General features: G+C 72.1%; 54 protein-coding genes (1 of these 54 running past the window's edge). 13 read left to right on the forward strand and 41 right to left on the reverse strand.

The window, feature by feature from the left end:
- Positions 1–62: 62 nt before the first annotated feature.
- From trpM to hisI, 7 genes are all read right to left on the reverse strand, one after another.
- On the reverse strand, positions 63–206 hold the full coding sequence (gene trpM, locus B100_RS37135) for a tryptophan biosynthesis modulator TrpM (protein WP_106429072.1): 144 nt from the start codon (positions 204–206) through the stop codon (positions 63–65).
- A gap of 23 nt (positions 207–229) precedes the next feature.
- Positions 230–1036: an indole-3-glycerol phosphate synthase TrpC gene (trpC, locus tag B100_RS0100495; protein ID WP_024882513.1), complete on the reverse strand. Its 807-nt coding sequence runs from the start codon at positions 1034–1036 to the stop codon at positions 230–232.
- A gap of 119 nt (positions 1037–1155) precedes the next feature.
- A complete protein-coding gene (locus tag B100_RS0100500) occupies positions 1156–1590 on the reverse strand; it encodes a DUF2752 domain-containing protein (protein ID WP_024882514.1) in 435 nt (144 codons plus the stop codon).
- Positions 1591–1666: 76 nt separating this feature from the next.
- Entirely contained in the window at positions 1667–1918 is a 252-nt protein-coding gene (locus B100_RS0100505) for an HGxxPAAW family protein (RefSeq protein WP_024882515.1), read from the reverse strand.
- Positions 1919–2034: 116 nt separating this feature from the next.
- Entirely contained in the window at positions 2035–2667 is a 633-nt protein-coding gene (locus B100_RS0100510) for a TIGR02234 family membrane protein (protein WP_037722379.1), read from the reverse strand.
- Between the two features lie 58 nt (positions 2668–2725).
- Complete coding sequence (locus tag B100_RS33555) at positions 2726–4243, reverse strand: anthranilate synthase component I (RefSeq protein ID WP_037722354.1); 1518 nt, start codon at positions 4241–4243, stop codon at positions 2726–2728.
- An 11-nt stretch (positions 4244–4254) separates the two neighbouring features.
- A complete protein-coding gene (gene hisI / locus B100_RS0100520; protein ID WP_024882517.1) occupies positions 4255–4698 on the reverse strand; it encodes a phosphoribosyl-AMP cyclohydrolase in 444 nt (147 codons plus the stop codon).
- Positions 4699–4782: 84 nt separating this feature from the next.
- On the opposite strand from hisI, the gene B100_RS0100525 reads away from it, so the two are divergent.
- Complete coding sequence (locus tag B100_RS0100525) at positions 4783–5418, forward strand: TIGR03085 family metal-binding protein (RefSeq protein WP_024882518.1); 636 nt, start codon at positions 4783–4785, stop codon at positions 5416–5418.
- Positions 5419–5441: 23 nt separating this feature from the next.
- Entirely contained in the window at positions 5442–5840 is a 399-nt protein-coding gene (locus B100_RS0100530) for a VOC family protein (protein ID WP_024882519.1), read from the forward strand.
- Positions 5841–5843: 3 nt separating this feature from the next.
- On the opposite strand, the gene hisF is transcribed toward B100_RS0100530, so the two are convergent.
- The 8 genes from hisF to hisD are packed head-to-tail and all read right to left on the reverse strand — an operon-like array spanning position 5844 to position 11576.
- Complete coding sequence (gene hisF, locus B100_RS0100535; RefSeq protein ID WP_024882520.1) at positions 5844–6599, reverse strand: imidazole glycerol phosphate synthase subunit HisF; 756 nt, start codon at positions 6597–6599, stop codon at positions 5844–5846.
- On the reverse strand, positions 6596–7000 hold the full coding sequence (locus tag B100_RS0100540) for a Rid family hydrolase (RefSeq protein ID WP_024882521.1): 405 nt from the start codon (positions 6998–7000) through the stop codon (positions 6596–6598). The genes hisF and B100_RS0100540 overlap by 4 nt, the downstream gene beginning before the upstream one ends.
- 16 nt (positions 7001–7016) lie before the next feature.
- Positions 7017–7739, reverse strand: coding sequence for a bifunctional 1-(5-phosphoribosyl)-5-((5-phosphoribosylamino)methylideneamino)imidazole-4-carboxamide isomerase/phosphoribosylanthranilate isomerase PriA (gene priA, locus B100_RS0100545; protein ID WP_024882522.1), 723 nt, complete (start codon positions 7737–7739; stop codon positions 7017–7019).
- A 4-nt stretch (positions 7740–7743) separates the two neighbouring features.
- Entirely contained in the window at positions 7744–8385 is a 642-nt protein-coding gene (gene hisH / locus B100_RS0100550) for an imidazole glycerol phosphate synthase subunit HisH (RefSeq protein WP_024882523.1), read from the reverse strand.
- Between the two features lie 4 nt (positions 8386–8389).
- A complete protein-coding gene (locus tag B100_RS37140; RefSeq protein WP_024882524.1) occupies positions 8390–8548 on the reverse strand; it encodes a hypothetical protein in 159 nt (52 codons plus the stop codon).
- Positions 8549–8551: 3 nt separating this feature from the next.
- Entirely contained in the window at positions 8552–9145 is a 594-nt protein-coding gene (gene hisB, locus B100_RS0100560; RefSeq protein ID WP_024882525.1) for an imidazoleglycerol-phosphate dehydratase HisB, read from the reverse strand.
- Positions 9142–10254 (reverse strand): histidinol-phosphate transaminase, encoded by a 1113-nt coding sequence (locus B100_RS0100565; RefSeq protein ID WP_024882526.1) that lies wholly within the window; start codon positions 10252–10254, stop codon positions 9142–9144. Before B100_RS0100565 ends, hisB begins: the two co-directional genes overlap by 4 nt.
- Positions 10251–11576: a histidinol dehydrogenase gene (hisD, locus tag B100_RS0100570; RefSeq protein ID WP_024882527.1), complete on the reverse strand. Its 1326-nt coding sequence runs from the start codon at positions 11574–11576 to the stop codon at positions 10251–10253. The genes B100_RS0100565 and hisD overlap by 4 nt, the downstream gene beginning before the upstream one ends.
- Positions 11577–11768: 192 nt before the next feature.
- On the opposite strand from hisD, the gene B100_RS0100575 reads away from it, so the two are divergent.
- The 4 genes from B100_RS0100575 to ybaK all read left to right on the forward strand — a co-directional run bounded on the left by B100_RS0100575 (position 11769) and on the right by ybaK (position 16031).
- Entirely contained in the window at positions 11769–13346 is a 1578-nt protein-coding gene (locus B100_RS0100575) for an oxidoreductase (protein WP_024882528.1), read from the forward strand.
- Positions 13347–13676: 330 nt separating this feature from the next.
- Positions 13677–14753 carry a hypothetical protein gene (locus tag B100_RS0100580; protein WP_024882529.1) on the forward strand — a complete coding sequence of 359 codons (1077 nt, stop codon included), beginning with the start codon at positions 13677–13679 and terminating at the stop codon, positions 14751–14753.
- Between the two features lie 11 nt (positions 14754–14764).
- Positions 14765–15505, forward strand: a complete 741-nt coding sequence (locus tag B100_RS0100585) for an LON peptidase substrate-binding domain-containing protein (RefSeq protein ID WP_024882530.1) — start codon at positions 14765–14767, stop codon at positions 15503–15505.
- 22 nt (positions 15506–15527) lie between these two features.
- Positions 15528–16031: a Cys-tRNA(Pro) deacylase gene (gene ybaK / locus B100_RS0100590; protein WP_024882531.1), complete on the forward strand. Its 504-nt coding sequence runs from the start codon at positions 15528–15530 to the stop codon at positions 16029–16031.
- A gap of 191 nt (positions 16032–16222) precedes the next feature.
- Here ybaK and B100_RS0100595 read toward each other — a convergent pair whose 3' ends face one another.
- The 4 genes from B100_RS0100595 to B100_RS0100610 form a co-directional block, all read right to left on the reverse strand.
- Positions 16223–16930, reverse strand: coding sequence for a hypothetical protein (locus tag B100_RS0100595; protein WP_024882532.1), 708 nt, complete (start codon positions 16928–16930; stop codon positions 16223–16225).
- Between the two features lie 34 nt (positions 16931–16964).
- On the reverse strand, positions 16965–17786 hold the full coding sequence (locus tag B100_RS0100600) for an ABC transporter permease (protein WP_024882533.1): 822 nt from the start codon (positions 17784–17786) through the stop codon (positions 16965–16967).
- Between the two features lie 86 nt (positions 17787–17872).
- The gene (locus tag B100_RS0100605) at positions 17873–18847 is read right to left on the reverse strand and encodes an ABC transporter ATP-binding protein (RefSeq protein WP_024882534.1); all 975 of its coding nucleotides are present in this window, start codon (positions 18845–18847) and stop codon (positions 17873–17875) included.
- Positions 18848–19118: 271 nt separating this feature from the next.
- Entirely contained in the window at positions 19119–20327 is a 1209-nt protein-coding gene (locus tag B100_RS0100610; RefSeq protein ID WP_024882535.1) for an NYN domain-containing protein, read from the reverse strand.
- Between the two features lie 220 nt (positions 20328–20547).
- On the opposite strand from B100_RS0100610, the gene B100_RS37145 reads away from it, so the two are divergent.
- Positions 20548–20715: a hypothetical protein gene (locus tag B100_RS37145; RefSeq protein ID WP_199785194.1), complete on the forward strand. Its 168-nt coding sequence runs from the start codon at positions 20548–20550 to the stop codon at positions 20713–20715.
- Positions 20716–20807: 92 nt separating this feature from the next.
- On the opposite strand, the gene dnaE is transcribed toward B100_RS37145, so the two are convergent.
- Positions 20808–24347 carry a DNA polymerase III subunit alpha gene (dnaE, locus tag B100_RS0100620; RefSeq protein WP_024882536.1) on the reverse strand — a complete coding sequence of 1180 codons (3540 nt, stop codon included), beginning with the start codon at positions 24345–24347 and terminating at the stop codon, positions 20808–20810.
- Positions 24348–24541: 194 nt separating this feature from the next.
- Here dnaE and B100_RS0100625 point away from each other — a divergent pair, with 194 nt between their 5' ends.
- From B100_RS0100625 to B100_RS0100640, 4 genes are all read left to right on the forward strand, one after another.
- A complete protein-coding gene (locus tag B100_RS0100625; protein WP_024882537.1) occupies positions 24542–25888 on the forward strand; it encodes a DUF2252 domain-containing protein in 1347 nt (448 codons plus the stop codon).
- A 67-nt stretch (positions 25889–25955) separates the two neighbouring features.
- Positions 25956–26654, forward strand: coding sequence for a hypothetical protein (locus B100_RS0100630; RefSeq protein ID WP_024882538.1), 699 nt, complete (start codon positions 25956–25958; stop codon positions 26652–26654).
- 96 nt (positions 26655–26750) lie between these two features.
- Entirely contained in the window at positions 26751–27563 is an 813-nt protein-coding gene (locus B100_RS0100635; protein ID WP_024882539.1) for a DsbA family protein, read from the forward strand.
- Between the two features lie 100 nt (positions 27564–27663).
- On the forward strand, positions 27664–29346 hold the full coding sequence (locus tag B100_RS0100640) for an alkaline phosphatase D family protein (RefSeq protein ID WP_024882540.1): 1683 nt from the start codon (positions 27664–27666) through the stop codon (positions 29344–29346).
- Positions 29347–29370: 24 nt separating this feature from the next.
- On the opposite strand, the gene B100_RS0100645 is transcribed toward B100_RS0100640, so the two are convergent.
- A complete protein-coding gene (locus B100_RS0100645; RefSeq protein WP_024882541.1) occupies positions 29371–29955 on the reverse strand; it encodes a dienelactone hydrolase family protein in 585 nt (194 codons plus the stop codon).
- A gap of 107 nt (positions 29956–30062) precedes the next feature.
- On the opposite strand from B100_RS0100645, the gene B100_RS0100650 reads away from it, so the two are divergent.
- Positions 30063–31235, forward strand: coding sequence for a mechanosensitive ion channel domain-containing protein (locus B100_RS0100650; RefSeq protein WP_024882542.1), 1173 nt, complete (start codon positions 30063–30065; stop codon positions 31233–31235).
- 7 nt (positions 31236–31242) lie between these two features.
- Here the strand turns inward: B100_RS0100650 and B100_RS0100655 are convergent, their stop codons facing one another.
- The 6 genes from B100_RS0100655 to B100_RS0100680 all read right to left on the reverse strand — a co-directional run bounded on the left by B100_RS0100655 (position 31243) and on the right by B100_RS0100680 (position 36848).
- Complete coding sequence (locus B100_RS0100655) at positions 31243–31986, reverse strand: SDR family NAD(P)-dependent oxidoreductase (protein ID WP_024882543.1); 744 nt, start codon at positions 31984–31986, stop codon at positions 31243–31245.
- A gap of 50 nt (positions 31987–32036) precedes the next feature.
- A complete protein-coding gene (locus B100_RS0100660) occupies positions 32037–33629 on the reverse strand; it encodes a Na+/H+ antiporter (protein WP_024882544.1) in 1593 nt (530 codons plus the stop codon).
- A gap of 81 nt (positions 33630–33710) precedes the next feature.
- The gene (locus B100_RS0100665; protein ID WP_024882545.1) at positions 33711–34178 is read right to left on the reverse strand and encodes a GNAT family N-acetyltransferase; all 468 of its coding nucleotides are present in this window, start codon (positions 34176–34178) and stop codon (positions 33711–33713) included.
- Positions 34175–35119 (reverse strand): RluA family pseudouridine synthase, encoded by a 945-nt coding sequence (locus B100_RS0100670; protein WP_024882546.1) that lies wholly within the window; start codon positions 35117–35119, stop codon positions 34175–34177. Before B100_RS0100670 ends, B100_RS0100665 begins: the two co-directional genes overlap by 4 nt.
- 83 nt (positions 35120–35202) lie before the next feature.
- Complete coding sequence (gene lspA / locus B100_RS0100675) at positions 35203–35844, reverse strand: signal peptidase II (RefSeq protein WP_024882547.1); 642 nt, start codon at positions 35842–35844, stop codon at positions 35203–35205.
- A gap of 65 nt (positions 35845–35909) precedes the next feature.
- Positions 35910–36848, reverse strand: a complete 939-nt coding sequence (locus B100_RS0100680) for a TraR/DksA family transcriptional regulator (protein WP_037722355.1) — start codon at positions 36846–36848, stop codon at positions 35910–35912.
- 571 nt (positions 36849–37419) lie between these two features.
- Between B100_RS0100680 and ileS the strand changes: the two genes are divergently transcribed.
- A complete protein-coding gene (ileS, locus tag B100_RS0100685) occupies positions 37420–40563 on the forward strand; it encodes an isoleucine--tRNA ligase (protein WP_024882549.1) in 3144 nt (1047 codons plus the stop codon).
- Between the two features lie 211 nt (positions 40564–40774).
- Here ileS and B100_RS0100690 read toward each other — a convergent pair whose 3' ends face one another.
- The 14 genes from B100_RS0100690 to B100_RS0100755 form a co-directional block, all read right to left on the reverse strand.
- Positions 40775–41926, reverse strand: a complete 1152-nt coding sequence (locus B100_RS0100690; protein WP_024882550.1) for a DivIVA domain-containing protein — start codon at positions 41924–41926, stop codon at positions 40775–40777.
- A 52-nt stretch (positions 41927–41978) separates the two neighbouring features.
- Entirely contained in the window at positions 41979–42269 is a 291-nt protein-coding gene (locus B100_RS0100695; protein ID WP_004932337.1) for a YggT family protein, read from the reverse strand.
- 48 nt (positions 42270–42317) lie between these two features.
- Positions 42318–42959, reverse strand: a complete 642-nt coding sequence (locus B100_RS0100700; RefSeq protein WP_024882551.1) for a cell division protein SepF — start codon at positions 42957–42959, stop codon at positions 42318–42320.
- Positions 42960–43087: 128 nt separating this feature from the next.
- Positions 43088–43807: a YggS family pyridoxal phosphate-dependent enzyme gene (locus tag B100_RS0100705; RefSeq protein ID WP_024882552.1), complete on the reverse strand. Its 720-nt coding sequence runs from the start codon at positions 43805–43807 to the stop codon at positions 43088–43090.
- A 6-nt stretch (positions 43808–43813) separates the two neighbouring features.
- Positions 43814–44542 (reverse strand): peptidoglycan editing factor PgeF, encoded by a 729-nt coding sequence (gene pgeF / locus B100_RS0100710; protein WP_024882553.1) that lies wholly within the window; start codon positions 44540–44542, stop codon positions 43814–43816.
- Positions 44539–45735: a cell division protein FtsZ gene (gene ftsZ, locus B100_RS0100715; RefSeq protein ID WP_024882554.1), complete on the reverse strand. Its 1197-nt coding sequence runs from the start codon at positions 45733–45735 to the stop codon at positions 44539–44541. Before ftsZ ends, pgeF begins: the two co-directional genes overlap by 4 nt.
- Positions 45736–46023: 288 nt before the next feature.
- The gene (locus tag B100_RS0100720; protein ID WP_024882555.1) at positions 46024–46818 is read right to left on the reverse strand and encodes a cell division protein FtsQ/DivIB; all 795 of its coding nucleotides are present in this window, start codon (positions 46816–46818) and stop codon (positions 46024–46026) included.
- A 25-nt stretch (positions 46819–46843) separates the two neighbouring features.
- Positions 46844–47938 carry an undecaprenyldiphospho-muramoylpentapeptide beta-N-acetylglucosaminyltransferase gene (gene murG / locus B100_RS0100725; RefSeq protein WP_024882556.1) on the reverse strand — a complete coding sequence of 365 codons (1095 nt, stop codon included), beginning with the start codon at positions 47936–47938 and terminating at the stop codon, positions 46844–46846.
- Between the two features lie 6 nt (positions 47939–47944).
- On the reverse strand, positions 47945–49297 hold the full coding sequence (gene ftsW / locus B100_RS0100730; protein WP_024882557.1) for a putative lipid II flippase FtsW: 1353 nt from the start codon (positions 49295–49297) through the stop codon (positions 47945–47947).
- Positions 49298–49383: 86 nt separating this feature from the next.
- On the reverse strand, positions 49384–50802 hold the full coding sequence (gene murD, locus B100_RS0100735) for a UDP-N-acetylmuramoyl-L-alanine--D-glutamate ligase (protein ID WP_024882558.1): 1419 nt from the start codon (positions 50800–50802) through the stop codon (positions 49384–49386).
- Entirely contained in the window at positions 50784–51857 is a 1074-nt protein-coding gene (gene mraY, locus B100_RS0100740; RefSeq protein WP_024882559.1) for a phospho-N-acetylmuramoyl-pentapeptide-transferase, read from the reverse strand. The genes murD and mraY overlap by 19 nt, the downstream gene beginning before the upstream one ends.
- Positions 51854–53269: a UDP-N-acetylmuramoyl-tripeptide--D-alanyl-D-alanine ligase gene (locus B100_RS0100745; protein WP_024882560.1), complete on the reverse strand. Its 1416-nt coding sequence runs from the start codon at positions 53267–53269 to the stop codon at positions 51854–51856. The genes mraY and B100_RS0100745 overlap by 4 nt, the downstream gene beginning before the upstream one ends.
- A 4-nt stretch (positions 53270–53273) precedes the next feature.
- A complete protein-coding gene (locus B100_RS0100750) occupies positions 53274–54794 on the reverse strand; it encodes a UDP-N-acetylmuramoyl-L-alanyl-D-glutamate--2,6-diaminopimelate ligase (protein WP_024882561.1) in 1521 nt (506 codons plus the stop codon).
- A gap of 172 nt (positions 54795–54966) precedes the next feature.
- Positions 54967–56908: the 3' portion of a penicillin-binding transpeptidase domain-containing protein gene (locus B100_RS0100755; protein ID WP_024882562.1), read on the reverse strand. The gene runs 17 nt beyond the window's last position; only the last 1942 of its 1959 coding nucleotides appear in the window; its start codon lies off the right edge, out of view; it ends in the stop codon at positions 54967–54969.

The raw sequence follows: 56908 nt of genomic DNA on the forward strand, positions 1-56908 counted from the left end.
CGCCTTAGGTGGCTTGTCGCGCCCACACGGCGGAGCCGCATGTCGTCGGAGCCCCGCGCCCCTCAGGGGGCGCGCTGCCATCGTCTGCCGTTCACCTGGCCCGGCTCGTCGCCGATGACGTAGCGGACCCTGCGGCCGTGCACCCGGCGGGCGGGGGCACGGCAGCCGCGGGGCCGGCAGCCACGTGCGAGGCGGGAGAGCGTCATCGGGGGGTCAGCCTAGCGAGATCTCAGCGGCCGTGGCGCAGGGCGGGGTGTTCGCCCGCCGCCACCAGATCGGCCACGGCCGTCCTCGGGTCCTTGCCGGTGACCAGGGACTCGCCCACCAGGACGGCGTCGGCACCGGCGTTGGCGTAGGCGATGAGGTCGTGCGGGCCGCGGACGCCGGACTCGGCCACCCGGACGAGGTGGGCGGGGATCTCGGGGGCGACCCGCTCGAAGGTCCCGCGGTCGACCTCGAGGGTCTTCAGGTTGCGCGCGTTGACGCCGACGATTTTGGCGCCGGCGTCGACCGCCCGCTCGACCTCGTCCTCGTCGTGGACCTCGACGAGCGGGGTGAGCCCGATGGACTCGGCGCGCTCGATCAGCGACTCCAGGGCGGACTGCTCCAGGGCGGCCACGATCAGCAGCGCCAGGTCGGCGCCGTGGGCGCGGGCCTCCCAGAGCTGGTACGAGGTGACGATGAAGTCCTTGCGCAGCACCGGGATGTCGACCTTGGCGCGGACGGCCTCCAGGTCGGCCAGCGAGCCGCCGAAACGGCGCTGTTCGGTGAGGACGGAGATGACGGCGGCGCCGCCCGCCTCGTAGTCGGCGGCGAGCGCGGCCGGGTCGGCGATCGCGGCGAGCGCGCCCTTGGACGGGCTGGAGCGCTTGACCTCGCAGATCACCTTGACGCCGTCGCCGCGCAGGGCGGCCACGCCGTCCTTGGCCGCGGGCGCCTTGGCCGCGCGCTCCTTGAGCTCGTCGAGGCTGACGCGCGCCTGCCGCTCCGCGAGGTCGGCACGGACTCCGTCGATGATCTCGTCGAGCACACTCACGCGAGCGGCCCCCTTCCTGACGGTCGGGCTTGGCTGGTCCCTGCGATGGTATCCGGAGCAGGGCGAATGCCCCGCATCCGGCCGAGACGCGGTCCAGTACCTGGACGATCACCGCTCGGTCAGGGATGCAGCCAGCCGCCGAACGGCGTGTTCCGGACCACCGTGAAGACCAGCAGCAACGCGCCCGCCGACCACACCAGCGCGGAGGGCGGGTCGAACCGGAAGGGCCTGCCGCGCGCCGTCCGCACCACCCAGACGGTCCACAGCAGGGCGAAGGCCGCGTAGCCGAGGACGGCGGGGGCGTTGGCCTGGAGCGCGGTCAGCAGGTCGCCGTGGGCGACGGCGTGGGCGCTGCGCAGTCCGCCGCAGCCGGGGCAGTACAGGCCGGTGAGGTGCAGCAGCGGGCAGACCGGGTAGTGGCCGGGCTCGTTGGGGTCGACGGCGGCGACGTAGGCGAAGGCTCCGGCCACGGCGGCGAGCAGGCCGGCGGGGACGGCCAGCCGGGCCGCCCGGCCGGGGAGCGCGTGCGGGCTGGGGGCGTTCACGGGGTGCATTCTCCCCCGGACGCGCCGCGGGGGCGGCACCGGCACACGCCGGTCGCCGCCCCCGTCGGGGTCTGCTCCGCGGGGCTCAGCCCTGGGCGCGGGCCGGCTCGCGGTCGCCGGTCGTCTCGTGCACCGGGTGGTGGCTCTTCGGCTGGCCCATGCCCATCGCGCGCATGACGGCGCCGACGACGCCACCGAGGAGGACGACGCCCAGTCCGGCCCAGAAGCCCACGGGCTGGTCCATCACCATGAAGGCGCCCGCGGCGCAGAAACCGATGAAGGCGATGATGACACCGGTCCAGGCGGCCGGGGTGTGACCGTGGCTGCTGCCCGCCATTGCTTGCTCCTCGTTGCCGTGTGCGTGGGTGAGCGGGACGCTCGTCCCCATTGTCCCGCACACGCGGGACCGCCGTGCGCCGGGGGTCGGCCGTGAGGGCGTCGCGTGTCGGGCCCCTAGGAGCCGGTGGGGTCCTCGCCGCGGTCCAGGGCCTTCCAGAGGTCCTCGGGGCGGTCCGGGTCGGCGGGTGCGGCCGCCCGGCGCGGGCGGGGGGCGCCGCCGCGCTCGTAGCGCCCGGACATGGCGGGCCACAGCCGTCCGTAGCGGAGCGCGAGCAGACCGGCGACCAGCAGCAGCAGTCCGCCGACGGCGGCCACGTACGGCCAGGCGGTGTGCGAGAGGGCGCCGACGGTCGCCGACGTGTCCCCGGACGCCTCGGCGGCCTTCGCGTCGAGCGCCGAGGCGTCCGACGCCCCGAGCAGCGCGGCGGCGACGGTGCCGGCCCCGGAGAGGGCGAGCACCGCGGCGACGGCCAGCCGGCCGGTCCGGCGTACGGCGAAGACGGCGACGAGGGCGGCCAGCCCCACGACGGCGAGGGCGGCGGGCACGCCGGTGACGTCGCTGCCCTTGGCGGTCAGCGGAAACGCGCCGCCGGCCACCGTCGCGGTGCCTTCCGACCACTGCTGCCGGGTGGCGAGCAGGGCCACGGCCGCGCCCAGGGCGCCGCTCAGCAGGGCCACGGCGAGGCTGGTGCGGCCGGCCCGGGCGGGGCCGGCGGGCTCGGAACGGGGGGTAGGTACAGCAGTCACGTCAACCACTATCGCCTGAACCCCGGCGGTTACGGCATCCGGGGTGGGGTGGCGGCCGTCACCCCAGCCGGTTCGCGGTGTGGACGGCGCGCAGCACCGCGGCCGCCTTGTTGCGGCACTCGGTGTCCTCGGCGACCGGGTCGGAGTCGGCCACGATCCCCGCGCCGGCCTGCACGTACGCGGTGCCGTCGCGCAGCAGGGCGGTGCGGATGGCGATCGCCGTGTCGGAGTCCCCGGCGAAGTCGAGGTAGCCGACGCAGCCGCCGTACAGGCCGCGCCGGGAGGGTTCGAGTTCGTCGATGATCTGCAGGGCGCGGGGCTTGGGCGCGCCGGAGAGGGTACCGGCCGGGAAGCAGGCGGTGAGCACGTCGAAGGCGGTGCGGTCCGGGGCGACCCGGCCGGTGACCGTGGAGACGATGTGCATCACGTGCGAGTAGCGCTCGATCGACATGAAGTCGACGACCTCGACGGAGCCGGGTTCGCAGACCCGTCCGAGGTCGTTGCGGCCGAGGTCGACGAGCATCAGGTGCTCGGCGCGCTCCTTGGGGTCGGCGAGCAGTTCGTCGGCGAGCGCCTGGTCCTCCTGGGGGGTGGCGCCGCGGTGCCGGGTGCCGGCGATGGGGTGGACCATGGCCTGCCCGTCCTCGACCTTCACCAGCGCCTCGGGGGACGAGCCGGCCACGTCGAAGCCGTCGAACCGGAACAGGTACATGTACGGCGAGGGGTTGGTGGCCCGCAGCACCCGGTAGACGTCCAGGGCGCTCGCCGTGCAGGGCGTCTCGAAGCGCTGGGAGGGCACGACCTGGAAGGCCTCGCCCGCGCGGATGCGCTCCTTGACGTCCTCGACGGCCGCCTGGAAGTCGGGGCCGCCCCACAGGGTGGTGTACTCGGGCAGCTCGGACGGGGGCAGGACGGCCGGGGGCTGCGCCACCGCGCGGGTGAGGTCGGCCTCCATGGCGTCCAGGCGGGCGACGGCGTCGGCGTAGGCCTCGTCGACGCCGGTCTCCAGGTCGTTGTGGTTGATCGCGTTGGCGATCAGCCAGACCGAGCCCTCCCAGTGGTCCATCACCGCGAGGTCGCTGGTGAGCAGCATGGTCAGCTCGGGAAGCTTCAGGTCGTCCCGCTCGCCGGGGCCGATCCTCTCCAGGCGGCGCACGATGTCGTAGCCGAGGTAGCCCACCATACCGCCGGTGAAGGGCGGCAGGCCGAGGTCCTGGGCGAGGTCGCGCGGGGTGTGCAGGGTCTGGAGGGTGGCCCTCAGCGCGGCGAGGGGGTCGCCGTCGACGGGCACGCCGACCGGCGGGTTGCCCTCCCAGTGGGCCTGCCCGTCGCGCTCGGTGAGGGTGGCGGCGGACCGGACGCCGACGAAGGAGTAGCGGGACCAGGACCTGCCTCCCCCAGTGCTGAACGCCTGGGAGGTGCCCCCGTCGGCGGACTCCAGCAGGAAGGTGCCGGGGCGCTCGGCGGCGAGCTTGCGGTAGAGCGCGACCGGGGTGTCGCCGTCGGCGAGGAGCTTGCGGGTGACCGGGATGACCCGGCGGTCGGTGGCGAGCTTGCGGAACGTCTCGAGGTCCATGGCGGCAGACCCTACTGATCCGCGGCGGGCGCGCCGGTACCGGCGTCCTTCAGCAGCACGTCGGCGTCGAAACAGGTGCGGTCGCCGGTGTGGCAGGCGGCGCCCACCTGGTCGACCTTGACCAGCACGGTGTCCGCGTCGCAGTCCAGGGCGACCGACTTCACCCACTGGAAGTGCCCGGAGGTGTCGCCCTTGACCCAGTACTCCTGGCGGCTGCGCGACCAGTAGGTGCAGCGGCCGGTGGTGAGGGTGCGGTGCAGCGCCTCGTCGTCCATCCAGCCCAGCATCAGCACCTCTCCGGTGTCGTACTGCTGGGCGATCGCGGGCAGGAGGCCGTCGGGGGTGCGCTTGAGGCGCGCGGCGATCTCCGGGTCGAGGCGGCTGGGCGGGGCGCTGTGGCGCGAAGCGCCTCCCTGGGGGGCGGTGGCCGGGCGACGGGCGGGCGTGCTGGTCATGGGAACCATTGTGCCGCGCGCCCCCGGTCCCCCCGCGCCGTCGTCCACTGTCCGGACGTGACGGGCGGCCGTAGGCTGGCTGGCATGTCGACCCATGCCAAGCGTGAACGACTTCTCCTGGCCGATCTGCTGGAGACCGCGGGCCCCGAGGCCCCCACCCTCTGCGAAGGCTGGACCACCCGCGACCTGGCCGCCCACGTGGTGGTGCGCGAGCGCCGCCCGGACGCGGCGGGCGGCCTGCTGGTGAAGCAGCTGGCGTCGCGCCTGGAGCGGGTGACGGCGGAGTTCCTGGCGAAGCCGTACGACGAGCTGATCGGGCTGATCCGCACCGGCCCGCCGCGCTTCTCGCCCTTCTCGCTCAAGCAGGTCGACGAGATGTCGAACGTGATCGAGTTCTACGTGCACGCCGAGGACGTGCGCCGGGCCCAGCCGGACTGGACCCCGCGCGAGCTGGATCCGGTGTTCCAGGACGCACTGTGGGCGCGGCTGGAGCGCTCGGCCCGGCTGATGGGCCGCGGGGTGCCGACCGGCCTGGTGCTGCGCCGCCCGGACGGCCAGACGGCGGTGGCCCGCCGCGGGACGCCGGTGGTGACGGTGACCGGACAGCCGTCCGAGCTGGTGATGTTCGCGTACGGCCGGCAGAGCGCGGCCAAGGTCGAGCTGGACGGTGACGAGAACGCGATCGCCGAGCTGCGCGCCACGAAGCAGCTCGGCATCTGATCCGCTCCGGGAAGGCACAGCTCGTGATCAAGGTCGCCATGACGAGTGTGTACGTCGAGGACGTGGCGAAGGCGCACGCCTTCTACACGCAGGTCCTCGGCTTCGAGACCCGCACCCATGTGGATCCGGGCGGGGGCTCGCCGTTCGTCACCGTGGGGGCGCGCGAGGGTGCCCAGCCCGAGCTGGAGCTGCTGCTCGAGCCGGGTGACGGGCCGATCGCGGAGCCCTACCGCCGCTCGGTGCGGGAGGCGGGGCTGCCGGCGATCGTGTTCTCGGTGGACGACCTCCGCGCGGAGTTCGAGCGGCTGCGCGGGGAGGGCGTCCACTTCGTGCGGGACCCCGAGAAGCAGGGCCCGGTGCTGACCGCGCTGCTGGACGACACGGTCGGCAACCTGATCCAGCTCACCCAGAAGCTGGGCTGAGTCTCAGCGCACCGGGTGGCCGGCGTCCTTGAGGGTCTGCTTGACCTCGCCGATGCGCAGGTCGCCGAAGTGGAACACCGAGGCGGCCAGGACCGCGTCCGCGCCGGCGGCGACGGCGGGCGGGAAGTCGCCGAGCCGGCCCGCGCCGCCGGAGGCGATGACGGGCACGGTGACGTGCTTGCGGACGGCGGCGATCATCTCCAGGTCGTAGCCGTCCTTGGTGCCGTCGGCGTCCATGGAGTTGAGCAGGATCTCCCCGGCGCCCAGCTCGGCGGCGCGGTGCGCCCACTCCACGGCGTCGATGCCGGTGCCGCGACGCCCGCCGTGCGTGGTGACCTCGAAGGTCCCGCCCTCGGTGCGCCGGGCGTCGACCGAGAGGACGAGCACCTGCCGGCCGAACCGCTCGGCGATCTCACGGATGAGGTCGGGGCGGGCGATGGCGGCCGTGTTGACGCCGACCTTGTCGGCACCGGCGCGCAGCAGCTTGTCGACGTCCTCGGCGGTGCGCACGCCGCCGCCCACGGTGAGCGGGATGAACACCTGCTCGGCGGTACGGCGGACCACGTCGTAGGTGGTCTCGCGGTTGCCCGAGGAGGCGGTGATGTCGAGGAAGGTCAGCTCGTCGGCGCCCTCGGCGTCGTACACCTTGGCCATCTCGACGGGGTCGCCCGCGTCGCGCAGGTTCTGGAAGTTGACGCCCTTGACGACCCGGCCGCCGTCCACGTCCAGGCAGGGGATGACTCGGACCGCCAGGGTCATGAATCCACGGCTCCTCTGAATGCTTCGAGTTCCACTGAGACCAGTACGCGCGAGTCGACGAAGCCCTCGACCACCAGCAGCGTGGTGACCGGGCGGACCGCGTCGAACAGCTCCTTGTGCGCGCGGCAGGCGGCGTCGACGTCCCGCGCGTGGGCGAGGTGGAGACGGGTGCGGACCACGGACCCGATGCCGAGCCCGAACTCCCCGATCGCCTCCAGCGCGCTGGTGAAGGCCACCTTGGCCTGTTCGTACGGGTCGCCCTCGCCGTACAGGACCTCGCCCCGGAACGCGGTGGTGCCCGCCACCATGACGAGGTCGCCGGCCGCCACGGCGCGCGCGGAGCCGAGGGTCTCCTCCCAGGGGTTCCCGCTCTGCACACGCCGTACGGCTTCGGATGTCATCGGGCTGTGTCCTTGTTCAAGACGTGGCCTCCAGGGCCTCTTCCAGGGTGAACGCCTTGGCGTACAGGGCCTTCCCGACGATGGAGCCCTCGACACCGAGCGGCACCAGCTCGGCGATCGCCCGCAGGTCGTCCAGCGAGGACACCCCGCCGGAGGCGACCACCGGGCGGTCGGTGGCGGCGCAGACGTTCCTCAGCAGCTCCAGGTTGGGGCCCTGCAGGGTGCCGTCCTTGGCGATGTCGGTGACGACGTAGCGGGCGCAGCCCTCCTTGTCGAGGCGCTCCAGCGTCTCGTAGAGGTCGCCGCCGTCGCGGGTCCAGCCGCGGCCGCGCAGGGTGGTGCCGCGCACGTCGAGGCCGACGGCGATCTTGTCGCCGTGCTGGGCGATGACCTTGGCGACCCACTCGGGGGTCTCCAGGGCGGCGGTGCCGAGGTTGACGCGGGTGCAGCCGGTGGCGAGGGCGGCGGCGAGGGTGTCGTCGTCGCGGATGCCGCCGGACAGCTCCACCTTGATGTCCATCGCCCCGGTCACCTCCGCGATCAGCGCGCGGTTGTCGCCGGTGCCGAACGCGGCGTCCAGGTCGACCAGGTGCAGCCACTCGGCGCCGGAGCTCTGCCAGGCGAGCGCGGCCTCCAGCGGCGAGCCGTACGAGGTCTCCGTGCCGGACTCGCCGTGCACGAGGCGCACGGCCTGGCCGTCGCGGACGTCGACGGCGGGGAGCAGTTCGAGCTTGGCCATGTCTCTACAGGGTTCCGATCCAGTTGGTGAGGAGCTGGGCACCGGCGTCGCCGGACTTCTCGGGGTGGAACTGGGTCGCCCACAGGGCGCCGTTCTCCACGGCGGCCACGAAGGGCTTGCCGTGGGTGGTCCAGGTGACGAGCGGGGCGCGCATCGCGGGGTTCTCCACCTGGAGCGTCCAGTCGTGGACGGCGTAGGAGTGCACGAAGTAGAAGCGCGCGTCCGCGTCCAGGCCGGCGAACAGCTCGGAGCCGGCCGGGGCGTCCACGGTGTTCCAGCCCATGTGGGGCACGACGTCGGCCTGGAGCGGTTCGACCGAGCCCGGCCACTCGTCGAGGCCCTCGGCCTCGACGCCGTGCTCGATGCCGCGGGCGAAGAGGATCTGCATGCCGACGCAGATGCCCATCACCGGGCGGCCGCCGGCGAGCCGGCGGTCGACGATCCAGTCGCCACGGGCCTCCTTGAGGCCCTTCATGCAGGCGGCGAAGGCGCCGACGCCGGGCACCAGCAGGCCGTCGGCGTTCATCGCCTTGTCGAAGTCGCGCGTTATCTCGACGTCGGCCCCGGTGCGCGCGAGGGCGCGCTCGGCGGAGCGGACGTTGCCGAAGCCGTAGTCGAAGACCACGACCTTCTTGGTGGTGTTCAAGGGCTCACACCTCCAGTTGCAGCAGGCCCGTGAAGAGGCACAGCGCGGCGCCCACGGACATCAGCACGATCAGGCTCGCCGGCATCTTCTGCTTGACGAAGGAGATGATCCCGCCGACGAAGAACAGGCCGACGACGATCAGGACGGTGGACAGTCCGTTCATGATTTACAGGGCGCCCTTCGTGGAGGGCAGGATGCCTGCCGCGCGCGGGTCGCGCTCGGACGCGTAGCGCAGGGCCCGGGCGAGGGCCTTGAACTGGCACTCCACGATGTGGTGGGCGTTGCGCCCGTAGGGCACGTGCACGTGCAGCGCGATCTGCGCCTGGGCGACGAAGGACTCCAGGATGTGCCGGGTCATCGTCACGTCGTACTCGCCGATCATCGGCGCCATGTTCTCGGGCTCGGTGTGCACGAGGTAGGGGCGGCCGGACAGGTCGACGGTGACCTGGGCGAGGGACTCGTCCAGCGGGACCGTGCAGTTGCCGAAGCGGTAGATGCCCACCTTGTCGCCGAGCGCCTGCTTGAAGGCGGCGCCGAGCGCGAGGGCGGTGTCCTCGATGGTGTGGTGGGAGTCGATGTGCAGGTCGCCCTCGGTCTTGACGGTCAGATCGAACAGACCGTGCCGGCCGAGCTGGTCGAGCATGTGGTCGTAGAAGCCGACCCCGGTGGAGATCTCCGTCTTTCCGGTCCCGTCGAGGTCGATCTCGACGAGGACCGACGTCTCCTTGGTCGTGCGTTCCACGCGTCCTACGCGGCTCATGTGCTCTGCTCCTTCTTGACTTCACGTACCGCGTCGAGGAACGCGTCGTTCTCCTCCGGGGTGCCGGCGGTGACCCGCAGCCATCCCGGTACGCCGTTGTCCCGGACCAGGACGCCCCGGTCGAGGATCTTCCGCCAGGTCTCGTGGGAGTCCGCGAACCGCCCGAACTGGACGAAGTTGGCGTCGGACTCGGTCACCTCGTAGCCGATGGCCCGCAGTTCGGCGACCAGGCGGTCCCGCTCGGTCTTCAGCTGCTCGACGTAGCCGAGCAGCGTGTCGGTGTGCTCCAGGGCGGCCAGCGCGGTCGCCTGGGTGATCGCCGACAGGTGGTACGGCAGCCGTACGAGCTGGACGGCGTCGACGACGGCCGGGTGCGCGGCGAGGTAGCCCAGGCGCAGGCCCGCCGCGCCGAACGCCTTCGACATGGTGCGGGAGATCACCAGGTTGGGGCGTCCGTCGAGGAGCGGGAGCAGCGAGTCGCCGTGGCTGAACTCGATGTACGCCTCGTCCACGACGACCATGGAGGGCTTGGCCGCCTGGGCGGCCTCGTACAGGGCGAGGACCGTCCCGGCCGGGACCGCGTTGCCGGTGGGGTTGTTGGGGGTGGTGACGAAGACGACGTCCGGGCGGTGCTCCGCGATCGCCTTCTCGGCGGCGGGCACGTCGATGGTGAAGTCCTCGTGGCGTGGCCCGGAGATCCAGCCGGTGCCGGTGCCGCGGGAGATGAGCCCGTGCATCGAGTACGACGGTTCGAAGCCGATCGCGGTGCGGCCCGGGCCGCCGAAGGTCTGCAGCAGCTGCTGGAGGACCTCGTTGGAGCCGTTGGCGGCCCACACGTTCTCCAGGGCGACCGGGTGGCCGGTCGTCTTGCTGAGGTACTCGGCCAGCCTGGTGCGCAGCTCGACCGCGTCCCGGTCGGGGTAGCGGTTGAGGGTGCGGGCGGCCTCGCGGACCCGCTCGGCGATCCGCTCGACCAGCGGCTCGGGCAGCGGGTACGGGTTCTCGTTGGTGTTCAGCCGTACGGGGACGTCCAGCTGGGGCGCGCCGTAGGGGGACTTGCCGCGCAGCTCGTCCCGTACGGGGAGGTCGTCGATGCTCACGTCGCTCACTTGTTCTCGGGCACCTTCCAGCCGAACCTGGCCTTGATCGCCGCGCCGTGCGCGGGCAGGTCCTCCGCCTCCGCCAGCGTGACCACGGTGTGCGCGACCTCGGCCAGCGCGACCTCGGTGTAGTCGACGATGTGGATGCCGCGCAGGAAGGACTGCACGGACAGGCCGGAGGAGTGGCAGGCGCAGCCGCCGGTGGGCAGCACGTGGTTGGAGCCGGCCGCGTAGTCGCCGAGGGAGACCGGGGACCAGGGGCCGACGAAGACCGCGCCCGCGTTGCGCACCCGGTCGGCGACCGCGGCGGCGTCGGCGGTCTGGATCTCCAGGTGCTCGGCGCCGTAGGCGTCGACCACCCGCAGGCCCTCCTCGACGCCGTCGACCAGGACGATCGCGGACTGACGGCCGGCGAGGGCGGGCGCGATCCGCTCGTCCACGTGCTTGCTGGCCTCGACCTGCGGCTTCAGCTCCTTCTCGACCGCGTCCGCGAGGTCCGGCGAGTCGGTGACCAGGACGGCGGCGGCCAGCGGGTCGTGCTCGGCCTGGCTGATCAGGTCGGAGGCGACGTGCACCGGGTCGGCCGTGGAGTCCGCGAGGATCGCGATCTCGGTCGGGCCGGCCTCGGCGTCGATGCCGATCTTCCCGGTGAAGTAGCGCTTGGCGGCGGCGACCCAGATGTTGCCGGGGCCGGTGACCATGTTGGCGGGCGGGCAGGACTCGGTGCCGTACGCGAACATCGCGACGGCGGTGGCGCCGCCGGCCGCGTACACCTCGTCGACGCCGAGCAGGGCGCAGGCGGCGAGGATGGTCGGGTGCGGCAGGCCGCCGAACTCGGCCTGGGCCGGGGAGGCGAGCGCGATCGATGGGACACCGGCCTCCTGGGCGGGTACCGCGTTCATGATCACGGAGGACGGGTAGACGGACCGGCCGCCCGGCGCGTACAGCCCGACGCGGTCGACCGGGACCCACTTCTCGGTGACCGTGCCGCCGGGCACAACCTGCGTGGTGTGGGTGGTGCGGCGCTGCGCGCGGTGGACGAGGCGGGCCCGGCGGATCGACTCCTCCAGGGCCGCGCGCACGGCCGGGTCGAGCTCCTCCAGCGCGCGCTTCAGCGCGTCGGCCGGGACCCGGACCTGCTCCAGCCGCACACCGTCGAAGCGCTCGGCGAAGTCGATCAGCGCCGCGTCGCCCCGATGATGCACGTCCTCGCAGATGGGCCGCACCTTCTCCAGGGCGGCCGCGACGTCGAAGTCGGCACGGGGCAGCAGGTCGCGCAGGGCGGGACCCTCGGGGAGGGCGTCGCCGCGCAGGTCGATTCGCGAGATCACGTGCTCAATTCTCTCAGACCCGTCGCGGAGGGCGTCCGCCTGTTCCAGTGGCTGATACGTCACCTTCCCGGTGACCGTCCGCGCTCGTTTTCGAGATCCTCTTCACTTTCCGTGTTCAACGCGTCACCGTACCGGGCATGAACGGCTGTACGAAGCGATGAACCGGTGAGTAATGAGGAGGAGGGGAGTGCCGTGGCCGAGGGGGTGGGACCGCGTGGCGGTGAGCCGCCGGAGGACCTGACCGCCGCGGAGGCCGGGATGTGGCAGGCCTTCCGCAACGGCAGCGTGTACGACCTGAGCAGCGGTGACACGGTGGTCGACGACCCGCACGGGGGACACCCCTGGGGGCCGGAGCGGACCGTGCGGGCCAGGGTCGTGTGCTGGCTGCTGCTGGACGGTCCGCCCGCGCTGGCCGGCCGGGTCTCCTCGCTGAAGCTGGTCGGGGTGCGCATCAGCGGCCCGCTGGACCTGGCGGGCGGCACCGTCGTGCCGTACGTGGAGATGCGCGGGTGCCGCTTCGAGCGGGACGTGCTGCTGCCGGAGGCCCGCTTCACCACCATGCGGATGGTGGACTGCTCCATACCCCGCCTGGAGGCCGCCCGGCTGCACACCGAGGGCGATCTGCATCTGCCGCGCTGCCGGTTCCTCGGCGGGATACGCCTGACCGACGCCCGGATCGGCACGGACCTCATGCTCAACCAGGCGGTCCTGCACCGGGACCGCAGCGGCCGTGCCCTGGCCGCGGACGGGATGAACGTCGGCCAGGACCTCCAGGCGGAGATGCTGGAGTCGCACGGCGAGCTGAGCCTGCGCGGCGCGACCATCGGCGTGTCCCTGAGCCTACGCGGCGCCCGGCTGGTCAACCCGTACACCCGGCTCGCACTGAACGCGCCGCAGCTGACCGTGGAGCGCTCGCTGTACCTGACGCCGGCCGGGGTGGGCGCGCAGGCCCGCAGCGGCATGACCCCGGCGCGGGGCACGCGCATCCAGCGGTTCGCGTGCGAGGGCGGGGTACGGCTGGACGACGGGCGGTTCGGGGACGCCGTCGACTTCGAGGGGGCCTCGTTCTCCTTCACCGACGAGCAGGAACTGTCGCTGCGCCGGGTGCAGACGCCGGAGCTGCGCTTCCTCGGGGAGCGGCCGCGGCGCGGCCGGGTGGTGCTGTCCGGCGCGAAGGTGGTCAACCTGATGGACCGGGCGGACAGCTGGCCCGGCCCGGGCCGCCTGCACATGGGCGGATTCACCTACGAGAACCTGGTGCCGCGCGGCCCGTTCCCGCTGGCGCTGCGGCTGCGCTGGGTGGACGCGGCGAGCGCCGAGTACAACCCGGAGCCGTACGAGCGGCTGGCCGCCGTGCTGCGGGAGAGCGGGGCGGACGAGGACGCCCGCGAGGTGCTGCTCGCCAAGCAGCGCCGGCGCCGGGAGAGCCTGCCGCTCGCGGCCAAGCTGTGGGGCTACGCCCAGGACTGGACGGTCGCCTACGGGTACCGGCCGGGCCGGGCGGCGGTGTGGATGGCGGTGCTGTGGGCGGCCGGCTCGCTGGCCTTCGCGCGGGCGGACCATCCGCCGCTCAAGGCCGGGGAGCACCCGGCCTGGAGCCCGGCGCTGTTCGCGCTGGACCTGCTGCTGCCGGTGATCGACCTGGGGCAGGCGGGCTTCTGGCAGCTGCGCGGCGGCTGGCAGTGGCTGTCGGCGGCGTTCATCCTGCTGGGCTGGATCCTGGCGACAACGGTTGCGGCAGGCGCCACCCGCACACTGCACCGCACGTGAGGTCTTGAAGGGCGCGGGCAACGATGCCCGAAGCAACCACCCGCGACGCAAGCCGCCTCAGGGGCGCGGGGAACTGCGCAACGACGCGCGTCCCCCGGGGCACGAATCAACCACCGGCGACGCAAGTCGGCCAAGGGGCGCGGGGAACTGCGCGACGTCCAGGTGGACCAAGGGCCGCTCACCAACCGGAGATGTGTGCGACAGGTGAGGGCCGTAAGGCCCCACACACCTGCAGAGCCGCCCGCTTTTTACCGGCCCTTGACCGACGACCGTACAACTTTAGGCAACTTCCGCGTGGGGTCTGGCGCGCCCGTGACCTGCGGTCTTTCAATGGTCAACACCATGGCTCTGCTGCACGCGTTCACCCGCACGTCCCGGGTGCGAGAAAAGCGGACGGGCGCCACGCCCCCCGTCCCCGTCGTGCTGCCCGCCGACGACGAGGTGCTCCTCGACGTACCGGACGACGCCCTGGGCCGCGCGCTGGTGGGGGCCGCGGCCGGTGACCACGCCCCCGCCGCCGACCTGCTCGCCGCCACCCGGCACCGGGCCGCCTGGGAGCACCGCGACCGCTATGTGCGCCGCCTCGCGTCCTTCGCCCGGTCGCGCCCCGAGTGGCTGGACACCTGGCGGGCCCGCGTCCCGCGCGACCCTGACGCGCTGCTGCTGGACGCGCAGCGGGCGGTGGACCGGGCCTGGGACTCGCCGGCCCGGACGGAGCTGCTGCGCGAGGTGAGCCCGCTGATCACCGCCGCCGCCCGGGCCGACCACCGCGACCCGGTGCCGTGGCGGCTGGCCCTGGACCACGCGCGCGGCGCGCGCGCCGGCCACACCTACTTCGAGGAGCTGTGGGAGGCGGCGGTGCGCCGCGCCCCGCACCACCACGGCTGCCATGTGGCGGCCCTGCGCTACCTGGCGTCCTCCTGGCACGGCTCGCACCGCGAGTGCTTCGACTTCGCGGACCTCGCCGCGCAGGACGCGCCGGAGGGCTCACTCACCCAGGCCCTGCCGCTGCGGGCGGCCTACGGCTACCTGACCGACGGCTGCGGTCCCGTCGTCGGACGGGAACGGCTGGAAGCCGCCGCCGACCGGGCCGTCGCCCTGTCCGCCCGGCTGCCGGCGGGCCGGCCCTGGCCGGCCGAGGTGCGCAATCTGCTGACCTACGTCCTGGTCCGCCTGGAGCGCTGGCAGGACGCCCTGGAACAGCTGCGGCTGACCGGCCCGTACGCCACGTCGTTCCCCTGGGACCGGGACGGGGAGGACCCGCTCGGGCGGTTCCTGGAGGTGCGTCAGGAGGTCCTCGGCGCGCTCGCGTCGGACGCCGCGACGGCCGGAACGCAGGGCCCCTCATCCGCCTCCGGGCGTCCGGGCGGCGGACGGCGCGGACGGGCCGGCCCCGGCGGCCATTAGGCTTTTGCGTCGTGACCACCGTCCGGCTTCCGCTCTTCCCCCTGAACACGGTGCTGTTCCCTGGGCTCGTGCTCCCGCTCAACATCTTCGAGGAGCGCTATCGCGCCATGATGCGTGAGCTGTTGAAGACCCCGGAGGACGAGCCGCGGCGCTTCGCCGTGGTGGCGATCCGGGACGGCCACGAGGTGGCGCCGAGCGCCCCCGGCCTGCCCGACCCCACCGCCGTGCCCGACCGGGGCCCCACGGCCGGCTTCGGCGCCGACCCGCTGCGCGCCTTCAACAAGACCGGCTGCATCGCCGACGCGGCGACCGTCCGGGAGCGCCCCGACGGCACCTTCGAGGTGCTGGCGACCGGCACGACCCGGGTGCGGCTGCTGTCGGTCGACGCCTCGGGGCCCTTCCTCACGGCGGAGCTGGAGCCGCTGGAGGAGGACCCCGGCGAGGAGGCGGGGGCGCTCGCGGAGGGGGTGCTGCGGGCGTTCCGGCAGTACCAGAAGCGGCTGGCGGGGGCGCGCGAGCGGTCGCTGGCCACGGACACGGACCTGCCCGACGAGCCCAGCGTGGTCTCGTACCTGGTCGCCGCCGCGATGATGCTCGACACGCCGACCCGGCAGCGTCTGCTGCAGGCTCCGGACACCGCGTCCCGGCTGCGTGACGAGCTGAAACTCCTTCGCACCGAGACGGCGATCATCCGTAGTCTTCCGTCGTTGCCCGCGTCGGAGCTGACGCGTGGCCCGACGAGTCTCAACTGACGCTTTCGGAGCGACGACCGGCATGGCGAAGAAGTCCAAGAAGCAGCAGCAGTCCGGCGGGACGCCCGCCACGGTGGCGCTCACCGCCGCCGGGGTGCCCTTCACGGTGCACTCCTACGACCACGACCCCTCCCACCCGAGCTACGGCGAGGAGGCGGCCGAGGCGATGGGCGTGTCACCCGACCGCGTCTTCAAGACGCTGGTGGCGGACGTGGACGGCACCCTCACGGTGGCGGTGGTGCCGGTGGCGGGCCAGCTGGACCTCAAGGCGCTGGCCTCGGCGGCCGGCGGCAAGCGGGCGGCGATGGCCGACCCGGCCCTGGCGGAGCGCACCACCGGGTACGTGCGGGGCGGGATCTCCCCGCTGGGCCAGCGCAAGAAGCTGCCGACGGTGCTGGACGCGTCGGCGGACCGTCACGAGACGATCTGCGTCTCGGCGGGCCGCCGCGGCCTGGAGGTCGAACTCGCCCCGGCCGACCTGGCCGAGCTGACCTCGGCGACCCTGGCCCCGATCGGCCGGGAGTAGTCCCCCGGCCGCCGCCCCGACACGGCCTGTTCCGGGGGTCGACGGGTCCCGGGGCGTTCGGTATGTACCGAGGTATGTCGAAACGGACACGCAAGCGCAGGTGGCGGATCAGGAAGCGCCGGGCGAACCACGGACGCCGCCCGGCCTGACGGACGTGCCGGGCGGGACACGACCGCCCGGCACCCCGGGGCCTACGCCCCGTGGGGCGCGTACGGCTGGTCGGCCTGAGGCCAGTCCTCCGGGTCGCGCGGCCCGAACAGCGCCGTCAGCCCCAGGTGCAGCACCAGCGCCGCGAAGGTCCACGCCAGCAGCGCGCCCTTCGCGTTCAGCTTCAGCGGCGCGTCGAAGGTGACGCCCTTCCCGACACTTCTCGCCTGCGCGACGACGTCCTGCGTCGGGCCGAGCCACACCCCGAGCCGCCAGGCCAGCACCGAGCCCAGCAGCCCGCCGATCGCCAGGCCCGCCACGAGCGGGACGCCGCCGCGCCGCCGCACCAGGAAGACCACCAGCGCGCTCAGCGCACCGCAGGCCAGCGCGAGCAGGGTGAACGTGCCGTCCACGCCGATGCTCTGCTCGCCCTCGGAGTCCTTGAGGTAGACCACCCACGCGTTGCCGGACGCGTCGCCCACCAGCGGCACCCGTGGCGCCAGCCACCACCACAGCACGCCGAGCAGCACCCCGCCGAGCGCCACCGCGGCGGCCACCACGGCGGCCTCCCGTATCTCCTTCGCGAGCCCGGGGCCGCCCGGTTCCTGCCACCAGCCGTGCCGGGGGGAAGCGCCGGGGCCGGGCTTCCCGTCGTACCGGTGCGCGCCGCCCGAGGGGGTGCCGGAGGGCGGCTGCCAGGGGTCGTGCGCGGACGGGTCGTGCGGCGGCGGGGGTGTCAGGGGTGCACTCACCCTGCCATCGTGCCAGGCGTGGCCGTGCCGCGCGTCACCGGACGGCGGCCCTGCGGTACGCCCAGGTCGCCACGGCCAGCGAGATCACTCCGACCACCCCGCACACGGCGAGGTCACCGAGCACGTGCGCCCAGTCGGGGTGCGGCGCGAAGGTGCGCGCGAGGGCCTCGACGCCGTACGTGGAGGGCAGCAGGTCGCGCGCCAGGCGGACCGCCTCCGGCATCCGCTCGGGCGGCAGCACGCCCAGCAGCAGCGCCGCGGACATGCCGAGCTGGCCGAGCAGGGTGGCCAGTTCGGGGCGGGGCGCGAGCAGGCCGAGGGCGGCGCCGAGCCCGGCGAGGGCCGCGCCCGCGAGGGGGATCACCGCGACCAGGATCCACAGGTGGGCGAGCGGCAGCCCGAACAGCGCGCAGCCGAAGACGGCGGTCACCACGGTGCCGGGGACGGTGAACGAGGCGTAGGCGCCCGCCGCGCCCAGCACCACGGCCGCGGGCGGCACGGGCAGGGTCGCGTAGTGGTCGAGGCCGCCGCTGGCGCGCAGCTGGCCGAAGTACTGGGCGAGCAGGTTCAGCGCGACGAAGGCGACGACCAGGACCGACGACCCGGCCACCACGGCCCGCGCCTCGCCGCCGCCGTCGACCACTCCGCGCATCAGGATCATGATCCCGACCGACTGGAAGGTCGCCACGAACAGCAGCGGGATCCGCGCCACCCGGGCCCGGGACAGCTGGGCCCGGTACACGGCCGCCAGCGACGGCCACAGCCGCGCCCGGGGGCCGAGCGCGGCCGGTGCCGGCGCGGCCTCCTGGGCGGTCAGGGCGCCGGCGGGCCGGGCATCGGCGGGTACGACACTCACGTCGTGCTGCTCCCCTTCGCTCGGGATTCCGTCCGGAGCCGCTCCGGAGGCCGCCCCGTTCGGTACGGATGTCACGGCCCGTGCGCTCACGCCTTCACCAGCCCCTGTCGCACGGCGCCGCCCAGCGCCAGGTAGACGTCCTCCAGGCTGGGCGTGGCCAGCGTGAAGTCGTCGAGGGCCGCGAAGGCGGCGCCGCCGGTCACGGTGGCGACGACCGTGCGGGCCTCCTCCGGCGCGAGCCGCAGGGTCCAGCGGCGGCCGGACTCGGCCGCCCGGTCGCGCAGGGCGGCCACCTCGGGCACGTGCAGCGGCGCGGCCTCGCGCCACACCAGCTCGACCCGGACCTCCCCGGCGACCTGTTCCTTCAGCCCGGTCGGGGTGTCGCAGGCGATGACCCGGCCCCGGTCCAGCACGGCGACCCGGTCGAGCACGGTCTCGGCCTCGATGACGTTGTGGGTGACCAGCACGACGGTGGTGCCCCGCTGGGCGCGGCGGCGGTCGACGGCGGACCAGACCGCGCGCCGGGCCACCGGGTCCATGCCGGTCGTGGGCTCGTCGAGGACCATCAGCGGGCGCTCCCCCACCAGCGCGGCGGCGAAGCAGGCGAGCCGGCGCTGGCCGCCGGAGAGCTTGCGCAGCGGGCGGGAGGCGATCGCGGTGAGCCCCAGTTCGTCGAGGACGTCGTCGCGTTCGGCGCGGGCCCGCCGTATGTCGAGCCCGCGGAGCCGGCCGGTGGTCTCGGCGGCCAGGGACACGGTCAGCTCGTCCAGGGCGCTGGACTCCTGACCGAGGTAGGCGAGGATGCGGGAGGCCCGCTCCGGGTGGCGGACGATGTCGTGGCCGAGGATCTCGACGCTGCCGCTGTCGGGCCGCATCAGTCCGGTCATCTGGCGTACCAGGGTGGACTTTCCGGCGCCGTTCGGCCCGAGCAGGCCGAAGATCTCGCCGCGCCCGATGTCGAGCGCCACGTCGTCGGTGGCCCGGACCTCGGGCGTCGCGGGCACGCCGCGCCGTCCGCGCACCGCCGGATAGGTCTTGGTCAGCCCGCGCACCGCACACACGACGTCACCACCGTGCCGATATCCCTGTGCCCCGCGCGTACTCACAAGGGACGAGCGTACGGGGTCGGCGCCCCCGTCCCGCCTTCGGGTCACCCTTGCGTGCCGCCCCGGGCGGGGGGACGCACCGGACACCCCGGGAGGGATCGCCCCCCTGCGGCCCGACGGCCACCCGAAAACACCGGTACCGAACCCGACGCCGGGGGGCGCACCCTGAACGACACCTCCGCGCGAACAGCCCACGACAGCCCCGGCTGTGAAGCCGGCGCGTCCCTCACTCCCCCGCGGAAGCCCGCTCCGTCCCGGTGCGCGTGTCCAGCTCACGCCAGAAACCCGCCCGGATGGCGTAGCGGTCCCGCTCGTCGATCTGGTCGTCCTTGTGGGCGAGCAGCCCGAAACGGGCCGCGTAGCGCAGCAGCTCACCGTCGACGCGGTGCGGAATGCGCGGGTACATCGCGGACAGCTTCTGGATGTGGCCGTGGTCGCCGAGCCGTTCCACCCAGCGCCGCGCGAAGACCTGCCCTACCTCGAACGGGTCGCCGCCGACGGTGGTGATGTCCTCCTCGCGGTCGGCCCACCGCTGCTCCGCCGTGGTCAGCTGGGCCAGCGTCGGCATGGACGCGGCCTCCGGCGGCTCGGCGGCCGGCCGGTCCACCCACCCCTTGTCGGAGGACCAGCGCAGGGTCGCGGAGGCGGGCTGCTGCGGCTGGTGCGCTCCGGGGTGGCGCAGCGCGGCCAGGTCCTTGGGGGTCGGGACGCCCTTGGCGACGGGCGTACGCTCGCCGGTGCCGTTGTGTCCGGAGGCGGCCGGGTGGCGCGGTTCCGGAGCGGTGCGCTCGGTGGCCGGGGCGAGGGCGGACTCGGGCAGCGGGGCGGAGAGGATCGCGGCGATCTCGGGCCGGGGGGCGGGCGACGGGGCGCACACGCCGCTGATCTCCCTGGCGCGTACCGCCTGGGTGATCCACGCCCGGTCGAGCACCCGGCGTTCGTCGGCCTCGGCGACGAGGTCCTCGGACTGGTTGTAGTCGCCGTCGGCGGCCTGCACGGCCCACAGGTGCACGGCCACGCCGTGTTCCTTGGCGGCCATCATGCCCGGCAGCAGGTCGCCGTCGCCGGTGACCAGGACGATGTCGGAGCAGGCGCGGTTGCGGGCGAGTTCGGTGAGTTCGGCGTGCATCGCCGCGTCCACGCCCTTCTGCGCCCAGCGTCCGTCGCTGCGGGTCAGCGCGCCGAGCCGGACGGTGACCCGGGGCATCACGCGCAGCCGGCGGTGCTCGGGCTGCGGGACGCGGTCGGGGGCGCCGTCGAACCAGTAGATGCGCAGCAGCGGCTGACGCGTGTCGTTCTCGGCTCGGTCACGCAGTCCCTGGATCAGGGCGGCGTGGTCCACGGTGATGCGGGACCGCGAGGGCTCCCCGGCGAGGAGACTGGCGGCGGCCCCCAGCAGATACCCGGCGTCCACCAGGACGATGCAGCGGTCCACGCGATCCACCCTCTTTCCGGGAGGTTTGGCTTCGGGCTTCCTTCGAGTCTGCCCGACCCCGCCGGTGTTAACGGCCCGAACTCGATCTTCGGCGTGGCGTTTCCACACAACCTCCCCCGACCGCCCCGTCACCGACGGTAATTGTCCGACATGCGTGGGTTATCGGCCTGTGTGAATCTGAATTCGGCCCTGGCCCCTAGTCCCCACAGGAGGCAACACCATGGCCAAGAACAAGAACCGTGACCGTAAGCAGCCCCAGGCCGAGCGCAGCCCGCGCGCCGCGCAGACGTCCACCCTGGAGACCCCGGACGAGCAGCGCACCACGCAGGTGGTGCCCGGCGAGGTCGGCCCCGGCAAGGGCCGGCAGAAGCGCTTCGGCCACAACTGACACCGGTGTGAAGGGCCGTTGCGGCCCGGCCGTACAGGAAGAGGGGCGCACCCGTCGCGGGTGCGCCCCTCCGGCGCGTCGGGGGCCTGTGTCTAACCGGCCAGGCAGGACGGTCCGAGCAGCACCTTCAGGTCGCCGAACAGGGCCGGATCGGGCTTGACCCGGTGCCGGTCGAGGCGCAGGACCGTCGTCTTCGTCGGGCCCTGCAGCTTGATGCGGACCTCGCTGTCGCCCCTGTGGTGGGTGAGGATCTCGCCGAGCCGGCTGACCATGGGCGGGGTGACGCGGGTGGCCGGGATGGTGAGCACCACGGGCGCGTTGGTGCCGGCGTGGGACAGGTCGGGGACCTGGAGCTCCATCGCGACCAGGCGCGGCACGTCCTCCCGCTTGTCGAGCCGGCCCTTGACGAACACCACGGCGTCCTCGACGAGTTGCGTCGAGACGAGCTGGTAGGTCGCCGGGAAGAACATGCACTCGATGGAGCCCGCGAGGTCCTCCACGGTGGCGATCGCCCAGGCGTTACCCTGCTTGGTCATCTTGCGCTGGAGGCCGGAGATGATGCCGCCGATGGTGACCACCGCGCCGTCACCGAAGTCGCCGCCGGTGAGCTGGGAGATGCCGGCGTCGGCCTTGTCGGACAGCACGTGTTCCAGACCGAACAGCGGGTGGTCGGAGACGTAGAGGCCGAGCATCTCGCGCTCCTGCGCGAGCAGGTAGGTCTTGTCCCACTCGTCGTCGGTGAACTGCACGTCGAGGCCGAAGCCGGGCTCGTCGGTCTGCTCCTCGCCCATGCCGCCGAAGAGGTCGAACTGTCCTTCGGCCTCCTTGCGCTTGACCGCCACCACGTTGTCGATCATCGGCTCGTACTGGGCGGTGAGGCCCTTACGGGTGTGCCCCATGGAGTCGAAGGCGCCGGCCTTGATCAGCGACTCGGTGGTGCGCTTGTTGCAGACGACCGCGTCGACCTTGTCGAGGTAGTCCGGGAAGGACGTGTACTTCCCCTTGGCCTTGCGGCACTTGATGATCGACTCCACGACGTTGGTGCCGACGTTGCGCACCGCGGAGAGGCCGAAGAGGATCACGTCGTCGCCCTGCGCGGCGAAGTTGGACTCGGACTCGTTGACGTTGGGCGGGAGCACCTTGATGCCCATGCGGCGGCACTCGTTCAGGTAGACCGCCGACTTGTCCTTGTCGTCCTTCACCGAGGTGAGCAGCGCCGCCATGTACTCGGCGGGGTGGTTGGCCTTGAGGTAGGCCGTCCAGTACGACACCAGGCCGTACGCGGCGGAGTGCGCCTTGTTGAAGGCGTAGCCGGCGAAGGGGACCAGCACGTCCCAGAGCGCCTGGATGGCTTCGTCGCTGTAGCCGTTCTTGCGGGCGCCGGCCTGGAAGATGGTGAAGTTCTTCGCCAGTTCCTCGGGCTTCTTCTTGCCCATCACGCGGCGGAGGATGTCGGCCTCGCCGAGCGAGTAGCCGGCGATGATCTGGGCGGCCTTCTGCACCTGCTCCTGATAGACGATCAGGCCGTGGGTGACGTCCAGGACCTCCCTGAGCGGCTCCTCCAGCTCGGGGTGGATGGGCGTGATGTCCTGCTGGCCGTTCTTGCGCAGGGCGTAGTTGGTGTGCGAGTTCATGCCCATCGGGCCCGGCCGGTACAGGGCCGACACGGCGGAGATGTCCTCGAAGTTGTCCGGCTTCATCAGCCGGAGCAGGGAGCGCATCGGTCCGCCGTCGAACTGGAACACGCCGAGGGTGTCGCCGCGCTGGAGCAGGTCGAAGGTCGTGGGGTCGTCCAGGGGCAGCGACAGCAGGTCGATGTCGATGCCCTTGTTGGCCTTCACCATCTTGACGGCGTCGTCCATGATGGTCAGGTTCCGCAGGCCCAGGAAGTCCATCTTCAGCAGGCCGAGCGACTCGCAGCTCGGGTAGTCCCACTGCGTGATGGTCACGCCGTCGGTGTGCCGGACCCAGACCGGGACGTGGTCGGTGATGGTCTCGCTGGACATGATCACGCCGGCCGCGTGCACGCCCATCTGCCGCACCAGGCCCTCGACGCCCTTGGCGGTGTCGATGACCTTCTTCACGTCCGGCTCGTTCTCGTACATCCCGCGGACCTCGCCGGCCTCGGAGTACCGGGGGTGCGAGGGGTCGGTGATGCCGGACAGCGGGATGCCCTTGCCGAGAACGTCGGCGGGCATGGCCTTGGTGATGCGGTCGCCCATCGCGTACGGGTAGCCCAGCACGCGCGCGGAGTCCTTGATGGCGTTCTTCGCCTTGATGGTGCCGTACGTGCCGATCATGGCGACCTTGTCGGCGCCGTACTTCTCCGTCACGTAGCGGATCACCTCGACGCGCCTGCGCTCGTCGAAGTCGATGTCGACGTCGGGCATGGAGATGCGCTCGGGGTTGAGGAAGCGCTCGAAGATCAGGCCGTGCGGGATCGGGTCGAGGTCGGTGATGCCGAGGGCGTAGGCGACGATCGAGCCGGCCGCGGAGCCTCGGCCGGGACCGACGGCGATGCCCTGCTTCTTCGCCCACATGATGAAGTCGGCGACGACGAGGAAGTAGCCCGGGAAGCCCATCGAGATGATGGTGTCCATCTCGTACTCGACCTGCTTCATGCGGTCGTCCGGGATGCCGCCCGGGAAGCGGCGGTTCATGCCGCGCAGCACTTCCTCGCGGAACCAGCTGACCTCGGTGTACCCCTCCGGGATGTCGAACTTCGGCATCAGGTCGCGCTTCTCGAACATGCCGGTGGTGTCGACCATCTCGGCGATCAGTCGCGTGTTGGCGCAGCCCTGCTGCCAGGCGTCCGAGGAGTCGATGGCGTACATCTCGTCCGTGGACTTCAGGTAGTAGCCGGTGCCGTCGAACTTGAAGCGGTCCGGGTCGGAGAGGTTCTTGCCGGTCTGGATGCACAGCAGCGCGTCGTGCGCCGTCGCCTCGTGCGCGTAGGTGTAGTGCGAGTCGTTGGTGACCAGCGGGGGGATGCCGAGCTTCTTGCCGATCTCCAGCAGGCCGTCGCGGACCCGGTGCTCGATGTCGATGCCGTGGTCCATCAGCTCCAGGAAGTACCGGTCCTTGCCGAAGATGTCCTGGTAGTCGGCGGCGGCCTTGAGGGCCTCGTCGAAGTGGCCGAGGCGCAGCCGGGTCTGCACCTCGCCGGAGGGGCAGCCGGTGGAGGCGACGATGCCCTCGGACCACTTGGCGATGGTCTCCTTGTCCATCCGGGGCCACTTCTGCAGCCAGCCCTCGGCGTAGGCGTCGGAGGAGAGCCGGAAGAGGTTGTGCAGGCCGGTGCTGTTCACCGCCCACATCGTCTTGTGGGTGTAGCCGCCGGAGCCGGAGACGTCGTCGCGCTTCTGGTGCGGCTGGCCCCACTGGATCTTGCGCTTGTTCCGCCGGGACTCGGGGGCGACGTACGCCTCGATCCCGATGATCGGGGTGACCCCGGCCTTCTGCGCGGTGTGGAAGAAGTCGTACGCCCCGTGCAGGTTGCCGTGGTCGGACATGGCGATGTGGCTCATGCCCATCTCGTTGCAGGCGTTGAACATGTCCTTCAGCCGCGCGGCACCGTCCAGCAGCGAGTACTGGGTGTGGACGTGCAGGTGCGTGAACGGCGGCTTCGACACGGTGCGGCCTCCAGGTGCTGCGGCGGCAGACGGACGGACGGGGACAGCGTCGAAGTCTATGCCCCGGGACCGACACCCCGAGCCGGTCCCCACGTACCTTCGGGCGGGTCGCGGGCACTCCCGCGACCCGCCGCGCGTTAGGCAGGGGACGGATTGGCCGTCCCCCCAGATTCCGCACCAGGAGGCACCCAGCGATGTCGGTCCCGCAGCTCAACGACGAGCGTCGCGGCGAGGAGATCCTCGCTGTCCTCGACACCGCCTTCGGCCGGCTCCTGGCCGCCGACCCGGCCGCGTTCCGGGTGAAGTTCCGGAAGATGGCCGCGTCGGCGTTCGCGTTCTACCGCGGGACGGCGAGCCTCTTCTACCACGACCTGTCCGCCGAGGACGCGGGGCGCGGCGGCAGCGCGTACAGCGGCCCGTACCTGGACGAGCGCACCTCGCGCGTGTGGATCCACGGCGACCTGCACGCGGAGAACTTCGGCACCTACATGGATTCCAACGGCCGCCTCGTGTTCAACGTCAACGACTTCGACGAGGCGTACGTCGGCCCCTTCCTGTGGGACCTGAAGCGCTTCGCGGCCTCGATGGCGCTGATCGGCTACGCGAAGGCGCTCAGCGACGAGCAGATCACCGATCTGGTCTCGGTGTACGCGGCCGCCTACCGGGAGCGGATCCACGCCCTGGCGACGGGCGCCAAGAGCGACGAGGTGCCGCCGTTCACCCTGGACACCGCGCAGGGCCCGCTGCTGGACGCGCTGCGTGACGCCCGTTCGCTGACGCGGTTCGGGCTGCTGGACTCGATGACCGAGATCCGCGACTTCGAGCGCCGCTTCGCCCCGGGCGGCGGCGCGATCGAGCTGGACGCGGCCACCCGCTACAAGGTGCTCGCGGCGTTCGACGGCTATCTGGAGACGCTGCCGGACTCCTCGCTGGCCCGCCCCGACTCGTACCGCGTGAAGGACGTCGTGGGCCGCCGGGGCATCGGCATCGGCTCGGCCGGGCTGCCGTCGTACAACATCCTCCTGGAGGGTCACAGCGACGCCCTGGAGAACGACGTGGTGATCTACATCAAGCAGGCGCAGACCCCCGCCGTCTCCCGGCACATCACCGACCCGGCGATCGGGGAGTACTTCCTCCACGAGGGCCACCGCACGGTGATCTCCCAGCGGGCCCTCCAGGCGCACGCCGACCCGTGGCTCGGCTGGACCGAGCTGGACGGCGCCGGCCAGCTGGTCGCGGAGGTCTCGCCGTACGCCGTGGACCTGGACTGGAGCGACCTCGACGACCCGGAGGAGATGGCGCAGGTCGTCGCCGACCTCGGCCGGGCGACGGCCGCGATGCACGCGGCGGCGGACGACACCTCCGGCGAGTCGCTGGTGCCGTTCTCCACCGAGCGGGCCATCGACGCGGCGATCGCGGCCGACGAGGACGGGCTGGTCCCGCTCCTGGTCGACTTCGCCCACGACTACGGGGCCCGCGCCCGCGGCGACCACCAGATCTTCCTCGACCTGTTCCGCAACGGCCGGATCCCGGGGCTGTAACCTTCCGCACATTCACAGGCCCCCTTTAGGGACCCCTTACCGGAGCACGTGCCACACTCGTACCGCCATGGACATATCCGGACCCCAGCTCAGAGCCGTTCGCGCGGCACTGTTCACGGCTGTCGTCGTGACGCTCAGCACCGCGTCGCACGTACTGCTGTCCGGGGCTCCGCTGCCGCTGAACACGGTGGCCGCGATCGCCGCCGCCGTGTTCCTCCTGGCGTACGGGCTGGCGGGGCGGGAGCGTTCCTTCGGGCGGATCGCCGCCCTGCTGATCCCGCTGGAGCTGGCCGCCGACACGGTCTTCACCACCGGCCAGCACGTCTGCTACGGCCGCATGGGCGGCCCGGTCGCCGGTCCGCTGCGCTCCGTCGGGTTCGACGTGCTGTGCGGCGACGGCACCGGCGTGGGCGCGCCGCTGGCCCGGGTCACCGGCTCCGCCGCCGCGGGCGGCGACCAGGTGGCCGCGCTGCTCGCCGAGGCCGGCCCGGCGACCGCCTGGCTGCTGCTCGGCGCGCACGTCGGGGTGGGCCTGTTCGCCGCCGCGTGGCTGCGCCGCGGGGAGCGGGCGCTGGCGCAGCTGCTGAGCGCGGTCGCCGCGACCACCTTCCGGCCGCTGCTGGTGGCCGTGGCGGCGGTGACCGTGCGCCGAGCCCCCCGGGTGCGCCGTCCGGGCCGCACGCCGCACCGTGCCGTCGCCGTCCGCACGCTGCTCCTCGCGCACTCCCTGGGACGGCGCGGGCCGCCGTGCTCCGCCCTCGCCTGAGGCGGGCCCCGCCCCGGGCGCGCGCTGCGAAGCACCGGCAGTCCCCCGTACCCATTCCCGCACACCCGTGTGTGCGTCCCCCGTGGAGTCATCAGCATGAGCAAGCGGAACAGCCAGTCGGCCAAGATGGCGGCGCGTGAGCGTCTGCGCGAGGAGCGCGAGCGCCAGGCGAAGAAGGCGAAGATCAGGCGGCAGCTCGTCGTGGCCGCGTCGGTGGTCGGTGTGCTGGCCGCGGCAGGCGGCATCGGCTACGCGGTGGTCCAGGCGAACAAGCCGGACCACTGGGAGGCCGCGAAGGACGCCGAGCTCGTCAAGCCGGCCAACACCAGCGGCAAGGACGGCACCACCGTCGTCATCGGCAAGGCCGACGCGAAGAAGACCCTGGAGCTGTACGAGGACCCGCGCTGCCCGATCTGCGCCTCCTTCGAGCAGTCGGTCGGCAAGACCATCGACAAGGACGTCGAGGACGGCAAGTACAAGGTGCAGTTCATAGGCGCCTCGTTCCTGGACCGCAACCTCACGGGCGAGGGCTCCAAGAACGCGCTGAGCGCCCTGGGCGCCGCGCTGGACGTCAGCCCCGAGGCGTTCCTGGCCTACAAGTCGGCGCTCTACTCGACGGAGTTCCACCCCGAGGAGACGGACGACAAGTTCAAGGACGACGCGTACCTGATCAAGGTCGCCGACTCGGTGGACGCCCTGAAGAACAACAAGGAGTTCCAGGCGGCCGTGAAGGACGGCACCTACGACCGGTGGGCCCTTGAGATGTCCGACAAGTTCGACGGCAGTGACGTCCAGGGCACCCCGACGGTGAAGATGGACGGCAAGAAGCTCACCGGCTCCGACGGGGAGAACGCGCCCATGACGGTGGACGAGTTCACCGCCGCGGTCGACAAGGCGCTGAAGGGCTGACGCGGCCGGCCGACCGTCGGCCGACAGCATGCCGAAGAGCGGGCGAACTTTTCCCGGGTTCGCCCGCTCTAGCGTGTACACGTCACTAACCTGTTCGGCTGTGACCAGTCGACAGGGAACAACCGGGGCCGCCGTCTCCGCCACCGCGGACACCGCCGCCCTCGCCCCGCGCCGCCGTACGGTGGTCAAGGCCGCCGCCGCCACCGCGGCGCTGGCCGGACCGCTCGCCGCCGCGCTGCCCGCCCGCGCCGCCCAGCGGGCCCCCGCCTTCCTGCACGGTGTCGCCTCCGGCGACCCGCTGCCGGACGGCGTGCTGCTGTGGACCCGGGTGACGCCCACCCCGGAGGCGACACCGGGCTCCGGCGCCGGCCCCGACACCGAGGTGCGCTGGACCGTCGCCCGGGACAGCGGGTTCACCGACGTCGTCGCCCAGGGCTCGACCCTCGCCACCGCCGCCTCCGACCACACCGTGAAGGCGGACATCCGGGGGCTGCGGCCCGCCACCGACTACTGGTTCCGCTTCTCCGCCGGCGGCACCGACTCCCCCGCGGCCCGCACTCGCACGGCGCCCGCCGCCGACACCGCCGTGGGCGGCCTGCGCCTCGGGGTGGTCTCCTGCGCCAACTGGGAGGCCGGCCACTTCGCGGCGTACCGCCACCTCGCGGCGCGCGGCGACCTCGACGCCTGGCTGCATCTCGGCGACTACATCTACGAGTACGGCACCGGCGAGTACGGCGCCCGCGGCGAGGTCGTCCGCCCGCACTCCCCCGCCCACGAGATCGTCACCCTCGCCGACTACCGGACGCGGCACGCCCGCTACAAGACCGACCCGGATCTCCAGGCGCTGCACGCCACGGCACCGGTCGTCGCCATCTGGGACGACCACGAGTTCGCCAACGACACCTGGTCCGGCGGCGCCGGCAACCACACCGAGGGCGCGGAGGGCAGCTGGGCCGCCCGCCAGGCCGCCGCCAAGCGGGCCTACTTCGAGTGGATGCCGGTGCGTCCCGCGGTGGAGGGCACCACCTACCGGCGGCTGCGCTTCGGCAAGCTGGCCGACCTCTCGCTCCTCGACCTGCGCTCCTTCCGGTCCCAGCAGGTGTCCCTGGGCGACGGCGACGTCGACGACCCCGACCGCACCCTCACCGGCCGCGCCCAGCTGGACTGGCTCAAGGCGGGGCTGTCGGCGTCCGACACCACCTGGCGGCTGGTCGGCACCTCGGTGATGATCTCGCCGTTCTCGGTGGGCTCCCTGCCCGCGAGCCTGCTCAAGCCGCTGGCGAAGCTGCTCGGCCTGCCGCAGGAGGGACTCGCCCTCAACACCGACCAGTGGGACGGCTACACCGACGACCGGCGCGAACTCCTCGCCCACCTGCGTGCCCACGCCATCCGCAACACGGTCTTCCTCACCGGCGACATCCACATGGCGTGGGCGAACGACGTGCCGGTGAACGCGGGCACCTATCCGCTGTCGGCCTCCGCCGCCACGGAGTTCGTGGTCACCTCGGTCACCTCCGACAACCTCGACGACATCGTGAACGTCCCCGAGGGCACGGTCTCGGCGGTCGCCGCCCCGCTGATCCGGGCCGCCAACCGGCACGTCCACTGGGTCGACACCGACCGTCACGGCTACGGGGTGCTGGACCTCACCGCCGAGCGGGCGCAGATGGACTACTACGTGCTGTCCGACCGCACCGAGGCGGACTCCGGCGCGAGGTGGGTCCGCTCCTACCGCACCCGCAGCGGCACCCAGAAGGTGGAGCGGGCCGACGCCCCCGTCTGACGGCCGGCGGACCGCCCGCAGGGGTCAGTCCGCGTCCTGAGCCAGCGAGCCGAGGAAGCCGAGGGCCACCCGCCAGGTGGCCTCGGCCGCCTCCTCGTCGTGGTCGGGCAGGTCGGGGTCGGTGTAGAGGTGGCCGGCGCCCGCGTACCGGTACACCTCCACGTCGGCCCCCGTCCGGCCCATCCGCAGGTACCAGGCGGTGAGCCAGTCGTCCGTCTCGAACGGGTCGGGCTCGGCGACGTGCAGCTGCACCGGCAGCCCGTCGGCCGTGGCGTTCTCGGCGATGTCGGAGGTGCCGTGCAGCAGCAGCAGACCGCGCGCCTTGTCGTCGCCCAGGGCCAGCGTCTGCGCCACCGAGGCGCCGAAGGAGAACCCGGCGTACACCAGGCCCCGCTCCGAGTAGGGGGCGGCCGCCAGGACGGCCCGTTTCAGCAGCTCGTCCTTCCCGGTCTCCTCCTGGTACGCCGTGCCCTCCTCGACCGTGTCGAAGGTGCGTCCCTCGAAGAGATCGGGCGTCCACACCTCGTGTCCGGCCGCGCGCAGCCGGTCCGCGGCCCGGCGCACCGCCGGACGCAGCCCGTAGGTCGAGTGAAAGAGCATGATGTTCATGCGGTCCATGGTGCCAGCAGGGTGTGACGGAGCCCTCGGGCGGCACTACCCGGGAACGGACGGAAGTCACATGTTCATGCCCGTCCCGGCCGGTTAGGTTCGGTGGCATGGATGACGTGCTGCGCCCGCTGATCGTGGTGGGCGGCTCGGTGGTGCTGACGCTGCTGCTCGGCTGGGCCACCGACCTGCTGCTGCGCAAGGCCGACGAACGCCACCACGAGACACCGCTGTGGGGCCTGCTGCGCCGGGGCCGGATCCCCTACCAGCTGCTGCTCTGCGCCGCCCTGCTCAGAGGCTCCTACGACGAGACACGGCTGCTGACCTCCCACCAGGTCGGGGTGGGCCGGGCCCTGACCCTGGTGCTGATCGGGTCGGCGGCCTGGCTGACGATCCGGGTCGCCGTCGCGGTCGTGGAGACCTCGTACACCCGGTACGCCAGCAACCACCGGGAGCGCGACCCGGCCCGGGTGCGCCGGGTGCGTACCCAGGTGACGCTGATCCGCCGGGTGGTGTCGGCGGTGGTGGGCGTGGTCGCGGTGGCCTCGATGCTGCTGACGTTCCCCGCGATGCGGGCGGCCGGGGCCTCGCTGCTGGCCTCGGCCGGCATCCTCGGCATCGTCGCCGGTGTGGCCGCCCAGTCGACGCTGGGCAACATGTTCGCCGGGCTGCAGATCGCCTTCGGTGACATGGTGCGCATCGGCGACACGGTCGTGGTGGACGGCGAGTGGGGCACGGTGGAGGAGATCACGCTGACCTTCCTGACCGTACGCACCTGGGACGAGCGCCGGATCACCATGCCGGTGTCGTACTTCACCTCCAAGCCGTTCGAGAACTGGTCGCGCGGGACGCCGCAGATGACCGGCACCGTGTTCTGGCACGTCGACCACAGCGCCCCGCTGGACGCCATGCGCGAGAGGCTGCGCGACATCCTGCGGGAGTGCCCGGCCTGGGACGGCCGCGCCTACAACCTGACCGTCACGGACAGCACCCCCAGCACCCTGGAGGTGCGGGCGCTGGTGACGGCCAAGGACGCGGACGACATCTGGACGGTCCGGGTCACGGTCCGCGAGCAGATGATGCGCTTCCTGGCCGACGAGCACCCCTACGCGCTGCCCCGGGTGAACACCGCCGACGCGGTGCTGCCTCCCGGTTCGGGCGGCCGCTCGCCCGAGGACCACGTGCCCGGCGACCGTGTGTCCGACGACCACGTGCCCGGCGACCGCGTGTCCGGCGGCATACCGGCGGCGCGCCGGGTCCACTCCCACCCCCGGCAGCGCTGAGCGGCGCTCAGAGGCCGCGCTCGGCGCCGCCGTTCACCTGGACCACCTGCGAGGTGATGTGTCCGGCGCCGGGCGAGGCGAGCCAGTGCAGGGTCGCCGCGACGTCACCGGGCCGCCCCACGCGGCGGTTCGACGTCTCGGCGACCAGCGCCGCCCGCCGCTCCTCGTCCAGGCCGTCGCCGCCGAAGAACGCCGTGTCCTCGATGTAGCCGGGCGCGACCACGTTCACCGTGATGCCGTGCGGCCCCAGCTCCCGGGCCAGGGCGTGCGCGTACGGGTGCAGCCCGGCCTTGGCCGCCGCGTACGACACCCGCCCGGAGCCGCGCCGGGCGGCGATGGAGCTGAGGAAGAGCACCCGCCCGCCGGGCACGGCGAGCCGGGTGCGCAGCGCCTCGGTGAGCAGCACGGCGGTCAGCACGTTGAGCCGGAAGTTGACCGTCCAGTCGCGGGCGACGGCGTCGAGCGGGTCGTCGGCGCCCACCGGCGGTTCGAGCAGTCCGTTGCCTCCGGCGGAGTGGATCAGGACGTCCACGGCTCCGAACTCGCGGCCCACGAAGCCGGACACGCCCCGTACGGCCTCGGGGTCGGCCAGGTCGGCGGCGTAGGTCAGGGCGCCGGGCACCTCGGCCCGCTCCAGGACGTCACCGCGCCGCCCGAGCAGCAGGACCCGGTCGCCGTCGGCGGCGAACACCTGCGCGGTGGCGAGCCCGATCCCGGTGCCGCCGCCGCTGATCACAACATTGCGCGTCATACCCCGACCCTACGAAGCGAAGGGCCGGGACGGCCGCAACCCGGCGGCGCTCAGCGCAGACTGCGCACGTCCAGATGGCGCAGCACCCGGTCCACCACCTCGGGATCGGCACCCGGCTCGCTGCGCGCGCTCAGCACCTCGTGCCGGGCGGCGCTCAGCATCTCGTGCTCGATGCGCCGGACCTTCTTCAGCCGCTTGGCCCGTTGCCGGGTCGCCTCGCGCCGTTCGTCGTCCGCCATGTCCGGGCTGATCCGCACCCCCAGGTCGAACGCCCGGCGCAGCAGTTGCTCGGACAGCTCCTCCGGCAGGTCCTCGGCGGCCTCGATCTCCCGCAGCCTGCGCTTGGCGGCCTTCGCCACCCGGACGGCGAGCTCACGCTCCAGCTCCATCTCGTGGCCGGTGTCCCCGCGCACCCCGAGCTTGCCCACCAGCCACGGCAGGGTGAGCCCTTGCACCAGCAAGGTCCCCAGCACCACGCCGAACGCGATGAAGATGATCTCCGCACGGGCGGGGAAGTCGGCGCCGGAGTCCGTCTCCAGCGGGATGGCGAGGGCGAGGGCGACGGACGCCACCCCGCGCATCCCGGACCACCACATCACCACGCTCTCGCGCCAGCTCAGCGGGATGTCCTCGCCGACGTCCCGTTCGGTGTGCATCCGCTTGGTCAGCCAGGTCGCCGGCAGCAGCCAGGCCAGCCGGACCAGGACGACGACCCCGACGACCGCCCCCGCCCAGCCGAGCAGCTCGGCCCAGTGGCCGGACGCGGTCTGCACCGCGTTGTGCAGTTCCAGGCCGACCAGACCGAACGCCACCCCGGTGACGAGGGTGTCCACGATGTCCCAGAAGGTGTGTCCGGCGAGCCGGGCCATGACGTCGTCGGCGTCGGTGGCGTACTCCACGAGGAACAGGGCGGTGACGAGCACCCCGAGGACGCCCGAGCCGTGCAGCTCCTCGGCGAGGACGTACGCGGCGAACGGCACCAGCAGGGTCAGGGCGACCTGCAGGGTCGGGTCGCCGAGCAGGTCCATCGCCTTGTTGGTGGCCCAGCCGAGCACCAGCCCGACGGCGACCGCCACCACCGCCGACAGCACCAGGTCGAGCCCGGCCGACCAGGGCGAGAAGGTGCCGCTCACGGCCGCGGCCACGGCCACGTGGTAGAGCACGATGGCCGTGACGTCGTTGAACAGCCCTTCGCCCTCCAGGATCGACACCAGGCGGCGCGGCAGCCCCAGCTTGCCCGCGACGGCGGTCGCCGCGACCGGGTCGGGCGGGGCGACGAGCGCGCCGAGGGCGACGGCGGCGGCCAGCGGCAGCCCGGGCACGATCGCGTGGGCGACGACGGCGACGCAGAAGGTGGTGACGAAGACCAGCGCCACGGCCAGCAGCAGGATCGGCCGGACGTTCGCCGCGAACTGCCGCCAGGAGGTACGGCGCACGGCGGCGTAGAGCAGGGGCGGCAGCAGCAGCGGCAGGATCAGTTCGGGCGGGACGTCGACGTTCGGGACGAAGTTCAGCAGCGCCAGCACGATCCCGAACACCGTCATCAGCACCGGCGCCGGCAGTTTCAGCCGCTCTCCCACGGGGACGCTCACCACCGCCCCGAGCAACAGGGCGAACAGCAGAGCCAGCTGATCCACGGTCACCGCTCCCGGGAGGTCGACGGTCGGTCGGGTGATCTCCAGCCTGCCATGCCCGGCACCACCGGCGCGGTCACCGGCGAGCGGCTACAGCGCGCGCCGCATGGCCCGGTGCGGCATGCCGGCGTCCGGGAACTCGGGCCCGTAGGCCTCGTAGCCGAGACGCTCGTAGAAGCCGAGGGCGTGGGTCTGGGCGTGCAGGTCGACGGCGGTGAGCCCGCGGTCCCGGGCCGCCTGCTCGACGGCCCGCACGAGTGCCGCGCCGACCCCGAGCCCGCGCGCCCTCCGCAGGACCGCGAGCCGGCCGAGGGAGCCGACCGACGGGTCGCCGCCCGTCTTCGCCGCGGCGGCGGCGCCGTGCAGCAGGCGTCCGGTGCCGAGCGGGGTGCCGTCGTCCGCGACCGCGAGCACGTGCACGGCGTCCGCGTCGTGGGCGTCGTACTCGATGTCCTCGGGCACGCCCTGTTCGGCGACGAAGACCTCCTTGCGGACCGCGAAGCAGGCCTCGCGGTCGGCCGGTTCCTCCGCCACCCGGACCGTGACGGCGGAGCTCATGCGTAGGTCTCCTCGCGGACCTGGTCGAGCGCCTGCCGCAGGTCCTCGGGGTAGTCGCAGGAGAACTCGGCCCACTGGCCGTCGCCGGGGTGCTCGAAACCGAGGCGCACGGCGTGCAGCCACTGGCGGGTGAGGTGGAGCCGCTTGGCGAGCGTGGGGTCGGCGCCGTAGGTCAGGTCGCCGACGCAGGGGTGCCGGTGGGCGGCCATGTGCACGCGGATCTGGTGGGTGCGGCCGGTCTCCAGCTTGACGTCGAGCAGGGACGCGGCGCGGAAGGCCTCGATCAGGTCGTAGTGCGTGACCGACGGCTTACCCTCGGCGGTGACCGCCCACTTGTAGTCGTGCTGCGGGTGGCGGCCGATCGGCGCGTCGATGGTGCCGCTGGTCGGGTCGGGGTGGCCCTGGACCAGGGTGTGGTAGCGCTTGTCGACCGTGCGCTCCTTGAACTGGCGCTTCAGGGACGTGTACGCGTACTCGGACTTGGCGACCACCATCAGGCCCGAGGTGCCGACGTCCAGGCGGTGCACGATGCCCTGGCGCTCGGCGGCGCCGGAGGTCGAGATGCGGTACCCGGCGGCGGCCAGCCCGCCGATCACGGTCGGGCCGGTCCAGCCCGGGGAGGGGTGGGCGGCGACACCGACGGGCTTGACGATCACGACCACGTCGTCGTCGTCGTGGACGATCTCCATGCCCTCGACCGGCTCGGCGACGACCTGCACGGGGGCGGGCGCCTGCGGCATCTCCACCTCGAGCCAGGCACCGCCGCTGACCCGCTCGGACTTGCCGACCACCGACCCGTCGACCATGACCTTCCCCGCGGCGGCGAGCTCGGCGGCCTTGGTGCGGGAGAAGCCGAACATGCGGGAGATGGCGGCGTCTACGCGCTCGCCCTCCAGGCCGTCGGGCACGGGCAGGGTGCGGATCTCGGGAATCGTGCTCACCCGTCGAGTATGCCGGACGGCTCCGGTACTCCCGAACGGCAGGGAGTACCGGGGCCTGGTACCGACGCCTGGTGACCGGGGCCTCAGTCCTTGTGGACGGTGCCGTCCGGGTCGAGGCCCCGGAAGGACAGCAGCACGATGAGGATGCCGCCGCACACGATCGCCGAGTCGGCCAGGTTGAACACCGCGAAGTGCTTGGGCGCGATGAAGTCGACGACCGCGCCCTTGAAGACGCCCGGCGAGCGGAAGATCCGGTCGGTGAGGTTGCCGAGGGCGCCGCCCAGCAGCAGCCCGAGCGCGATCGCCCAGGGCAGGCTGTAGAGCTTGCGGGCGAGGCGGATGATCACCACGATCACGGCGGCGGCGATCACCGTGAAGATCACGGTGAAGGCCTCGCCGAAGCCGAAGGCCGCGCCCGCGTTGCGGATCGCCTCGAAGCGCAGCCAGTCACCGATGATCTCGACCGGCTCGTGGTGCTCCAGTTCGGCCACCACGATCATCTTGCTGGCCAGGTCGAGGAGGTAGGCGACGACGGCGACGGCGAACAGCACGGCGATCCGCCGCTTGCCGCGAGGCCGCCCGGTCTCCGCCGCCGTCCCGTCGGTACCGGCCGGCTCCTGCCCGCCGCGGTCCGGACGGACCCGGTCCTGCTCGTCCCGGTCCAGCCCGTCCCGGTCCGCGTCCGGGGTGTCCGGCGTACCGATGATGCGCTCCGCCTCTGCCACGTGAGTCCCTCAGCCTAGGTCCTTGACTGAGGACGAGGGTACGGCACGACCTGCGCGGCCGCCCTTCAGTACCGGCGCTCCTGCTTCTGCTTGCACTCGACGCACAGGGTGGCCCTCGGGAAGGCCTGCGTCCGGGCCTTGCCGATGGGTTTGCCGCAGTTCTCGCACAGGCCGTAGGTGCCCGCGTCGAGGCGCTGGAGCGCCCGCTCGAACTGGCTGAGCATCTCGCGCGCGTTCGCGGCGAGGGCGAGTTCGTGCTCGCGCGTGATGTTCTTGGTGCCGGTGTCGGCGTCGTCGTCGCCCGCGCCGTCGCCGGAGTCCCGCATCAGACCGGCCAGTGACCGCTCGGAGGAGCTGATCTCCTCGCGCAGCCGCAGCACCTCCGACATCAGCTCGGCCCGCGCCTCCTCGACCTCCGCCTCCGTCCACGGGTCCTCACCGGGGCGGACCGCGAGCTCGCCCGGCTCCACCACCCCGTGCCGGGCCTTGGGCACGGCGGTCGCCGCCGCCGCTGTGGCCGCCGGGCCAGGAGTCTTCTTCGCACCCACCGTCGTCACTCCCGTCTGCGCCGCGGCCTCGGCCGCGTCCGCGTCATCGGCCGTGCTGTGCCCGGCCACATCCTGGGTGGACCCACTGGTCCCGGCAGCGCCGTCCCCCTCGCGGTCGCCCCCTCGGGCGTCCGCGTCGGCGGTCCCCGCGACCGCCTCCTCGTGCTCCGGGCCCTTGCCGGCGGCCTTCTTCGCCGTGGCCCTTGCCGTCTTCCCGGCAGCCGTCGTGCTCGTCCCCGCCGTTCCCGCCTTCTTCGACGCCGCCGCCTTCGTCCCCGCGCCCTTCCCGGCGGCGGCCTTCGCCCCGGCGGCGCCGGCGTCCGTCGCCTTCGCCGTGGCCTTTCTCGTCCCCGCACCGCTCGCGGCCGCCGCCCCGCCGCCCCCGGCCGCGTCGGACACCGCACTCCTCCGGCCCCCGGCGTGCGTCTCGGCACCCGTCGCCTTCTTAGCCATCATGGCCGCGGCCCCTTCACATATTGTGATCTTGCGCGCAAATCGTGCTGGGACGATAAATCGACTCGGGGCCCACGGCAACGGGGCGCACCGCCCGATCACCACACCCCGCGGACGCCGCGCGGCGACCTGCATGCGTTGTGCCCAGCTACCCGCCGGGTATGCCGCCCGCACGGACGTCCCGGTATCCGAACAGACGTATCGCACCATTCGGAGCATGTCCGCCCGTACCGTCCCGGGACATGCGGTCGGCCGCTCCGCGCGCCGCGCCGTACACTGGGCGGAGCGAAAAGCGTGGATGGGGACGAGTAGCGGCGTACGCAGCCCAGAGCGACCCGGGGACGGTGTGAGCCCGGGGGCGAGCGCGACGTGAAGATCACCCCGGAGCCGCCGGAGGAAAGCCGCGGTCGCGGCGAGTAGAACCGGCATCGCGACCCCAATGAGGGGGCTCACCGGAGCGTTCGGCCGGGGGCCAAGGAGGGTGGTACCGCGGGAGCGCGCCGACGGCGGCGTGGAGACACAGCTCTCGTCCCTCCGGACGGAAGGCAGCAAGTCCGCCGGAGGAAGCCCGCTGATGACAACGCCGACGTATGGCCAGGTACCCGCCCAGGTCGACCTGCCCGCCCTCGAGCACACGGTGCTCACGTTCTGGGACGAGCAGAAGATCTTCGCCAAGAGCCTGGAGCAGTCCGAGGGACGCCCCGAGTGGGTGTTCTACGAGGGCCCGCCCACCGCCAACGGCATGCCCGGCGCCCACCACATCGAGGCGCGCGTCTTCAAGGACGTCTTCCCCCGCTTCCGGACCATGCGCGGCTACCACGTGGCCCGCAAGGCCGGCTGGGACTGCCACGGCCTCCCGGTGGAGCTCGCCGTCGAGAAGGAGCTCGGCTTCTCCGGCAAGCAGGACATCGAGGCGTACGGCATCGCCGAGTTCAACGCCAGGTGCCGCGAGTCGGTGACCCGGCACACCGACGCCTTCTCCGAGCTGACGACCCGCATGGGGTACTGGGTCGACCTCGACGAGGCCTACCGCACCATGGACCCGGAGTACGTCGAGTCCGTCTGGTGGTCGCTGAAGGAGATCTTCAACAAGGGCCTGCTGGTCCAGGACCACCGCGTCGCCCCCTGGTGCCCCCGCTGCGGCACCGGCCTGTCCGACCACGAACTGGCCCAGGGCTACGAGACGGTCGTCGACCCCTCGGTCTACGTCCGCTTCCCGCTGACCTCCGGCCCGCTGGCCGGCGAGGCGGCCCTGCTGGTGTGGACGACGACCCCGTGGACCCTGGTGTCCAACACCGCGGTCGCCGCGCACCCCGACGTCACCTACGTCGTCGCGACCGACGGCGAGGAGAAACTGGTCGTCGCCGAGCCGCTGGTCGGTAAGGCGCTCGGCGAGGGCTGGGAGACCACCGGCGAGACGTTCACCGGCGCCGAGATGGAGCGCTGGACGTACCGGCGCCCCTTCGAGCTGGTCGAGTTCCCCGAGCCCGCCCACTACGTGGTGAACGCCGAGTACGTCACCACCGAGGACGGCACGGGTCTGGTCCACCAGTCCCCCGCCTTCGGTGAGGACGACCTCAAGGTCTGCCGCTCCTACGGTCTGCCGGTGGTCAACCCGGTACGCCCCGACGGCACCTTCGAGGAGGACCTGCCGCTGGTCGGCGGGGTGTTCTTCAAGAAGGCCGACGAGCAGCTCACCGAGGACCTCCAGCAGCGCGGCCTGCTGTTCCGGCACGTCCCGTACGAGCACAGCTACCCGCACTGCTGGCGCTGCCACACCGCGCTGCTCTACTACGCGCAGCCGTCGTGGTACGTCCGCACCACGGCCATCAAGGACCGCCTGCTCCAGGAGAACGAGAACACCAACTGGTTCCCGGACACGGTCAAGCACGGCCGCTACGGCGACTGGCTGAACAACAACATCGACTGGGCGCTGTCCCGCAACCGCTACTGGGGCACCCCGCTGCCCATCTGGCGCTGTGAGAACGACCACCTCACCTGCGTCGGCTCGCTGACCGAGCTGAGCGAGCTGACCGGCACCGACCAGTCGGGGCTCGACCCGCACCGCCCGTTCATCGACGAGGTCACCTTCGCCTGCCCGCAGGACGGCTGCGGCGCCACGGCCATCCGCGTGCCCGAGGTCATCGACGCCTGGTACGACTCGGGCTCCATGCCGTTCGCGCAGTGGGGCTACCCGTACAAGAACAAGGAACTCTTCGAGTCCCGGTACCCCGCGCAGTTCATCTCCGAGGCCATCGACCAGACCCGCGGCTGGTTCTACACGCTGATGGCGATCGGCACGCTGGTCTTCGACAAGTCCTCCTACGAGAACGTCGTCTGCCTCGGCCACATCCTCGCCGAGGACGGCCGCAAGATGTCCAAGCACCTGGGCAACATCCTGCAGCCGATCCCGCTGATGGACCAGCACGGCGCCGACGCGGTGCGCTGGTTCATGGCGGCCGGCGGCTCCCCGTGGGCGGCCCGCCGCGTGGGCCACGGCACCATCCAGGAGGTCGTCCGCAAGACCCTCCTGACGTACTGGAACACGGTCGCCTTCCAGGCCCTGTACGCCCGTACGTCGAACTGGGCGCCGAGTGAGGCCGACCCGGCGCCCGCCGAGCGTCCGGTGCTGGACCGCTGGCTGCTGTCCGAACTGCACGCCCTCACCGACCAGGTGACCCAGGCGCTGGAGAACTACGACACCCAGCGGGCCGGCAAGCTGCTGTCGGCGTTCGTCGACGACCTGTCCAACTGGTACGTCCGCCGCTCCCGCCGCCGCTTCTGGCAGGGCGACAAGGCCGCGCTGCGCACCCTGCACGAGGTCGTGGAGACGGTGACCAAGCTCATGGCCCCGCTCACGCCGTTCATCACCGAGCGGGTCTGGCAGGACCTGGTCGTCCCGGTCACCCCCGGCGCCCCCGAGTCGGTGCACCTGTCCTCCTGGCCTCAGGCGGACCTGTCCGCCGTCGACCCGGAGCTGTCCCGGCAGATGGCGCTGGTGCGCCGCCTGGTGGAGCTGGGCCGGGCGACCCGCGCCGAGTCGGGCGTCAAGACCCGTCAGCCGCTGCGCCGCGCGCTGATCGCCGCGGCCGGCTTCGACTCCCTCGACCCGGCGCTGCACACGCAGATCACCGAGGAGCTGAACGTCGAGTCCCTGGCGCTGCTGTCCGAGGTGGGCGGCTCGCTGGTGGACACCACGGCCAAGGCCAACTTCCGCGCGCTCGGCAAGCGGTTCGGCAAGCGGGTCCAGGACGTGGCCAAGGCCGTCGCGAACGCGGACGCCGCCGCCCTGTCCGCGGCCCTGCGCGACGGCACGGCGTCGGTGGAGGTCGACGGTGAGACGATCACCCTCTCCCCCGACGAGGTGATCATCACTGAAACCCCTCGCGAGGGCTGGTCGGTGGCGTCCGACTCCGGTGCCACGGTCGCCCTGGACCTGGAGATCACCGAGGAGCTGCGCCGCGCGGGCCTGGCCCGTGACGCGATCCGGCTGATCCAGGAGGCGCGCAAGAACAGCGGCCTGGACGTGGCCGACCGGATCGCCCTGCGCTGGACGTCACAGGAACCCGCGACGGTCGCCGCGCTGACCGGTCACGCGGACCTCATCGCCGACGAGGTGCTCGCCACGGACTTCGCCCAGGGTGAGACGGACGACACCTACGGCGCCCCGTTCACCGACGAGGGCCTGGCGCTGACCTTCCGTCTGCGCAAGGCGTAGGACCCGGCGAACCGAAGGCCCGGCCCCCCGGAAGAATCTCCGGGGCCGGGCCTTCGGCGTTGCGTACGTCGGACAAGCCGGTCGCGGCCGAACAAACGACGCAAACACCGTGAACGCGCGTAGCACAAGGGCGGGGCCCCGGGTTGGTGAACCCGGGGCCCCGCCCTGAACGCTGCCGACTGCTACGCCGTACCTATGGCCACGGGGGCCGTCAGTTGTCGTCCTCGTCGATCAGGAAGCCACGCATCGGCGAGGGAGCCTGACCCATCGGCGACGGCCCCTGCGGACGGACCGGCGCCATGGGCTGGGTCATCGCCGGCTGCATCTGCTGCTGGCCGCCGTACGACGGGCCCGACGGTCCGCCGGGACCGCCACCCATGCCCTGGTTGCCGCCGTAGGACGGGGCACCGGCACCGGCCGGAGCCATCGAGGGCGCCGGGGACGGCGGGAGGGACGGAGCGGCGCTCGCGGGCTGACGCGGCGGGGCGAGCGAGTCGTCCGCCTGCGTCTCCAGCTGGCGCAGCTGGGACTCCAGGTAGGACTTCAGCCGCGTGCGGTACTCGCGCTCGAAGCCGCGCAGGTCCTCGACCTTGCGCTCCAGCGTGGCGCGGGCGGACTCCAGGGAGCCCATCGCGACGCGGTGCTTCTCCTGTGCGTCCCGCTCCAGGGCGTCGGCCTTGGCACGGGCGTCACGCTCGAGGCCCTCGGCACGCGAACGCGCCTCGCCCACGATCTTGTTGGCCTCGGAACGGGCCTCCGCGATCGCCTGGTCGGCGGTCTGCTGGGCCAGCGACAGGACGCGCGCGGCGCTGTCGCCACCGGGGCCGCCCTGACCGGGAAGACCCGGGCCGCCCATGTGACCGCCCATCGGGCCGCCAGGGCCCATCTGCCCCTGCATCGGGCCGCCCTGGCCCATCGGCCCGGGACCCTGACCCATGGGACCGGGACCCTGCGGGCCGCCCTGTCCGCCGGGGCCGGCGGGCAGCTGGGGAGCACCGCTCGGCAGCTGGGGCGGGCCACCCATGGGGCCACCCATCTGCTGCTGCGGCGGGCCCGATATGCCGGCGGGCACGGGACCGCCGGGACCTCGCATGCCCTGCTGGGGCATGCCCGGAGGCGGACCCTGCTGCTGTTGCTGCTGGTCCTGCGGCTCCGGGGGCTTGCGCATGTTCTGCTGGTTCTGGGCAGCGGCGCGCGTGGCCGCGGCCAGTTTGGCGCGCAGGTCCTCGTTCTCGCGGAGCAGGCGCGTCAGTTCGGCTTCGACCTCGTCGAGGAAGGCATCGACCTCGTCCTCGTCATAGCCTTCTCGGAGGCGGACGGTCGTGAACTGCTTGTTCCGCACGTCCTCGGGGGTCAACGGCATCTCTTCACCTCAACGTAGTCATCGGCAGTCGGCAAGACCGTATCGTCCACAGTCACCTCGCGAGATTGCCCACGATCGAGATCAGGATGTAGACGATGATCATCAGTACGAAGAAGGACAGGTCGAGCGCCACGCCCCCGAGACGCAGCGGCGGGATGAACCGCCGCAGAAGCTTCAGCGGTGGATCGGTGACAGTGTAGGTGGCCTCCAGGACGACCACCATCGCCTTGCCGGGTTGCCACGAGCGGGCGAACTGGAACACGTAATCCATGACCAGACGGAAGATCAGCACGATGAGGAACACCATCAGCGCGATGTAGATCACCTGCGCGAACACGCTCATGGCCTGCTTTTCCCTCTCCCCTGTACCGCTCTTGTCCGGTCCTGCGTCTCAGCTCTGGTTGAAGAACCCGCCCTCTGCGATGCGGGCCTTGTCCTCCGCCGTGACATCGACGTTAGCAGGCGACAACAGGAACACCTTCTGCGTCACCCGCTCGATACTGCCGTGAAGACCAAACACCAAACCTGCCGCAAAGTCGACAAGTCGCTTCGCGTCTGTGTCATCCATCTCAGTCAGATTCATGATCACCGGGGTGCCCTCACGGAAGTGTTCCCCGATGGTACGGGCCTCGTTGTAGGTCCGGGGGTGAAGTGTGGTGATCCGGTAAGGCTCTCGTTCCGACACGACCTTGGGCATGATCACCGGTGCGTTCTTCTCCAGGCTGGCGCGTTCTTGTGTGATGGATGCCACGGGCGCGATCCGCGCCGGACGTGGCGATTCCGCGGGCAGCGAAGCGGAACGGGACACCGGTTCGCGTGGCGCGGGAGGGTGGACGACTCGTACCTCTTCGTCCCTTTGGGGCTGATGTGCGCCGTGGGGCTGGTGGGACGGCTCGTGCCGCCGGTGGTCCCGCTCCGGCTCCGGGTCGAGTTCCGGTTCGAAATCGTCGTCTGGGTCGAATCCGCGGCCGTCGTACCCATCGTCCTCCACGAGGCCGAGGTAGACCGCCATCTTGCGCATCGCGCCGGCCATGCTCCGAGTCCTCCGCTCTGTGGTGGATCCGCTGACGACCGCCAAGTGCCCGCGATCCACTGGGTCCTTGTTCCGCCGTTGGGCGGAAATGACCATATTTTCTGCTGTGGTCCGACTTCTTGGCGACGTTACCCGAGCCTGGGGCGGACTCCGAGTACCGCACTGCCGACGCGCACATGTGTCGCTCCGGCGGCCACGGCCTGTTCGAGGTCCGCACTCATCCCTGCCGAGACCATGTTCGCAGTCGGATGGGTCCGGCGCAGGTCGGTCGACAAATCCATCAACCGCTCGAACGCCGCCTGTTGGCGTCCGGCGTACTCCCCGGTGAGCGGCGCGACGGTCATCAGTCCGCCGAGCCGAAGCCCCTCGGCGCCGGCCACCAGGTCGGCCAACTCCGCGACGCCGCCCGGCGCCACGCCTCCGCGTTCGCCCCGGCCGCCGACACCGGCGTCGAAGGCCACCTGGATCAGGCAGCCGACCTCGCGCCCGGCCCGGACGGCCTCCTTGGAGAGGGCCGACACCAGCTTGGCACGGTCGACAGACTGCACCACATCGGCATAACCGACCACCGAACGCACCTTGTTGGTCTGAAGTTGACCGACAAAATGCCAGGAAAGGGGCAGATCCTCGCAAGCCGCCGCCTTCGGGGCGGCGTCCTGGTCGCGGTTCTCGGCGACGTGCCGGACACCGAGTCCGGAGAGGATCCGTACGTCGCTCGCGGGCCAGGTCTTGGTGACCACGATCAGGGTCACCTCGTCGCGTCCGCGACCGGCGGCCTCGCACGCGGCGGTGATCCGCTCCTCCACTTTCGCCAGGTTCGCGGCGAGTTCGTCCCTACGGTCCGTCATGCCCCATCAGTCCAGCCACACATAGCCCGCGAGCCGCCCCGTGGTGCGGTCGCGGCGGTACGAGAAGTGATCGTCCGACTCCCGGGTGCACACGGACGACCGCTTCCGGTCCGGCACGCCCAGCCGGTCGAGTTGCGCGTGCACACCTGCGACGACGTCGACCGCCGGGGTGCCCCAGCCGGTCTCGGCGTACGCCGCCGGCTCGACGGCGGCCACGTCGGCGCGCATGTCCTCCGGCACTTCGTAGCACCGGCCGCACACGGCGGGCCCGGTGCGGGCGACGATCCGGGCCGGGTCGGCACCCAGTTCCGTCATGGCCCGTACGGCGGCCGGGACCACCCCGGCGACCAGTCCGGGCCGGCCCGCGTGGGCCGCGGCCACGACACCCGCGACGGGGTCGGCGAGCAGCACCGGCACGCAGTCGGCCGTGAGCACCGCCAGGGCGAGTCCGCGCCGGGCGGTGACGATCGCGTCCACCTCGGGCACCGGACGGTCGCCCCACGGCTCGTCGACGACGACCGCGTCGGCCCCGTGCACCTGGTTCATCCAGACCACGCGGGCCGGGTCGACGCCGAGCTCCTTGGCGGCCAGTTCCCGGTTGGCGCGTACGGCTCCGGGGTCGTCCCCCACCGCGCCGCCGAGGTTGAGCTCCTCGTACGGAGCGGCGCTCACCCCGCCCCACCGGTCGGTGAAGCCGAAGTGCGCGCCGCTCACGTGTTCGCGCTGTCCTATCACTTCAGGAAATCCGGGACGTCCAGTTCCTCGGCCGCGCTGTCGTAGCTCCGGGACGGCGGGACCGGCGGCTGGACGGCCGGGATGTCGGCCACCGGCTCCGGCGACGGCACCGGCTCCGGGTCCTCCTTCGGCGTGACGCTGCCGAGGGAGCCGAAGGAGGGCCGGCTCTCCTGCCGGCCCACCGGGGCGGGCTCCTCGCGCTTGACCGAGGAGGAGCCGAGGACGTTGTCCCGCTTGGCGGGCGGCTGGCCGCCGTCGAAGCCGGCGGCGATGACGGTGACCCGCACCTCGTCGCCGAGGGCGTCGTCGATCACCGCGCCGAAGATGATGTTGGCCTCGGGGTGGGCGGCCTCGCTGACGAGCTGGGCGGCCTCGTTGATCTCGAACAGGCCGAGGTCGGAGCCGCCGGAGATGGAGAGCAGCACACCGCGGGCGCCGTCGATGGACGCCTCGAGCAGCGGGGAGGAGATGGCCATCTCGGCGGCGGCCACCGCGCGGTCGTCGCCGCGGGCCGAGCCGATGCCCATGAGGGCCGAACCGGCCTCCGACATGACCGACTTGACGTCGGCGAAGTCGAGGTTGATGAGACCGGGGGTGGTGATGAGGTCGGTGATGCCCTGGACACCGGAGAGCAGGACCTGGTCCGCCGACTTGAAGGCGTCGAGGACCGACACCTGGCGGTCCGAGATGGACAGCAGCCGGTCGTTGGGGATCACGATGAGGGTGTCGACCTCTTCGCGGAGCTCCGCGATGCCGTCCTCGGCCTGGTTCGCGCGGCGCCGTCCCTCGAAGGTGAACGGGCGCGTGACCACGCCGATGGTGAGGGCACCGAGCGAGCGGGCGATGTTGGCCACGACGGGCGCGCCGCCGGTGCCGGTGCCGCCGCCTTCACCGGCCGTCACGAAGACCATGTCGGCCCCCTTGAGGACCTCCTCGATCTCCTCGCGGTGGTCCTCGGCGGCCTTGCGGCCGACGGCCGGGTTCGCTCCGGCGCCGAGTCCGCGGGTGAGTTCACGGCCGACGTCGAGCTTGACGTCGGCGTCGCTCATCAACAGCGCCTGCGCGTCCGTGTTGATGGCGATGAACTCGACGCCCTTGAGACCGACCTCGATCATCCGGTTGATGGCATTGACACCACCGCCGCCGACACCGATGACTTTGATGACTGCGAGGTAGTTCTGCGGTGCTGCCACGTCGAAGGCCTCTCGCCTCGAGTTACGTGTCGCCGAAGCGCCGGAGCACTTGCTGCCCCGCGTTCCGACGACTGATGCCGAATGGGACGGTCCGTATCGCCGACCCGAACCCTAACGTTGAAGTTTAGGGTTACCAGTGTGTCTGTTCCCTGGAGTCTTCTGAACAGGACACTAAGTCGACACGTGGCGCACGTTCAACGAACACGCCGAACCTCCCGTTTTTCTTTTCACCCTATGTGATCAGCCGTGTCGCTGCCCAACCAGGGTGCTGGCCTGCGCTGATGTGCGTCAACTCCCTGATGACGCGGGAGCGCTGGGAACGCTGACGTCGAAGTGCCGCGCACCGGGCTCCGCTTTCATCAGCGCGGTGAGTGCGCGGCCCTTACGCTTACCCTTCTCGCCGCTTCCCCAGTCGACCGTACGGCCGTCGGTCAGTTCCAGCGAGATGGCGTCGTAGGAACGGACCTTGACACTCCGGGTGGCGGGGATCAGGGACTCGGGGACGGCGCCGGCCACGCGTACCGCCTCGCGCACCAGCCGGTCCTCGCCGAAGCGCCGGTGGCTGGCGGCCGCAGAACCGGTACGGGCGATGTCCAGTTCCAGGGCGGGCACCCCTTTGGGTGCCTTGTCGACCGTGGCGAACCGCACGCCGTCGTCGTCCACTTCGACGAACTTCCCGCCCTGGTGGACGAGGAGGACGGGGGTGCGCTCCGTGACGTTCAGCTTGATCTCGTCCGGCCAGGAAAGGATCACGTCGATGGTGTCGATCCGGGGCAGTTTCTCCGCGGCCCGCCTCTCGATCGCCCCGGTGTCCACCGAGACGAGCTGTTCTCCGAGGGGAACGTCGGCCGCCTCACGCACCTGAGCGGGCGTCAGGACGTCGGTCCCCGACACCGAGACGCGTTCCACGCGGACCAGATCCGATCCGTAGAGCAGCCAGAAGGTGCCGCTGCCGAGGAACACGAGCACGACCGCCGATGCGATGATCAGACGAAGACGCCGTCGGCGTACGGCCCGTAGGGGCGGCGGGCCGGACGACTCCCGCTTGCGTTCACCGCGCTCGGCGGTCGTCGATCCGGCCACGCTCCCTGCCTTCCGTCACATGCCTCTAGCTGTGGGCACGGGCGGCGATCGCCTCGTACACCATGCCGACGAGCAGGTCGTCGGCGTCCCGGCGGCCGAACTCGGCGGCGGACCGGGACATCTCGTACAGCCGGTGCGGGTCGGCCAGCACGGGCAGCACGTTCTGCTGGATCCACTCCGGCGTCAGCTCCGCGTCGTCGACCAGCAGTCCGCCGCCGGCCTTGACCACCGGCTGGGCGTTGAGCCGCTGTTCGCCGTTGCCGATGGGCAGCGGGACGTAGGCGGCGGGCAGTCCGACGGCGGAGAGCTCGGCGACGGTCATCGCACCCGCGCGGCAGAGCATCATGTCCGCCGCCGCGTACGCGAGGTCCATCCGGTCCAGGTAACTTACCGGGATGTAGGGGGGCATGCCCGGCATCTGCTGCACCTGCGGCAGTTCGTTCTTCGGGCCGACCGCGTGCAGGATCTGGATGCCGGCCTGCTGCAGCCACGGAGCGACCTGCTGCACCACCTCGTTGAGCCGGCGGGCGCCCTGCGAACCGCCCGAGACCAGCAGGGTCGGCAGGTTGGGGTCGAGACCGAACGCGGCGCGCGCCTCGGGGCGCACGGCGGCACGGTCCAGGGTGGCGACGGAGCGGCGCAGCGGGATGCCGATGTAGCGGGAGTTGCGGAGCTTGCTGTCCGGGGTGGAGACGGCGACCTGGGCCGCGTACCGGGAGCCGATCTTGTTGGCCAGGCCGGGGCGGGCGTTGGCCTCGTGCACCACGATCGGCACGCCGAGGCGCTTGGCCGCGAGGTAGCCGGGCAGGGCGACGTAGCCGCCGAAGCCGACCACGGCGTCGGCCCGGGTGCGCTCCAGGATCTGCTCGGTCGCCTTGATGGTGCCGCGCAGCCGGCCCGGGACGGTGATCAGCTCGGGGGTGGGCTTGCGTGGCAGCGGTACGGCGGGGATCAGCGCCAGTTCGTACCCGCGCTCGGGTACGAGACGGGTCTCCAGGCCGCGCTCCGTGCCCAGGGCCGTGATGCCCACGGTCGGATCCTGCCTGCGCAGCGCGTCCGCGAGGGCGAGCGCGGGCTCGATGTGGCCCGCGGTTCCTCCGCCGGCGAGTACGACATGCACCGAAATTCACCGCTCTCCGGACGTACGCGCCCCCGGGGCACGCCGTCGCATCGTGTTCCATCTCCGGGGCCCCCGAGGACCCCCGATCCGCTTTTTACCAAAGCGGGGTTGCCGCATCGCAAGCGCCATCCGCGCAGCGGGGTCCTCACGCGCGAAGGCGATCAGCAACCCGATGGCGAACATGGTCGGCAGCAGGGCGGACCCGCCGTAGGAGAACAGCGGGAGGGGGACACCGGCGATCGGCAGCAGACCGAGCACCGCACCGATGTTGATCACGGCCTGCGCCGTGATCCAGGTGGTCACGCCTCCCGCGGCATACCTGACGAAGGGGTCCTCCGTGCGTCCGGCCACGCGGATACCCGCATAGCCTAGAGCCGCGAACAGGGCGAGCACCGACAGCGTCCCCGTCAGGCCCAGTTCCTCACCGGTGACGGCGAAGATGAAGTCCGTGTGCGCTTCGGGTAGTTCGCCCCATTTCTCCAGGCTCGCTCCGAGCCCGGAGCCGAAGATCCCGCCGGAGGCGAGGGCGTAGATGCCGTGCACGGCCTGCCAGCAGTCGACCGGTCCCGTCTGGGGTTCGGTGGCGCCCAGACAGGCGAGCCGGGCCATGCGGTTGGGGCTGGTGCGGATCAGGATCGCGCCGAGCAGCGCGGCGATCGACAGCACCCCGACGAACAGCCGGGTGGGCGCTCCGGCCAGCCACAGCAGGCCGAAGAGGATCGCGGTGAGAATGATCGCGGTGCCCATGTCGCCGCCGAGCATGATGAGCCCCAGCAGCATGAAGGCGGCCGGCACCAGCGGCACCAGCATGTGCTTCCACTGGGTCAGCAGCCGCTTGTCCTGTTTGCGGGCGAGCAGGTCGGCGCCCCACAGCACCAGCGCCAGCTTGCCGAACTCGCTGGGCTGGAGCTGGAAGCTTCCGCCGAGGGAGAGCCAGTTCTGGTTGCCGTTGACCGCGACTCCTATCCCCGGCACCTGCACCAGGGCCATCAGGAAGACGGCCCCCGCGAGGATGGGGTAGGCGAGCGCCCGGTGCAGCTTCACCGGCATCCGTGAGGCCACCAGCAGCAGCACGCCGCCGATGACGGCGGCCAGCAGCTGCTTGCGGAAGAAGTACGAGCCGGGCAGCGACATCTGCAGCGCCGTGATCTGGGAGGCCGAGTAGACCATCACCAGACCCAGCACGGTGATCAGCAGGCTGCCGCCGAGGATCACGTAGTAGGCGGTCAGCGGCCGGTCCCAGGCTCTGCGCGCCCGGGTGACCGTGGTGCGCAGCGGGTTCTCGCGCGGCGGGCGGGGCGCGGCGGGGCGCCGGGCGGCCCGCTGGACGGGCGGCCGGCCGGTACGACTACTGGACATCACGACCTCCGCGGTACGCCGGCCAACAGGTCCTGGACGGTCCCACGCGTCCCTCCCAAGGTCGCCCGGCGCCGGGGCGGCCGGGGTCAGGCGCCGAGCTCGCGCACCGCCTGGGCGAACGCGTCACCGCGCTTGTTGTAGTTGGCGAACATGTCCATCGAGGCGCAGGCCGGGGCCAGCAGCACCGTGTCACCGGGGCGTGCGAGCCGCCGCGCCTCCTGGACCGCCTCGAGCATCGCCCCAGTGTCGGTCCGCCCGAGGTCGACGACGGGTACCTCGGGGGCGTGTCGCGCCAGGGCTTCGCGGATCAGCTCGCGGTCCCGGCCGATCAGCACGGCGCCGCGCAGCCGCTTCGCCGCGTCCGCGACGAGTTCGTCGAAGGTGGCGCCCTTGGCGAGTCCGCCCGCGATCCACACCACGGAGTCGTAGGCAGCCAACGAGGCCTGCGCGGCATGGGTGTTGGTGGCCTTGGAGTCGTCCACGTAGGCCACGCCGTCCAGGTCGGCGACGTGCGCGATGCGGTGGGCGTCGGGGGTGAAGGCCCGCAGTCCGTCCCGTACGGCGATCGCGGGCACCCCGTAGGCCCGCGCGAGCGCCGCCGCGGCGAGGGCGTTGGCGATGTTGTGCGGGGCGGCCGGCTTCACGTCGGCGACCTCGGCGAGCTCCTGGGCGTTCTTGTGCCGGTTCTCCACGAACGCGCGGTCGACCAGGATGCCCTCGACGACGCCGAGTTGGGAGGGGCCGGGGGTGCCGAGGGTGAAGCCGACCGCCCGGCAGCCCTCCTCGACGTCGGCCTCGCGGACCAGGTCCTCGGTAGCCTTGTCGGCCGTGTTGTAGACGCAGGCGATCCGGTTGCCCTCGTAGATGCGGCCCTTGTCCTTGGCGTACGCCTCCATGGAGCCGTGCCAGTCGAGGTGGTCGGGCGCCAGGTTGAGGACGGCGGCGGAGTGGGCACGCAGGGAGGGCGCCCAGTGGAGCTGGTAGCTGGACAGCTCCACGGCGAGCACGTCGTACTCCTCGTCGCCGAGCACCGCGTCGAGGAGGGAGACGCCGATGTTGCCCACCGCGGCGGTGCGCAGGCCCGCCGCCTCCAGGATGGAGGCGAGCATCTGCACCGTGGTGGTCTTGCCGTTGGTGCCGGTGACCGCGAGCCAGTCGGCCGCGCCGGGCTTCCTGAGCCGCCAGGCGAGTTCGACGTCGCCCCACACCGGCACGCCGGCCGCGTCCGCCGCCGCGAACAGCGGCTTGTCCGGCTTCCAGCCGGGGGCGGTGACGATCAGCTCGGTGCCGTCGGGCAGGGTGTCGCCGTCGCCGAGGCGGACGGTGACACCGAGCGCCTCCAGTTCCGCCGCCTGCTCGCGTGCGCGGGCGTCGTCGCCGTCGTTGACGACGGTGACCTTCGCGCCGAGTCCGTGCAGCGCCCTGGCCGCCGGGACACCCGAGACGCCGAGTCCGGCGACGGTGACGTGCTTGCCCTGCCAGTCGGTCACTTGTCCGCTGCCCATCCCGCGTAGAAGAGGCCCAGTCCGACGATCACGCAGATGCCCTGGATGATCCAGAAGCGGACCACCACAAGGACTTCGGACCAGCCTTTGAGTTCGAAGTGGTGCTGGAGTGGCGCCATCCGGAAGACACGTTTCCCGGTGAGCCGGAACGAGCCGACCTGGATGACCACCGACATCGTGATGAGGACGAACAGGCCGCCGAGGATGGCGAGCAGCAGCTCGGTGCGGGAGCAGATCGCCAGACCCGCGAGCACACCGCCGAGCGCCAGCGAACCGGTGTCACCCATGAAGATCTTGGCCGGCGAGGTGTTCCACCACAGGAAGCCCAGGCAGGCGCCCATCAGCGCGGAGGAGACCACCGCGAGGTCCAGCGGGTCGCGCACCTCGTAGCAGGCGCCCGGGTTGGTCAGGGTGTCGCCGTTGGCGCAGGACTCCTGGAACTGCCAGACGCCGATGAAGGTGTAGGCGCCGAAGACCAGGACGGAGGCGCCGGTGGCGAGGCCGTCCAGACCGTCGGTGAGGTTCACGCCGTTGGACATGGCGAGGATCATGAACAGCGCCCAGACCACGAACAGCACCGGGCCGATGGTCCAGCCGAAGTCGGTGATGAACGACAGCTTGGTGGAGGCCGGGGTCTGCCCGCGGGAGTCCGCGAACTGCAGCGAGAGCACCGCGAAGGCGATGCCGACGATCAGCTGGCCGGCCATCTTCGCCTTGGCCCGCAGACCCAGCGAACGCCGCTTGACGATCTTGATGTAGTCGTCGAGGAAGCCGACCATGCCCATGCCCACCATGAGGCCGAGCACCAGCAGCCCGGAGAACGTGGGGGGTTTGCCGGTGATCACCTTGGACAGGAAGTACGCGGCGACCGTCGCCAGGATGAAGGCGATACCGCCCATCGTCGGCGTACCGCGCTTGCTGGCGTGCTCGCGCGGGCCGTCGTCACGGATGTACTGCCCGTATCCCTTGCGGGCGAGCAGCTTGATCAGCAGCGGGGTGCCGACCAGGGTCAGGAAGAGGCCAATGACTCCTGCGAACAGGATCTGATTCATCATCGGGCGGAGACCTCACCCTCGGCACCGGTCTCGAGCAGCGCCTGCGCCACGCTCTCGAGCCCGACCGAACGGGATGCCTTCACGAGTACGACATCCCCCGGGCGCAATTCGCTGCGCAACAGGTCGACCGCCGCCTGTGCGTCGGACACGTGCACCGACTCCTCACCCCACGAACCCTCGTTATATGCGCCCAGTTGCAGCCAGGCGGCTTCCCTGCCCCCGACCGCGACGAGCTTGCTGACGTTGAGCCGGACGGCGAGCCGTCCGACCGCGTCGTGCTCGGCGAGCGCCTCGTCCCCGAGCTCGGCCATCTTGCCGAGCACCGCCCACGTACGACGCCCGTTGCCCATCGCCGCCAGCGCGCGCAGCGCGGCCTTCATGGACTCGGGGTTCGCGTTGTAGGCGTCGTTGACGACCGTCACGCCGTCCGGTCGCTCGGTGACCTCCATGCGCCAGCGGGAGAGGGAGCCCGCCTCGGAGAGCGCACGGGCGATCTCGTCTGCGGACATGCCCAACTCGTGGGCGACGGCGGCCGCGGCGAGCGCGTTCGACACGTGATGCTCACCGTACAGGCGCATGGTCACATCGCATGCACCGGAGGGTGTGTGAAGCCTGAAGGAGGGCTGTCCGCTGTCCGTGAGTCGCACGTTCTCGGCGGAGACGTCCGCTTCGCCGGACTCTCCGAATAGGATCACCTTCGCCTTCGTACGGGAGGCCATCGCCCGGACGTAGGGGTCGTCCGCGTTGAGGACCGCGACGCCGCCCTCCTCGGCCGGGGGCAGGGCCTCCACGAGTTCGCCCTTGGCCTGGGCGATCTGCTCGCGCCCGCCGAACTCGCCGATGTGGGCGGAGCCGACGTTCAGCACGAGACCGATCCTCGGCGGCGTCAGACCGGTGAGGTAGCGGATGTGGCCGATGCCGCGCGCCCCCATCTCCAGCACGAGGAACTTCGTCTCCTCGGTGGCGGTGAGCGCGGTCAGCGGCAGCCCGATCTCGTTGTTGAGGGAGCCGGGGGTGAAGACGGTCGGCGCCTTGCTCCGCAGCACCTGGGCGATGAGGTCCTTGGTGCTGGTCTTGCCGGCCGAGCCGGTGAGGGCGACGAGGGTGGCGCCGAGCCGGCGGACGACGTGCCGGGCGAGAGCGCCCAGGGCGGCCTGGACGTCCTCCACGACGATCGCGGGGACCCCGACGGGCCGGGAGGCGAGCACGGCGACCGCACCCGCCTCGACGACCTGGGCCGCGTAGTCGTGCCCGTCCACGCGCTCGCCGACGAAGGCGACGAAGAGGCTGCCCGGGCCCGCTTCCCGCGAGTCCCGGACCACCTCACCGGTGACCCGGACGGAAGGGTCCGGTATGTCGTGCGTCTGCCCGCCGACGACTTCTGCGATCTCGGCGAGGGAGAGGGCGATCACAAGTTCATCCCTGGGTCTTCTTGATGGCTTCGCGAAGCACCTGGCGGTCGTCGAAGGGACGCACCACCCCGGCGATGTCCTGTCCCAGCTCGTGGCCCTTGCCGGCGACCAGCACGGTGTCGCCGGGCTCGGCCCGGGCGACGGCGGCGGCGATCGCGGCGGCGCGGTCCTCGAAGACCTGGACCTCGCCGCGCTGATGGGCGGGCACCGCGGCCGCGCCCAGCAGCATGGCGGCGAGAATCGCCAGCGGGTCCTCGGAGCGGGGGTTGTCGGAGGTCAGTACGGCGGTGTCGGCGAGCCGCGCGGCGGCGGCGCCCATCGGCTCCCGCTTGGTGACGTCACGGTCGCCGCCGCAGCCGAGCACGATGTGCACCCGCCCCTCGGTCACCTTGCGCAGGGCGCGCAGCACCGACTCCACGGCGTCCGTCTTGTGGGCGTAGTCCACGACCGCGAGGTAGGGCTGGCCCTCGTCGACGCGCTCCAGGCGGCCGGGCACGCCCGGCACGGCGGCCACGCCGTCGGCGGCGGACTGCGGGTCGAGTCCGGCGGCGGCCAGCGCGACGATCGCGGCCAGGGAGTTGGCCACGTTGAAGGGGCCCGGCAGCGGCGAACGGGCGGTGACGCGCTCGCCCTTGGGACCGACCACGGTGAACGTGGAGTCCAGCGGGCCGACCTCGACGTCCTCGGCGCGCCAGTCGGCGTCCGGGTGCCCCTCGGCGGAGTAGGTGACGACCGGGACGCCGGCCTCCTTGACCAGGCGGCGGCCGTACTCGTCGTCGACGTTGACCACGCCGAGCCGGCTGCGGGCCGGGGTGAACAGCTGCGCCTTGGCCTGGAAGTAGTCCTCCATCCCGGAGTGGAACTCCATGTGCTCCGGGCTGAGGTTGGTGAAGACGGCGATGTCGAAGACACAGCCGTCGACCCGGCCGAGGACCAGGGCGTGGCTGGAGACCTCCATGGCGACCGCGTCGGTGCCGCGCTCGCGCATCACCGCGAACAGCGCCTGCAGGTCGGTGGCCTCGGGCGTGGTGCGCTCCGACTTGATGCGCTCGTCGCCGATGCGCATCTCGACGGTGCCGATCAGCCCCGTGCTGCGGACGGTCCGCAGACCGCCCTCGACGAGGTAGGCGGTGGTGGTCTTGCCGGAGGTGCCGGTGATGCCGATCTGGAGCAGATCGCGGCCGGGGTGACCGTAGATGGTGGCGGCCAGTTCGCCCATCCGGGCCCGCGGGTCGTCCACGACCAGCGCGGGCAGCCCGGTCGCGGCGACGCGTTCGGCGCCGGCCGGGTCGGTCAGCACGGCGGCGGCGCCGAGGCCCGCGGCCTGGGTGACGAAGTCGGCGCCGTGGGCGCGGGCGCCCGGCAGCGCGGCGTACAGGTCGCCGGGGCGGACGGCGCGCGAGTCGTGGGTGATGCCCGTGACCTCGGCGGCCTGCTCCGGGGCGGGGACACCCAGCTGACCGGCGAGTTCCGCGAGGGTCGTGGCGGAGACCCGGTCCGGACGGGGCGGTCCCGGATATGTCACGGGGTGGCCCTTCTGGGTGGTTTGGGACTGATCAGCGTGTGGCACGGCGGTGAGCGTACCGGGCGTACCGGCCGGTGGGCCAAGTGAGGGGCGGGGGGTGCGCTGGTTCCCGGGGTCGGGGGTGATCGTTGTCACGAGGTGGTTCCTGGTGGCTCGGTGCTCGGTACGGGGGTCAGGGCTGGTAGGTGACCGGCAGGGCGGCGGGGGCGGCGCCGGTGGGGGGCACCTGGAGGGTCTTCAGGGAGAACTCCATGACCTGCTTGAAGACGGGGCCGCAGATCTGGCCGCCGAAGTAGCTGCCCTGGGTGGCGTTCTGGATGACGCAGTAGACGGTGACCCGGGGCTTGTCGGCGGGCGCGAACCCGGCGAAGGACGAGGTGTAGCCGTGGTACTTGCCGGTGGCCGGATCCACCCGGTTCGCCGTACCCGTCTTGCCCGCGACCCGGTAGCCCGGGATGCGCGCCTTGGTTCCGGTTCCCTCCTCGTCGTCGACGACCGACTCCAGCATCCGCGCGAGGGTCTTCGCCGTCTTCTCGCTGACGACGCGGGTCTCCTTGGGCTTCGGGGCGGGGGTGAAGCGTCCGTCGGCTCCCTTCGAGCCGCGTACGAGGGTGGGTTCGACGCGGACGCCGCCGTTGGCGATGGTCGAGTAGACGGACGCGGCCTGCATCGCGTTGATGGAGACGCCCTGGCCGAAAGGGATCGTGTACTGCTGCGAGGTGGACCAGTCGTCCGGCGGGGCCAGGATGCCCTTGGTCTCGCCGGGGAAGCCCAGCCCGGTGTGGCTGCCCAGGCCGAACCTGCGCAGGTAGTCGTACAGCACCTTGTTGGCCTGGCCCTGGGTTTTGCCGAGCTGCCCGGTGGCGAGGATGGTGCCGATGTTGCTGGACTTGGCGAGGACGCCGTTGAGCGTCAGGTACCAGGTCGGGTGGTCGATGTCGTCCTTGAACAGCCGGTCGCCGCGGTGCAGCCGGTTGGGCACCACGACGTGGGTCCCGGGGGTGGCGGCGTCCTCCTCGAGGACGGCCGCCATGGACAGCACCTTGGCCGTGGAGCCCGGTTCGAAGGCGTCCTGGAGGGCCGCGTTGCCGAGCGTCTTCGGGTCGGCCTCGGACAGGTCGTTGGGGTCGAAGCCGGGGGCGTTGGCCATCGCGAGGACCTCACCGGTGCGGGTGTCCTGCACGATGACGTAGCCGCGGTCGGCCGCCGACTCCTCCACCTGCTTGCTGATGGCGTTCTGCGCGGCCCACTGGATGTCGCGGTCGATGGTGAGCTCGATGTCGCTGCCGGGCACCGCCGGGGTCTCCGTGGAGCCCGCGGTGGGGACCAGACGGCCGCCGGACTGGGCGTAGCGGATCTTGCCGTCCTCGCCGGCCAGCCGCTTCTCCAGCTGCAGCTCCACGCCGCCGCTGCCCTTGCCCTCGGCGTTGACCCAGCCCAGTATCCCGGCGGCGAGCTCGTTGTTCGGGTACACCCGCTTGCTGGTCGGCACGGAGAAGACGCCGGCCAGCGCGTTGACGGTGGACGGGTCGGTCTCGGCCTTCTTCGCCAGGGCGGCCCTGAGGTCCTTGATCTGCTTCCAGACCTGCGGGGTCTGCCGGCCAGCCAGTTTCACGTAGCGCAGGGACGGGTTGTCCGGGCGCAGCTTGCGGACCAGTTCCTCCTGGTCGGCGCCGAGGATCGGGGCGAGCAGGGCGGCGGCCTGTTCGGGGCCGTCGGTGACCTTCAGCTCGTCCGGCGCGAACATCGTGGGGTCGGCGGTGATGTCGTAGGCGTCCTCGCTGGTGGCGAGGGCCACGCCGTTGCGGTCGGTGATCTCGCCGCGTTCGGCGGCCAGCACCTGGCCCACGTAGCGGTTGCGCTCGGCCTTGCCGGCGTAGGTGCTCGCGTCGACGGCCTGGACCTGGAACAGGCGGACGACGAAGGCGAGCATGACGAGGGTGAGGCCCACGCCTACCAGGCGCAGCCGGGGGCGCGGGCTGCCCAGCCGGATGATCTTCGGGGCGCCGGGGCGCGGTCCGCCCGCCCGGCGGGCCGGGCGGCCGCCGGGGCCGGTGCGGCCCCGGGCGGCCGGACGGACGGGCCGGGCGGGTCCGGGCACCCGGCGGCGGGGC

Source organism: Streptomyces sp. CNH189, assembly GCF_000527195.1.

Excerpts from the sequence above, each read along its gene's own strand:
- trpM (WP_106429072.1), bottom strand. The coding sequence starts at position 206 with ATGACGCTCTCCCGCCTCGCACGTGGCTGCCGGCCCCGCGGCTGCCGT.
- B100_RS0100500 (WP_024882514.1), bottom strand. The coding sequence starts at position 1,590 with ATGCACCCCGTGAACGCCCCCAGCCCGCACGCGCTCCCCGGCCGGGCG.
- B100_RS0100505 (WP_024882515.1), bottom strand. The coding sequence starts at position 1,918 with ATGGCGGGCAGCAGCCACGGTCACACCCCGGCCGCCTGGACCGGTGTC.
- B100_RS33555 (WP_037722354.1), bottom strand. The coding sequence starts at position 4,243 with ATGGACCTCGAGACGTTCCGCAAGCTCGCCACCGACCGCCGGGTCATC.
- hisI (WP_024882517.1), bottom strand. The coding sequence starts at position 4,698 with ATGACCAGCACGCCCGCCCGTCGCCCGGCCACCGCCCCCCAGGGAGGC.
- B100_RS0100525 (WP_024882518.1), top strand. The coding sequence starts at position 4,783 with ATGTCGACCCATGCCAAGCGTGAACGACTTCTCCTGGCCGATCTGCTG.
- hisF (WP_024882520.1), bottom strand. The coding sequence starts at position 6,599 with ATGACCCTGGCGGTCCGAGTCATCCCCTGCCTGGACGTGGACGGCGGC.
- B100_RS0100540 (WP_024882521.1), bottom strand. The coding sequence starts at position 7,000 with ATGACATCCGAAGCCGTACGGCGTGTGCAGAGCGGGAACCCCTGGGAG.
- priA (WP_024882522.1), bottom strand. The coding sequence starts at position 7,739 with ATGGCCAAGCTCGAACTGCTCCCCGCCGTCGACGTCCGCGACGGCCAG.
- B100_RS37140 (WP_024882524.1), bottom strand. The coding sequence starts at position 8,548 with ATGAACGGACTGTCCACCGTCCTGATCGTCGTCGGCCTGTTCTTCGTC.
- hisB (WP_024882525.1), bottom strand. The coding sequence starts at position 9,145 with ATGAGCCGCGTAGGACGCGTGGAACGCACGACCAAGGAGACGTCGGTC.
- B100_RS0100580 (WP_024882529.1), top strand. The coding sequence starts at position 13,677 with ATGGTCAACACCATGGCTCTGCTGCACGCGTTCACCCGCACGTCCCGG.
- ybaK (WP_024882531.1), top strand. The coding sequence starts at position 15,528 with ATGGCGAAGAAGTCCAAGAAGCAGCAGCAGTCCGGCGGGACGCCCGCC.
- B100_RS37145 (WP_199785194.1), top strand. The coding sequence starts at position 20,548 with ATGGCCAAGAACAAGAACCGTGACCGTAAGCAGCCCCAGGCCGAGCGC.
- B100_RS0100625 (WP_024882537.1), top strand. The coding sequence starts at position 24,542 with ATGTCGGTCCCGCAGCTCAACGACGAGCGTCGCGGCGAGGAGATCCTC.
- B100_RS0100630 (WP_024882538.1), top strand. The coding sequence starts at position 25,956 with ATGGACATATCCGGACCCCAGCTCAGAGCCGTTCGCGCGGCACTGTTC.
- B100_RS0100635 (WP_024882539.1), top strand. The coding sequence starts at position 26,751 with ATGAGCAAGCGGAACAGCCAGTCGGCCAAGATGGCGGCGCGTGAGCGT.
- B100_RS0100645 (WP_024882541.1), bottom strand. The coding sequence starts at position 29,955 with ATGAACATCATGCTCTTTCACTCGACCTACGGGCTGCGTCCGGCGGTG.
- B100_RS0100650 (WP_024882542.1), top strand. The coding sequence starts at position 30,063 with ATGGATGACGTGCTGCGCCCGCTGATCGTGGTGGGCGGCTCGGTGGTG.
- B100_RS0100655 (WP_024882543.1), bottom strand. The coding sequence starts at position 31,986 with ATGACGCGCAATGTTGTGATCAGCGGCGGCGGCACCGGGATCGGGCTC.
- B100_RS0100665 (WP_024882545.1), bottom strand. The coding sequence starts at position 34,178 with ATGAGCTCCGCCGTCACGGTCCGGGTGGCGGAGGAACCGGCCGACCGC.
- B100_RS0100680 (WP_037722355.1), bottom strand. The coding sequence starts at position 36,848 with ATGATGGCTAAGAAGGCGACGGGTGCCGAGACGCACGCCGGGGGCCGG.
- ileS (WP_024882549.1), top strand. The coding sequence starts at position 37,420 with ATGACAACGCCGACGTATGGCCAGGTACCCGCCCAGGTCGACCTGCCC.
- B100_RS0100690 (WP_024882550.1), bottom strand. The coding sequence starts at position 41,926 with ATGCCGTTGACCCCCGAGGACGTGCGGAACAAGCAGTTCACGACCGTC.
- B100_RS0100695 (WP_004932337.1), bottom strand. The coding sequence starts at position 42,269 with ATGAGCGTGTTCGCGCAGGTGATCTACATCGCGCTGATGGTGTTCCTC.
- B100_RS0100700 (WP_024882551.1), bottom strand. The coding sequence starts at position 42,959 with ATGGCCGGCGCGATGCGCAAGATGGCGGTCTACCTCGGCCTCGTGGAG.
- B100_RS0100705 (WP_024882552.1), bottom strand. The coding sequence starts at position 43,807 with ATGACGGACCGTAGGGACGAACTCGCCGCGAACCTGGCGAAAGTGGAG.
- ftsW (WP_024882557.1), bottom strand. The coding sequence starts at position 49,297 with ATGTCCAGTAGTCGTACCGGCCGGCCGCCCGTCCAGCGGGCCGCCCGG.
- murD (WP_024882558.1), bottom strand. The coding sequence starts at position 50,802 with ATGGGCAGCGGACAAGTGACCGACTGGCAGGGCAAGCACGTCACCGTC.
- mraY (WP_024882559.1), bottom strand. The coding sequence starts at position 51,857 with ATGATGAATCAGATCCTGTTCGCAGGAGTCATTGGCCTCTTCCTGACC.